Source organism: Pseudomonas sp. KBW05 (genome assembly GCF_003852405.1).
Taxonomy (GTDB): domain Bacteria; phylum Pseudomonadota; class Gammaproteobacteria; order Pseudomonadales; family Pseudomonadaceae; genus Aquipseudomonas.
Genome location: NZ_QAJM01000002.1, coordinates 55826 through 110404, shown reverse-complemented (window position 1 = coordinate 110404; position 54579 = coordinate 55826). Strand labels below are relative to the sequence as shown.

Sequence of the window (54579 nt, the reverse complement as noted above, 5' to 3'; positions counted from 1 at the left end):
GACTAACGCCTCACGCGTCCACCAGGCGCCCGGCGTAGACCCTTTCCTTGAACGGTTCCAGGCCGATGCGCTGCACAGTATCGACAAAACGCTCCTCACTTTCACGGTAACGCACAAAGGTGTTGATAACCCGTGCGATCACATCGGGAATCTCGGCGGCGCTGAATGAGGGCCCGATAACCTTGCCCAGGGCACTGTGATTGCCCTGGGCGCCACCCAGGGTGACCTGGAACCACTCGCTGCCGTTTTTATCCACGCCCAGGATGCCGATATTACCGATGTGGTGGTGGCCGCAGGCGTTGATGCAACCGGAGATGTTCAGGCTGATCTCGCCGAGGTCATGCAGATAGTCCAGGTTGTCGAAACGCTGCTGGATTGCCTGGGCGATGGGGATCGACTTGGCATTGGCCAAGGCGCAGAAGTCGCCGCCCGGGCAGGCGATGATGTCGGTCAGCAGGCCGACGTTCGCGGCACCCAGGCCGTGGGCGCAGGCCAGTGTCCACAGCGCATGCAAGTGCTCCTTGGGCACGTCCGGCAGGACGATGTTCTGTTCATGGGCGATGCGGATTTCACCAAAGCCGAAGCGTTCCGACCACAGCGCCACCGCCTCCATTTGCTCGGCCGTGACGTCGCCGGGCGGCGCGCTGATCCCCGGTTTGGTGGACAGCACCACACTGGTATAGCCCGGGACTTTGTGCGGCATCACATTGCGGCTGACCCAGCGGGCAAACGCGGGGCTTTCCGTCAGCGCAGTGCCATAGGCCAGGTCGGTGCCCGGCAGGTTTGCATAGGTGGGTGGAACGAAGGCCGAGGCCACGCGTGCGTACTCGGCGTCGGTCAATTGCGCCGGGCCGTCACGCAGGTAATGCCACTCCTCCTCAACTTCGCGGGCAAACGCCTCGATGCCCAGGGCCTTGACCAGGATCTTGATGCGCGCCTTGTATTTGTTGTCCCGGCGGCCATGGCGGTTGTACACCCGCAGCACCGCCTCGACGTAAGACAGCAGGTGCTGCCACGGCAACCCCTCGCGGATCTGCACCCCGAGGATCGGCGTGCGCCCCAGGCCACCACCGACCATCATGCGCAGCAGCTTGTTGCCCTGGCGGTCGTGGTAAAGGTACAGGCCGATGTCATGCATCATGATCGCGGCGCGGTCGTCACGGGCCGAACAAATGGCGATCTTGAACTTGCGCGGCAGGAACAGGAATTCCGGGTTGATGGTGGACCATTGGCGCAGGATCTCCGCCAGTGGGCGCGGGTCCAGCAGTTCGTCGGCGGCCACCCCGGCAAAGGCTTCGGTGGTGATATTGCGCACGCAGTTGCCGGAGGTCTGGATGGCATGCATGTTGACGTGGGCCAGGCGTTCGAGGATATCGGGCACCTGGTGCAATTCGATCCAGTTGAATTGCAGGTTCTGCCGCGTGGTGAAGTGGCCGTAACCCCGGTCGTAATCCCGCGCGATGCTGGCCAGGGTGCGCAGTTGTCCGGAGCTCAGCGTGCCGTAGGGAATCGCCACCCGCAGCATGTAGGCATGCTTTTGCAGGTACAGGCCGTTTTGCAGGCGCAATGGCAGAAACTCCGCGTCGCTCAAGTCCCCTGCGATATAGCGCCGGACCTGGTCACGAAACTGCGCCACGCGCTCGAACACCAGCGCCCGGTCGTATGCGTCGTATTGGTACATATCACGGCCTCATCAGATGATGGGGCGACTATGCACCTACGGCGCAGTGCGTTGAAGATTCAGGTGCAGTCTTAAAAAGCGGATCAGATCGCCTGAAAGCCGCGCTTTCAGGCCGAATCAACTGATCCGCAGTAATGAACATTTTCTGAGCCTGTTTTGTTTTACCCACCCTTCCTACAGTGCCCGCCACTTGGAACCGTGGGAGGACTGAGCATGAGCACAGCAACAATCGGGCAGGCCTATAACTATAAAGTCGTCCGTCAATTCGTCATCGCCACCATTGTTTGGGGCGTCGTCGGCATGGCCATGGGCGTATGGATCGCCTCGCAACTGGTGTGGCCCGAGATGAACCTGGACCTGCCCTGGACCACTTTTGGCCGCTTGCGCCCCTTGCACACCAGTCTGGTGATCTTTGGCTTTGCCGGCAGCGCCCAGTTTGCCGCCAGCTATTACGCGGTACAGCGCACGTGCCAGGTGCGGCTGTATTCCGATCACCTCGCCGCGTTTACCTTCTGGGGTTGGCAGTCGGTGATCGTGATCATGTTGATCAGCCTGCCGCTGGGCTATACCACCACCAAGGAGTACGCCGAGATCGAGTTCTCTGGCGCGGTGTGGATGGCGGTGGTGTGGGTGGCTTACGCGGTGGTGTTCTTCACCACCGTGGTGCGGCGCAAGGCCAGGCACATCTACGTGGGCAACTGGTTTTTTGGCGCGTTTATCCTGGTGATCGCCATGTTGCACGTGGTCAATCACTTGGCGATTCCGGTGGATTGGTTCAAGTCCTACCCGGTGTATGCCGGGGCGACCGATGCGATGGTGCAGTGGTGGTATGGGCACAACGCTGTGGGGTTTTTCCTGACGACGGGCTTTTTGGGGATGATGTACTACTTCGTGCCGAAACAAGTCGGGCGGCCGGTGTATTCCTATCGCCTGTCCATCGTGCACTTCTGGGCGCTGATCACCCTGTATATCTGGGCCGGCCCGCACCATTTGCACTACACCGCGCTGCCGGATTGGGCGCAGTCACTGGGCATGGCCATGTCGCTGATCCTGCTGGCACCCAGCTGGGGCGGGATGATCAACGGCATGATGACCTTGTCTGGCGGCTGGCATCAATTGCGCACCGACCCGATCCTGCGCTTTCTGGTGCTGTCATTGGCGTTCTACGGCATGTCCACCTTTGAAGGGCCGATGATGGCGATCAAGACTGTCAACGCCCTCTCCCACTACACCGACTGGACCATCGGCCACGTCCACGCCGGGGCGCTTGGCTGGGTGGCTATGATCACGTTCGGCGCGCTGTACCACATGATCCCCAAGGTGTTCGGCCGCGAGCAGATGCACAGCGTGCCGCTGATCAACCTGCACTTCTGGCTGGCCACCATCGGCACGGTGCTGTACATCGCATCGATGTGGGTCAACGGCATCACTCAGGGCTTGATGTGGCGCGCAGTGAACGATGACGGCACCCTCACCTACTCGTTTGTCGAGGCGCTGCAGGCCAGCCACCCAGGGTTTGTGGTGCGTTTCGCCGGGGGCGTATTTTTCCTCACGGGCATGCTGCTGATGGCCTACAACACCTGGCGCACGGTACGTGTAGCGGATGTGCGCATGGCTCAACTCGACGCGCGGATCGCCTGATGTGGGGCTGGCTGATGCTGCTGTGCCTGTATGGCGCCGTGGAATATTGCTTGCGCGGGCAATCCGAAAAGAGCCTGGACGACGCCAGCCTGATCCCCTTCGCCGACGACTCTGAAGTGGCGCGGCGGGTGGAACAGGCCACCGGCAAACAGGTGAATGCCGTCGCGCCGGAGCAGGCCAAACCGGGTTGGATCAACCTGGATATGTAAACTGCTCCGGTGATTTGCTGGGCAACTGCGTATGACTATTCGGCGGCCGATGGGTAAGGTGAAGCGACTTTCCTTGTAAGGAGCATCGCATGCGCACCATCGGCCTGATCGGCGGCATGAGCTGGGAATCCAGCGCCGAGTATTACCGCATCATCAATCAGCGCGTACGCGACCAACTCGGCCCACTGCGCTCGGCGCAACTGTTGATGTACAGCGTGGACTTCGGTCCGGTGGAGCAAGCCCAGCACGCCGGGCGCTGGGACGACACCGCGCTGATCCTTGAAGACGCCGCCCGCCGCCTGCAAGCCGGCGGCGCCGACTGTGTGGTGCTGTGTACCAACACCATGCATTTGGTCGCGCCACGTATCGAGGCGGCGGTATCGATTCCGTTCCTGCACATTGCCGATGCTGCCGGCTTGGCAGCGGTGGAGGCTGGTACGCTGACGGTCGGCCTGCTGGGCACGGCGTTCACCATGGAGCAGGACTTTCTCAAGGCGCGCCTGGCCGCGCACGGTTTGACCGTGCTGGTGCCCGAGGCGGACGAGCGCCAGGCCGTGCACCGGATCATTTATGAGGAACTGTGTGTCGGCGTGATCAGCGACGCGTCGCGCCAGGTCTACCAGCGGGTGATCGAGTCACTGGCCGCGCGCGGCGCCCAGGCAATCATTCTCGGTTGTACGGAAATCGGCCTGCTGATCAAGCCGGAGCACAGCGACCTGCCCCTGCTGGACACCACCGAGCTGCATGCGCAGGCTGCGGTGGCGTTTGCGTTGCAGGACTAAGCCGATTGGCGCAGGCGCGCCATGCTCACGGTATCGACGAACACGCCGTCGCGCAGGGCGAAATCGCGCATGCGGCCTTCTACCTCGAAGCCGAATTTGCGGTACAGCTGCTGCGCGGCTTCGTTGTCGGCGTACACCGTCAGCTCCACGCGGCGCAGGTTCATCCAGTTGTCGGCCACGTCCAGCGCGGCCGCCAACAGTCGCGAGCCTACACCCTTGCCCTGCCAGGCCGGCGCCACGCCCATGCCGAACGAGCCGACATGGCTGCGGCGCACGCGCAGCATCTGTTCCAGGCCCAGTTGGCCGATCACCTCGCCGCCATGCACCGCCACCAGCTGTAGGCGCCGCTCGTTGTCCAGCTCCAGCTTGTTGCGCCACGCCTGCACCGACTGGAAAGGCATTTGCAGCACCTGTCGGCACACCGCCGGTTCGTTATAGAGCGCGGCGACGCCCTCAAGGTGGGCCTCGGTAAAGCGCTGGATGACGATATGGGGCTCAGGCGTGTGCATGGTGTTTCATCCTTTGAAAGACACGTGGCCGACCAGTGTAGAGGGCGAGCGGCTGTCATAGCCAGCCGGGCATTGTTGTGCTCGGCTGGCAAAGGTCGAAACACCCATGACACCTATAGGGTGGTGAAATAAAGGTAGGCCGAGCGCGACAACAATTTGGGGGTGTAGAACGCGTACAGATGGACGCTCTAGATACCAACTTGTCCAAGGCCCTGGCGGCATAGGTATCTGCACAACTTTGAGCATTGCTGCTGGACCTGTGGCGAGGGAGCTTGCTCCCGTGACGGCCTGGCAGTCGGGCGATTTTTGCCGGGTGTAAACCGGCTCTACTGTGGGAGCTGGCTTGCCTGCGATGGCGGACTGGCGGTGTACATATCCGTTATTTGGGTAACGGCTACCTATGGTTCCGCCCTTACGGCGGCTCACTTTGGAAAAGCCGGAGTGCCGGCCCAGCCCAAAGTAAGCAAAGGGCTCNNCTCGCCTAGGCTCGGCATGCCGGTAATCCATATCGAATTCCGGCCAGCGTGTTTAACGGGGCGCCTAAGATCAAAAGCTGAAAAGCCAGAGCTAGAGCTTTATCAGGCCTCAGTGAAGCCTCGCAACCCGCCACACCCGCGCAATATCCGCCGCACGCTTGCGCAATAACCGCGGCGCCTCACTGCACGCTTGCTCCAGGCTCATCGGCCCGGAAGGCAAGGCGAACGCTGCATCCACGCCGTGGGCGTACATCTGTTCGTAGCCTTCGCCCAGGGTGCCAGCGATGACGATTACCGGGACGTCGTGCTGCTTTGCGATGCGTGCCACGCCAAAGGGAGTTTTACCGCGCAGGGTCTGGGCGTCGAAACGGCCTTCGCCGGTGATTACCAGGTCGGCGCCCTGCACGGCGGCATCCAGGCCGACCAGGTCGGCGACAACTTCGACGCCGGCGCGAAATTGCGCGCCGAGGAAGGCTTTGGCCGCAAACCCAAGGCCACCGGCCGCGCCGCTGCCAGGTTCGTCGCGTACGTCTTTACCCAGGGCGCGCGCGCAATGGTCGGCGAAGTGGCCAAGGGCGGCGTCCAGCTGTTGGACTTGCTCGGGATTAGCGCCCTTCTGCGGGCCGAAAATGGCGGAAGCGCCGTGAGGGCCGCACAGCGGGTTGTTGACGTCGGCGGCGATTTCAAAACGCACGTCTGCCAGGCGCGGGTCCAAGCCTTCAAGATCAATCCGGGCCAGACGCGACAAGGCCAGGCCGCCGGGGGGCAAGGCGTGTCCCTCGGCGTCGAACAACTGTACGCCGAGCGCCTGCATCGCGCCGGCGCCACCGTCGTTGGTGGCACTGCCGCCAATCGCCAGGATGATGCGCTGGGCACCCAGGTCGAGGGCGGCGCGGATCAGTTCGCCGGTGCCAAATGTGGTGCTGGCACAGGCGTCGCGCTGCTCTGGCGGCACCAGCTGCAGGCCGCTGGCTTCGGCCATCTCGATAATTGCCGTGTGGCTGTCGGCCAACCAGCCCCAGTGGGCTTCAACCGTGCCGGCCAGCGGAGCCAGCACCGTTTGGCTGCGCAATTCGCCGTTGCACGCGGCGAGTACCGACTCAACCGTGCCTTCACCACCGTCCGCCATGGGGCATTGCACCAACTGCGCATCCGGCCAGACCTCGGCCAAGCCTGCCGCAATGGCTTGGGCGACGCCTTCAGCGCTCAGGCTGTCCTTGAACGAGTCGGGGGCGATGATGATTTTCATGGGCTTTCTCCGGTTTTTATAACGCCCATGCTGCCAGTTGGCAGCGACAATGACGCCGGTCGGATGCACAAGTGCGGTTTGGCTTTGTTGTTCATTCCTACAAAGCCTGGGGCAAGAGTTGCACGCCGAGATAGAGGGCGAGCATGCCGTCGAGGGTCAGCGGATCGACGCCACTGAGTTCGGCGATACGCTCCATGCGATAGCGCAGGCTGTTGCGGTGGATGCCCAGGGCGTCGGCGCAGGCCTGGCTTTGCCCGTCGTGTTCGCACCAGCTGCGCAGGGTCGCCTGCAATTGGCCGTTGCTGTCCTTGGCCAGCACTTTGCGCAGGGGGTTGAGCAACTCGTCGAGGGCGTCATCGTTGCGATGGCGCCAGAGCATCACCGGCAGGCGAAAACGGTTGAGGGTGAGCAGGCGCGAGTGCGGCAGTACATCGCGGCCGTAGGCGAGCAAGTCGCCGACCCGACGGTAGCAACGGCGCAGGCCGGACAAGCCATCCGCCTGCCCGCCGACGGCGACACGCAGGATATTCCAGCCTGCGCCTTCGAGCTTTTCCAACAACCGTGGGTTGTCCACCTGCGCCGCCGCTGGCCGGCACCAGAGCAGGGAAAACTGCGCCGAGCTGACACACCAGCTGTCCGGGTAACGCGCGGTCAGCCAGGCACTCAGGGCTTCTGCCGATTGGCCCGGGCCCAGTTCAAACAGGTACGGCGTGCGCGCCAGCTGTGGCTTGAGCCCCAGTTGTTGGGCTTCGTCCACCAGGCGCGGGGAGTCGCCGCTTTCGGCCAGCAGCAACGCCAGCAGGTCATCGCAACGCTGGCGCCGCCATTGTTGTTCGACTTGCTGGTGACGGTGGCTGACGAGCATTTCAGCCGTCATGCGCACCAGTTCGGCGTAAGTACGCAGCCCTTCCGGTTCGCCGGTGATGCCCAGCACGCCGATCAGGCGTTGGTCGTGCAGCAGCGGCAGGTTGATGCCTGGTTGCACGCCCTTGAGGTGCTTGGCGGTCTGGCTGTCGATCTCCACCACGCGCCCATTGGCCAGCACCAATTGCGCGCCCTCGTGGCGGGTGTTGATGCGCTCCGGCTCGCCGCTGCCGAGAATCAGGCCCTGACTGTCCATGACATTGACGTTATAGGGCAGGATGGCCATGGTGCGATCGACAATATCCTGCGCCAAGTCATGATCGAGCTCGAACATGGGGCTAACTTCCTGAAAGGTGGTTGTTCACTGGCACAGCGCAAAGGATCCTTCGCTGTGCGTGGGCACAAAGACAGTACCCCGTCACGTCGCCGAGACTGTTTGGGCGATCAACGTTAACCTCGCATCGCAAAAAATCATAATAAAGAGAGACTGCCATGTCACAGAGCGCCACTGCCGCACTGGCCACCGATGACGATAAAAACGCCATCTACAAGCGCATCACCCTGCGCCTGATCCCCTTCATTTTTATCTGCTATCTGTTCAATTACCTCGACCGGGTAAACGTTGGCTTTGCCAAGTTGCAGATGCTTGATGCCTTGAAGTTCAGCGAAACCGTCTACGGCCTGGGAGCCGGGATCTTCTTTATCGGCTACGTGCTGTGTGGCGTGCCGAGCAACCTGGCGCTGACCAAGTTCGGCCCACGTCGCTGGATCGCGTTGATGATGATCGTGTGGGGGACGTTGTCCACGTGCCTGCTGTTCGTCACCACGCCCACACACTTCTACACCCTGCGCCTGTTTACCGGTGCCGCCGAAGCGGGCTTCTTCCCCGGTGTGGTGCTGTACCTCTCGCAGTGGTTCCCCACGTTCCGCCGTGGGCGGATCATGGCACTGTTCATGTCGGCGATCCCGGTGTCCGGCTTGCTGGGCAGCCCGTTCTCCGGCTGGATCCTCAACCACTTCGCCGCCGGCCAAGGTGGCCTCGCGGGCTGGCAGTGGATGTTCCTGTTGCAAGGCGTGCCGACGGTGATCCTTGGTGGTCTCGCCTACTTCCTGCTCAGCGATAGCTTCGCCAATGCCAAATGGCTCAAGCCCCACGAGCGTGCCGTGCTGGAAGCCGACCAGGCGACCGACCTGGCCAACAAACCGAAAACCACCACCGACTCCCTCGCCGAAGTGTTCAAGAACCCGGCGATCTGGGCCTTCGGTCTGATCTACTTCTGCATCCAGAGCGGCGTGTACGCGATCAACTTCTGGCTGCCGTCGATCATCAAGAACCTGGGCTTCAGCGATAACCTGGTGATCGGCTGGCTGAGTGCGATCCCGTATCTGCTGGCGGCGGTGTTCATGTTGCTGGTGGGCCGCTCTGCCGACTTGCGCAAGGAGCGGCGCTGGCACTTGGTGGTGCCGATGCTGATGGGCGCCGTGGGGCTGTTGATCGCGGTGAATTTCGCCACCACGCCGGCCATTGCCATTCTGGGCCTGACCATCGCGACGATGGGCGCCCTGACCGGCCTGCCGATGTTCTGGCCGGTACCCACCGCGATGCTGAGTGCCGGCGCGGCGGCCGGTGGCTTGGCGTTGATCAACTCGATGGGGCAGATGGCCGGGTTCCTCAGCCCGTATATCGTCGGGTTTGTGAAGGATGCCACGGGGTCTACGGATATTGCGTTGTACTTGCTGGCGGCGGTGATTGTGGCCGGTAGTGTGCTGGCCTTGCGGATGACCCGTACTTTGAAGGTATAACGCGGTCCATGTGGGAGCGGGCTTGCTCGCGAAAGCGGTCAATCAGTCAATATATTCGGTGACTGGCACACCGTCTTCGCGAGCAAGCCCGCTCCCACATAAGCCTCCTTTCACATGTTGGGTCGGTGTTTACAGCAGGCCGCCGCCGTCGATATCGATGACGGCACCTGTCATAAAGCCATTCTCCATGGCCAGCACATACCCCGCCGCCACTTCTTCTGCCTGCCCGACCCGCCCAACCGGCAACGCGCCGCCCGCCTTGGCGAACATCGCCAAACGCTGTTCCTCAGCCAACCCCGCATACGCCGGCGTGTCGATCACCCCCGGGCTGATCACATTGACTCGACGCGGCGCCAACTCCTTGGCCAATTGCTTGCCCAGTGCTTCGGTGGCGGCGTTGATGCCGACCTTGATGAACTGCCCCGGCACGAACTTGCGGCCCAGTTGCCCGGAGGTCAGGCTGATGCTGCCGTGCGCGTCGAGGTAAGGCAGCGCCAGTTGGATCGCCCGCAGCGCGCCCCAGAGTTTCACGTTGAAGTTGTCCTGGGCTTCGTCCAGGTCGGTCTCGGCCAGGGTTTTCGCGCGCACACTCGGGCCCGAGGTGTAGACCAAATGATCAAAGCGCCCGACGCTGTCGAACAGGCGTTGCAGCGAGGCGGCGTCGGTGACGTCCACCGGCTCGCTGCGCAGGCCGCTTTCGCCACCCGACGCCAGGCGCCGCCCGGCCAATACCACCTGTGCGCCACGGGCAGCGGAAGCCTTGGCCACGGCGGCACCAATGCCGCTGCTGCCGCCGATGACGATGACGGTTTTGCCGTTAAGGGAAGAAGTCATGGAGAAATGTCCTGGCTGGAAAAGTGAGCGTTTATCTTCCCAGCTTGGCAATCAGCGAAAAATCCCGGTAAAACGACAAGATCTTTAAAGGATTTTTACAAGTGAGCTCGATTCTCGACCTTGAAGTCTTCGTGCGTACCGCTGACACGGGCAGCTTGTCTGCCGCCGCCCGTGGGCTTGGCCTCACCCCGGCGGCGGCCAGCATTGCCTTGAAACGCCTGGAAACCCGCTTGGGCATGCGCCTGTTGGCCCGCTCCACCCGCAGCATGCGCCTGACCGAAGAAGGCCGGCGCTACCTCGACAGCGTGCGCGTCGCATTGGCGGCCTTGGCCGAAGGAGAACTGGCGCTCAAGCAGCAAAGCCAGGGCCTCAGCGGCTTGTTGCAACTGGCGGCGCCGTCGGATTTCGGACGCAATGTGCTGCTGGGCTGGCTGGATGCGTTCAAGGCCGAGCACCCGAACATCCGTCTGCAATTGCTGCTCAATGACAGCAACGCCGACCTGTTCCGGGAAACCGTGGACATTGCCCTGCGTTTTGGTGTGCCCCAGGACTCCAGCCTGGTGGCGCTGCCCATCGCCACCGAGCACTGCCGCGTCGCCTGCGCCAGCCCCGCTTACCTGGCAGGCCACGGTATGCCGCTTGAGCCCATGGACCTGGCCCGGCACAGCGCGCTGCGCTATATGCGCCAGGGCCAGGTGAGCAAGACCTGGCGCTTTCACCGGGGCACGCAGGTGCAGGAGGTCGAGGTGAGCGGGGATTTTCTCAGCGACGACGGTGAGGTCGTGCGCCGCTGGGCCTTGGCCGGCCACGGCATTGCCTACAAGGCCCGGCTCGATGTGGTCGGCGATATCGCTGCTGGCCGGTTGGTGCCGTTGTTCGTGGACTGGCAGGGCGAGCCGGCGCCCTTCAACCTGATGTGCCCCCATCGGCTACAGGTGTCGGAACGGGTGAAAGTGTTGCAGCGGTTTTTACAGGAGCGTTGCCAGGCCTTGCTGAGTGCATGAAGAAACCCGTGCAGGGCTTGTTCCAGAGCATTCGAGTCTGGTATTGCATGACTCACGTTTCACGACCAGGAGGAGTTATCCATGATTTATCGCACGTTGGGCCAGTCCGGGTTGAAAGTCAGCGCCTTGACCCTGGGCACCATGATGTTTGGCGAACAGACCAGCGCCGAGGACTCGCTACGCATCATCGACAAGGCCTGGGACCAGGGCATCAATTTTATCGACACGGCGGACGTCTACACCGGTGGGCGCTCCGAAGAACTGGTGGGCGAAGCCATTGCCCGCCATCGCCAGGATTGGGTGGTGGCGTCCAAGGTCGGCTTTGGCCCGGCGGACGGCCTGCCCAACCGCAGCGGCCTGAACCGCAAGCGTATCTTCAACGCGCTGGAAGCCAGCCTCACCCGCCTCGACACCGATTACCTGGACATCTACTACCTGCACCGCGAAGACCACGACACGCCGCTAGACGTCACGGTGTCGGCGATTGGCGATCTGATCCGCCAGGGCAAGATCCGTTATTGGGGGCTGTCCAACTACCGGGGTTGGCGCATCGCCGAAGTGATTCGCGTGGCCGAACGCCTGGGCGTGGACAAACCGGTGATCAGCCAGCCGTTGTACAACATCGTCAACCGCCAGGCCGAGGTCGAACAGATCACCGCAGCGGCAGCCTACGGTTTGGGTGTGGTGCCTTACAGCCCGTTGGCCAGGGGTGTGCTCAGCGGCAAATATGCGCCGGATGTCACGCCCGAACCCGGCAGTCGCGCCGCGCGCCAGGATAAACGCATCCTCGAAACCGAATGGCGCGTGGAGTCACTGCGCATTGCCCAGCAAATCCAGCAATACACCCAGGGGCGCGGCGTGGGGATTGTAGAGTTTGCGATTGCCTGGGTGCTGAACAACGCGGCGGTGAGTTCGGCGATTGTCGGGCCGCGCACCGAGGCGCAGTGGGATGCCTACACTGGCGCGCTGGATGTACAGATCACGGCTGAGGATGAAGCCTTCATTGATACGTTGGTCACGCCGGGGCATTCGTCCACACCGGGGTTCAACGATGTCAGCCATTTCGTCTCGGGCCGCATTGCCCGCCCATAACCTGATCCACTGTGGCTAGGGAGCTTGCTCCCTAGCCACAACAACCCTGTGCCCGACATCGCGGCGCGAGAAATTTTCCCGAAAAGCGCCCCAAAACAGCGCAACCCTCTCACGCCAAAAGCTCCATAATCCCCTCCTCTCTTGTATCAATCGGTTTTCGCGAGGACTGCGTGTCTAAAGGTGTGGTGTTATCGGTTTTGGCCTCGGTGTTGTTTGCCGTGATGTATTACTTCACGTCACTGCTGACGCCGTTGAGCGGCCTGGAAATTTTCGGCTGGCGCATGCTGCTGACGGTGCCGTGCATGACGGTGTTCATGATTGTCAGCGGCGAATGGCGACGGGTGTGGGAGCTGCTGCGGGTGCTGGCGGCCAAGCCGAAGTTGATCGCGGGCGTGCTGGTGTCTTCAGCCTTGCTGGGGGTGCAGTTGTGGTTGTTCATGTGGGCGCCGCTCAATGGTCGTAGCCTGGATGTGTCGGTGGGTTACTTCCTGTTGCCACTGACCATGGTGTTGACCGGTCGTTTGGTATGGGGTGAGCAACTGTCGCGCCTGCAACAACTGGCGGTGTTTTTTGCGGGCCTTGGGGTGCTGAACGAGTTGTACCAGGCCGGTGGTTTTTCGTGGGCAACGCTGGTGGTAATCATCGGCTACCCGGTTTATTTCGTGGTGCGCAAATTTCTCAAGACTGACCACCTGGGCGGGCTCTGGCTGGATATGGCGCTGATGCTGCCGGTGGCGTGGTGGTTTGTGCAAAGCGGCGAGCAGGGTTTTGCCGTGCTGGACACCCATCCGAAGCTTTACGCATTGATTCCCACGCTGGGGGTTATCAGTGCGTCCGCGTTGGTGAGCTACATCATTGCCAGCCGCTTGTTGGCGTTCAGTCTGTTCGGATTGCTCAGCTACGTTGAGCCGGTGTTATTGCTGGGCGTGGCGCTGTTGCTGGGCGAAGGCATCAAGGCGGGTGAGTGGCTGACCTATATCCCGATCTGGCTGGCGGTGATGGTGTTGGTGTATGAAGGGTTCAAGCACCTGGTACGTCAGCGCAAGGCGTGACGCACAGGCAATAAAAAGCCCGGCCGAGAAAAACTCGGCCGGGCTTTTTTACGCTCAGTCCGTGGTCAACACACCACGACGCACCTGGTCACGCTCGATGGACTCGAACAGCGCCTTGAAGTTGCCCTCGCCAAACCCGTCATCGCCCTTGCGTTGGATGAATTCGAAAAACACCGGGCCCATCAGGGTTTCCGAGAAGATCTGCAACAGCAGGCGCTTGTCACCTTCGATGGACGAACCGTCCAGCAAGATGCCGCGTGCCTGCAACTGGTCCACCGGCTCGCCGTGGTTGGGCAGGCGGCCTTCGAGCATTTCGTAGTAAGTGTCTGGCGGCGCGGTCATGAAGCGCATGCCGATCTTCTTCAGCGCGTCCCAGGTCTTGACCAGGTCTTCGGTGAGGAACGCCACGTGTTGGATGCCCTCCCCGTTGAACTGCATCAGGAACTCTTCGATCTGGCCCGCGCCCTTGGACGATTCTTCGTTGAGCGGGATGCGGATCATGCCATCCGGGGCGCTCATGGCCTTGGAGGTCAGGCCGGTGTATTCGCCCTTGATGTCGAAATAACGCGCTTCACGGAAGTTGAACAGTTTTTCGTAGAAGTTGGCCCAGTAGGCCATGCGGCCGCGATACACGTTGTGGGTCAGGTGGTCGATGACCTTGAGGCCGGCGCCTTGCGGGTTGCGGTCCACGCCTTCGATGAACACAAAGTCGATGTCATAGATCGAGCTGCCTTCGCCGAAACGGTCGATCAGGTACAGCGGCGCGCCGCCGATGCCCTTGATGGCAGGCAGGTTCAGTTCCATCGGCCCGGTTTCGATATGGATCGGCTGGGCGCCCAGCTCGAGCGCGCGGTTGTAGGCCTGTTGCGAGTCCTTGACGCGGAACGCCATGCCGCACACCGACGGGCCATGCTCGGCCGCAAAGTAGGAGGCGATGCTGTTGGGTTCGTTGTTGAGGATCAGGTTGATCTCGCCCTGGCGGAACAGGTGGACGTTCTTGGAACGGTGGGTCGCGACTTTGGTGAAGCCCATGATCTCGAAGATCGGCTCCAGGGTGCCCGGCGTCGGCGAGGCGAACTCGATGAATTCAAAGCCCATCAGGCCCATTGGGTTTTCGTATAGATCTGCCATGGTGGCACCTCATCATTCTTGTAATAAACACAGGGTCAATTGCGAGCAAGGATGAGGTCGGAGGGCGGCGCACAGGAAAGGCCTCGCACGCTGCGGGCGAGGAAGTCACCAAAGATGAGGGGGGAGCCCAGTAGCTTCATGGTTGCATCAGTCTCTGACGGCCGAGGCTTGCGTGAGCGCAAGTCCATATTCTTGTATGCGTAAATCGATTCTACACAGCGTAACCGTATTTGTCCGTACTCTTATCAAATCCCCTTAACCCTGGCCTGCGCAAGGGGTTTATTGCATAGGTAGATACCCAGCAGGATCACCGCACCGCCGCCGAGCATCGGCCAGGTCAACGGCTCGTCCAGCAACAACGCGCCACAGACCACTGCGGTCAGCGGGTTGAGGGCGATGAACACGCCGGCGCGAGTGGCGCCGATGCGACGCAGCCCATCGTAATAACCGATATACGCCAGGGCCGAGCCCAGCACCCCGAGGTACAGCAGGCTGAACACCTGGGGCGAATGAATTGCACTGAGCCCCGCCACAGTCAAGCGCCCCGTGGCCAGCGTGGTGACCACCAGCATCGCCGTGCCCAGCAGAATCGACCACGTCACCGTCTGCAACGGCCCCAGGCTGTGGTTCAACCCCCGTGAACACAGCGAGTACACGCCCCACCCCAGCACACAGCCAAAAATCAACAGATCGCCCCGCCAGGCCTGCGCGCTGCCTTGCAGCAGTTGCGGATTACGACTCACGATCACGGTCGCAGCGCCGCCCAGGCACAGGGCAATGCCGAACCCTTTGGCCCGGCTGAAACGCTCCTTGAACAACAGCCACGACGCCAGCCCGATCACGGCCGGGTTCAACGCGACAATCAGCGACGCCCGCGACGCATTGATGGACTGCAGGCCATAGAAAAAACACAGGTTGTAGACATAGATCCCGCAGAAGCCCAACAACGCCAACCGCAACCATTGCGTAGGGCTTGGGAAAACCAGTGGGATGCGCGCAAACGCCATGAACAATAACAACGCCAGGCTGGCCGCGACAAAGCGCAGGCTGGCCGCCAACAGCGGATCGACACTCGCGGCCAGGTAACGACCGGCGACAAAAGTGCCGCCCCAGATCATCGTCACGGCCGCGAGTTTCCAATAGGTGCGATGGTCTGCGGAAAAATTCATCAATCAATGCTCGGGTAGTAGAAGGACTGACATATCCTTCGACTAATACCCGATCATCGTAAAATGAGTAGTTACTCATGACCCTGACCCAACTTGAAATTTTTTCCCTGGTGGCCGAGCTGCAAGGTTTTACCAGTGCAGCCCACCGCCTGGGCATCGGCCAATCGGCGGTGTCCCACGCCATCAAGGCGCTGGAACAGGAATGGGGGGTGGAACTGTTCCGCCGTCACCAGTCCAAGGTAGAGCTCAGTGACATCGGCCAGCAACTGCTGCTGCGCGCCCGGGCCATACTCGGCCTGGCCAACACCCTGCAACAAGAGGCTGCCGATGCCCGCGGGATGAAACGCGGCACGCTGCGCATCGGCTCGTTCGGGCCCACGTCGTCCAATCGGTTGCTGCCGCCCGTCCTGGCGCGTTTTCGCCTGGCTTATCCAGGGATCGAGGTGCATATCGATGAGGGCCCGGATCGCCAGGTGATGCAGTGGCTGGACGAGCGGCGCATCGACGTTGGGTTTGTGGTGCTGGAACAGGAGCGTTTCGACACGTTCGCGCTGTTCGAGGATCAATTGGTGGCGCTGCTGCCTGCCGATCATTCGCTGGCATCTCGCCCGGCCATTGCTCTGGAAGCGTTGTGCGACGACCCATTTATCCTGACCGAGGCCGGCTCGGCGGAACTGGTAGCGCGGGTGTTCAACAGCGCACGGCTGGTGCCGAAAGTGCGTTTTCGCTGTGCTCAGTTGTTAAGTACCCTTGAAGCGGTGAGTCGGGGTGACGGTGTGAGCCTGGTGGCTGAAGGGTCATTGCCCCAAGTGGCGGACCCACGCTACGTGTCCCGCCCTCTGGCCCCGGCAATCGTCCGCCCCATCGGGCTAGCGGTATTGGACCGGCGCCAGTCATCACCGGCGACCCTGGCGTTTATCCAAGTGGCGCAGCGGGTTTATTCTGACGGAACCTACTGACCGAACGGCTAGGTAGGGCAAGCTAATTCTGGCCCGGCCAACTATCATCGAATCAAGCTGATGTGCCCTCCGGCGTTTTTTTCATACTGCAACAGGCCGTGCCCCCAATGCCCCTGACTCTCAACGGCCCGCGAAACCGCGCCAGTCGCTACCTGATCACGTCCCTCAGTGCCGTGTTGCCGATCGCCCTGGGCGTGGTGATCTTGTACTGGCAAGCCGAACGCAGCCTTCAACAAAGCACCGCGCAAACCGCCCATGAAGCCGTGCGCCAATTCGACCTGATGCTCGACAACACGGCGCTCGCCGCCCAGGCCCTGCTGCCGCTGGCGGGCCAGCCGTGTGACAGTGCTGCACAACTGGCGCTGCGCGAGCAGGTCACGCGCCGGCCGTTTGTGCGCGCAACGACCTTGTCCTGGCAGAAGAACATCTATTGCAGTTCACTGTTTGGTGACACATACGCGTCGAAGGTCAACCCGGACGACTACGTGGATGGCCGCCTGTGGCTGATGAATGGCAACCCGGTCACACCCGATACCGCATTGCTGGTTTATCGGCTGGTGGAGGGTGATAAAGCGGCGTTTGCCTCGATTGACGGCTACCACCTGACCAACGCCCTGCGCTTGATCAGCCGCTACGCGCAGTTGGTCTTGCAAGTCGGCCCGCACTGGTTGGGGGCTGATGGCAAGGTGCACGACACCGCCGTGCCGCAGTTTGCCGTAGCCCATCAGCACTTGGCGTCGACGCGCTATGACTACAGCGTGGAAGCCGGTATGCCGGCAGGCGAAGTGTGGCGTTATATGGAGGCTCGATACCCGGGTTTCTTCAGCCTGCTGGTGTTCTTCGGCATTCTGGCCGGCCTCCTCGCGCATTGGCTGCAAAAGCGCTCTTCGGCGCCGACACATGAACTGCAACGGGCATTGGCCGCGAACGAGTTCATTCCCTATTTCCAACCGGTCGTACGTGGCGACACCCGCGAATGGGCTGGCTGTGAAGTCTTGATGCGCTGGCAGCATCCGAAGGAAGGCCTGGTACGCCCTGATTTGTTTATTCCTTTGGCCGAGCATTCCGGCCTGATCGTCCCCATGACCCGCTCGTTGCTGCGCCAGACCGCTGCGCAACTGGCGCCCCATGCCGGGCGCTTTTGCCCGGAGTTCCACATCGGCGTGAACATCACCGCACGCCATTGCCAGGACTTGGACCTGGTGCAAGATTGCCGTGAGTTTCTCGCCGCCTTCGCGCCTGGCCAGGTCACGTTGGTGTTGGAGTTGACCGAACGCGAATTGATCACGCCGACCGATATCACCCGCCAGTTGTTCGATGCCCTGCACCAATTGGGGGTGTTGATCGCCATTGATGACTTCGGCACCGGCCATTCAAGCTTGGGTTACTTGCGCAACTTCAATGTCGATTACTTGAAAATCGACCAAAGCTTTGTCGCAATGATCGGTGTAGATGCACTCTCGCGGCATATTCTCGACAGCATCATAGAATTGTCTGGCAAGCTCGACCTGGGCATAGTCGCAGAAGGCGTGGAAACAGCGGAGCAATGCGAGTACCTGGCAGCACAAGGCGTGGATTTCCTACAGGGCTATCTGTTCGGTCGGCCGTTACCCTGCGATGAGTTCACCGAGTCCCTGGAGCGCCATTGAATAGCCACAGACTAACATCATGAAATAATCTTATTTAGACAAAGACGTTATTTACTCCCGAGGGATTAACTACTACAATTTTTTGTGCCAGTGCAAAACACGCAGAAAGGCCTCTTTTTGAGCCACCTTAAAGCTTTTGGCTTATAGCTTTGCCTGCAGTTGATATCAGCCAACTACATAATTGGAGTACAGATTTTGTCCAGACTCGCCGAATTTCGCGCCGCAGAAAAAGCCCTTCAAGAGCAGCTGGCCCAGCTGGAAACCCTGAAGAATGACGCTGGCCTGAAGAAAGAAATCGAATTTGAAGAAAAGCTTCAAGCGCTGATGAAAAGCTACGGCAAAAGCCTGCGTGACATCATCTCCATCCTCGACCCTAACCCAGGCAAGGCTGGTGCAGCTGTTGCCGCCGCCCCCAAACAGCGCCGCGCCCGTGTGGTCAAGGTTTACCACAACCCGCACACCGGTGAGCTGATCGAGACCAAGGGTGGCAACCACCGCGGCCTCAAAGCCTGGAAAGAACAGTACGGCGCCGCCACTGTAGATTCCTGGCTACGCGGCTGATCAGACCGCACTAACAAAGAGCCCCGCACATGCGGGGCTTTTTTTGCAGGTTCGATAACGAACTTAACTAACATTTCACTTTGTTCAAAATCGACCAAAGCAACGCCTTCAAAGTTTCAGGCTGTCGCGCACGGAAGTGACTTCATCCTTGCTGGTCTCGTAGGCTTGCGCCTGTCCTGCATAAGAAAAAACATACGCCTTTTCGATATCAACTGCGCCCACCAATGTTTGCGAAAGCACATGCCGTCCGTTCTCGGTAATCACGCAAGTAGTTTCCAGTGCGTCAAGGCGGCTCAATGTCGTTGGGTGCATTTTGCTACACACACTTTGATAGCCGCCTTGAGCGAACTCTTTCTGGATGGATTTGCGCATTTCCAGCAGCACGCCTTGAAGATTAACTTTGTGCCCGGCTTCAATGGGTGTAGCGGTCAACTCCATGACCATCAAAGTCGTGCCATTTTCATCGTTCTTGATCGCGCGTTGGCGTGATACCTCAGCGGGCTTTGCCGGTAACTCGCCGTCAGGCACCACTTCCTCAACCTGCCAGCCACTGGGCCAATGAATTTGCGGGTCGGCCGCCAGTACCCATGGACTTGCCAGCAGCACACACACAGCGCTCAACAACGGTTTACGAAATTCGATCATTGCGAAAAACACCCAAGGTTCCAGCACCAAAGTTTGAGCCCCGCCCCCATGGGCCGCAAGGCCGGCGTGACCTTTTTCATTTGGCGCACTGGCCAGGCCTTGCGTATCATGGCCCGGCTGCACGGATGCTTGCCGCAAGCCAAGGGACCGCTTTGCCCCATTTTTTTCTGGAGGGCCCATGAGCCTGCACGAACTGAACACTTTCCCGGGCGTCACCGCCCAACCGGACACCGCCACGTCGAACTTCGTGTTCAACCACACCATGTTGCGGGTCAAGGACATCACTAAATCGCTGGATTTCTACACCCGCGTCCTGGGTTTTTCCCTGGTTGAAAAGCGAGATTTCCCGGAAGCGGAATTCAGCCTGTACTTCCTGGCGCTGGTGGACAAGTCCCAGATCCCAGTCGATGCGGCCGAGCGCACGCAGTGGATGAAGTCGATCCCCGGCATCCTGGAGTTGACCCACAACCACGGCACCGAAAACGACGCTGACTTTGCCTACCACAACGGCAATACCGACCCGCGTGGTTTTGGCCATATCTGCATTTCCGTACCGGACATCGTTGCCGCCTGCGAGCGTTTCGAAGCCCTGGGCTGTGATTTCCAGAAGCGCCTGAGCGATGGCCGCATGAAGAGCCTGGCCTTCATCAAGGACCCGGATGCGTACTGGGTCGAGATTATCCAGCCAGCACCGCTGTAAAAGTCCCGCGCAATAAAAAAACCCCATGATCACTCATGGGGTTTTTCATTTCAGTCAGGCCACTTACGACGTGCGGATCAAGTGATCAAAAGCACTCAGGGAAGCCTTGGCGCCCTCGCCCACCGCAATCACGATCTGTTTGTACGGCACCGTGGTGACGTCACCGGCGGCGAACACGCCTGGCAGTGAAGTCTCGCCACGGGCATCGACAATGATCTCGCCGCGAGGCGACAGCTCGACAGTGCCTTTGAGCCAGTCAGTGTTTGGCAACAGACCGATCTGCACGAAGATGCCTTCCAGATCGACCGTCTTGAACTCGCCGCTGTCACGGTCCTTGTACGCCAGGCCAGTGACTTTCTGACCATCACCTTTGACTTCGCTGGTCAGCGCGCTGGTGATCACGTCGACGTTCGGCAGGCTGAACAGCTTGCGCTGCAACACCGCATCGGCGCGCAGCTTGCTGTCAAACTCCAGCAAGGTGACGTGGCTGACAATGCCGGCCAGGTCGATGGCCGCTTCAACGCCGGAGTTACCGCCGCCGATCACCGCCACGCGCTTGCCTTTGAACAACGGACCGTCGCAGTGCGGGCAGAAGCATACGCCCTTGGCCTTGTATTCCTGCTCGCCCGGCACGCCCATTTCACGCCAGCGCGCCCCGGTGGCCAGGATCACGGTCTTGGACTTGAGGGTCGCGCCGCTTTCGAAGCGAATTTCGTGCAACTCGCCAGGGTTCTTCGCCGGCACCAGAGCACTCGCGCGCTGCAGGTTCATGATGTCCACGTCGTACTGGCGCACGTGGGCCTCAAGGGCGCTGGCCAGTTTCGGCCCTTCGGTTTCCTGCACCGAGATGAAGTTCTCGATGGACATGGTGTCCAGCACCTGCCCGCCAAAACGCTCGGCGGCGACGCCAGTGCGGATACCTTTACGCGCTGCGTAGATAGCGGCTGCCGAACCGGCCGGGCCGCCACCGACCACGAGCACATCAAACGCGTCTTTGGCGCTGATTTTCTCGGCGGCTTTTTCGATGCCGCTGGTGTCGAGCTTGGCGAGGATTTCTTCCAGGCCCATACGGCCTTGGCCGAAGTTCACACCGTTGAGGTAGACGCTGGGTACCGCCATGACCTGGCGCTCATCCACTTCCGCTTGAAACAGCGCGCCGTCGATGGCGACGTGGCGGATATTCGGGTTGAGCACGGCCATCAGGTTCAGTGCCTGGACTACGTCCGGGCAGTTCTGGCAAGACAGCGAGAAGTACGTCTCGAAGCTGAACTCGCCTTTGAGGGCGCGGATCTGTTCAATCACTTCGACACTGGCCTTCGACGGGTGGCCACCGACTTGCAGCAGGGCCAACACCAGCGAAGTGAATTCATGGCCCATCGGGATGCCGGCAAAACGCAGGCTGATCTCGGCACCCGGGCGGTTGATGGAGAACGATGGCTTGCGCGCATCATTGCCATCGGTTTTCAGGGTAATCAGCGTGGTGAGGCTGACAACGTCCTGCAAAAGAGCAAGCATTTCCTGGGATTTCGCACCGTCGTCGAGGGAGGCGACGATCTCGATCGGCTGGGTGACCCGTTCCAGGTATGACTTCAACTGAGCTTTAAGATTGGCGTCCAACATACGGGCGATTCCTTTTAATTCGGTAAAAAAAACGCCCGAGCGAATATCGCCCGAGCGTTTTTGAGGGCGGATGCAGCTTACTTAAGGTGCGGTGTATTCCGCCCTGAGGTGCTTCACAGACTTAGATCTTGCCAACCAGGTCCAGCGACGGAGCCAGGGTAGCCTCACCTTCTTTCCACTTGGCTGGGCACACTTCGCCTGGGTGGGCAGCAACGTACTGAGCGGCTTTGATTTTGCGCAGCAGCTCGGAAGCGTCACGACCAACACCGCCGTCGTTCAGTTCAACGATCTTGATCTGACCTTCTGGGTTGATCACGAAAGTACCGCGATCTGCCAGGCCAGCTTCTTCGATCAGTACGTCGAAGTTGCGGGAGATGGTCAGGGTTGGGTCGCCGATCATGGTGTACTGGATTTTGCCGATGGCTGGTGAGGTGTTGTGCCAGGCAGCGTGAGCAAAATGGGTGTCGGTGGATACGCTGTAAATCTCGACGCCCAGTTTCTGGAATTCGGCGTAGTTGTCGGCCAGGTCTTCCAGCTCGGTTGGGCAAACGAAGGTGAAGTCGGCTGGGTAGAAGAACACCACGGACCACTTGCCTTTCAGGTCAGCGTCAGACACATCTACGAAGTTGCCGTTTTTGTAGGCGGTAGCTTTGAACGGTTTTACTTGGCTGTTGATGATAGGCATCGTTGATTCTCCGTCAGGTTTTGTAGAAGGGCTTAACAAGTTGATGGGGTGAATCCTACCCACTCTCTACGCCGATGGCTCATTGGCAAACCTGATGCTCGCGATTGGCTTTCTCTATCAGGTGACTGTATTAATAGAAGAAATCTTAAAGCAGCGGCTGCGTCGCCAAGGTCATGCCGAGAAAGGGCGTCGCTTCAACATAGCGCATGGCCGATTTCATGTCGCTCCAGCCGACGTAACTCATCAGCGACTTGAGATCCCAACCGCTGCGATGGGCCCAGGTTGCAAAGCCCCGGCGCAATGAGTGGCTGGTGTAGAGGTCGGCGGCGATACCTGCGCGCTCCAGCGCCTGGCGCAACAGCGGGATCACGCTGTTGGGGTGCAGCCCCTCCTCCCCCAGGTTGCCCCAGCGATCAATCCCACGAAACACCGGACCACGCACCAACGCCGAGGCACTGAGCCATTCGCTATAGGCCTGCACTGGACACAGGCGCAGCAGCGCGGGGGTTTGGTAGGTCTTGCCGAGATTGTCGCGGTCGCTTTTGCTGCGCGGCAAATACAGACTGATGCCGGCGCCGGGGGTGGCTTGCACATGCTCGATTTCGAGGCGGCACAACTCATCGCTGCGAAAGCCGCGCCAGAATCCCAGCAAGATCAACGCAGTGTCGCGCTTTGCACGCAGCAAGCGCGGTTGGTCGTGGGCTTGGGCGGCTGCTTGCGCCTCAACTGCCAACGAAGCCACCACCTGCTCCAGATGCTTGAGTTGCAATGGCTCGGCCTGCTTCTCCTGTGCCGGGTGCACGGCACGTATCCCTTTGTGCACCTTGCGCACCACCGGCGCTTTCGTCGGGTCGGGAAAGCCTTGGCTGGTGTGCCACTGCGCCAACGCCGAGAGCCGCAGCTTCAAGGTGTTGACGGCCAGCACGCCCGCATGGGCCACCAGGTAACGCGCCACGCTGTCGCTGGTGGCCGGCAGGAAGCCGCCCCAGCTCACTTCGAAATGTTCGATGGCCGCGCGGTAGCTGCGCCGCGTGTTGTCGCGGGTAGCGGCATTGAGATAACGGTCCAGATCGCTCATGGGAGGCCTATTCGTACTGCTTGCGGGTGTTCACGCGGTTAAAACGTCTATCACACGGGATAATACGCCAATATCCCATCTGTTAAATCATGAATTTAAACGAGTTTTTATTCGTGATAGAGTATGTATCTACATACTACGTACCACAGTACTAAATCGACGGAGACCCCATGGCACGTGGCGGCATAAACAAAGCAGTCGTTCAAACGGCACGCCTGGCGATCCTCGCCCGCGGCGAGAACCCGAGCATTGATGCTGTACGCATCGAAATGGGCAATACGGGCTCGAAAACTACGATTCACCGCTACTTGAAGGAGCTGGACGACAGCGAATCGCGCCTCACCATCACCCAGGCACCGCTCGACGACGAGCTGGGCGAGTTGGTAGCGCGACTGGCGCAACGCCTGAAAGAGAAAGCCCAGGAGCCCATCGATCAGGCCCTGGCACAATTCGAACAACAGAAAACCGCCCTGCTCGCCCAGATCGAAACCCTGGAAGCGGCCCACGGCCAGCTCAAGCAGCAATTTGATATCCAGGCCGCCGCCCTGGCCGAAGAAAGCGCTGCCTTGCAAACCACCAGCACCAGCCTGCAGACCGAGCAAACCCGTAACGCCGGCCTCAGCCAGGCCTGCAGCGATTACGAGCTGCGCATCAATGACAAGGACGAACAGATCCGCTCACTGGAAGACAAACACCTGCACGCCCGCGACGCCCTGGAGCATTACCGCACGGCCATCAAGGAACAGCGCGAGCAGGAACAGCGCCGCCATGAGGGCCAACTGCAACAGGTGCAGGCGGAGCTACGCCAGGCCCAGCAGAGCGCCATGGTGCGCCAGGATGAAATCACCCAGCTGCACCGCGATAACGAACGACTGCTGATCGAGCACCGCGTGACCACCAAGGAGTTGACGAGCGTGCAGGAGCAGGCCCGCAAGGACCAGGCGCAGCAGGTCAAGTTGAACGAACAGGTGAACCAGATAGACGGCGAACGCAGCCTGCTTCAGGAGCGCTTGCGCGTGGCCGTGCTGGAGTGCCAGTCACGCCAGGAAGCGCTGGCCGAACACCAACAGGTGAACAAGACGCTGGAACTGGACCTGATCAAGGCCCAGGCCAGCATCGAGGCATTGCGCCTGGCCGCCGTCATTGCAACGGCACCAGAGGCAACGCCAGACGCCTGATCAGCCCGCCACAGGCGTGCGCATGGTGACGAACTCTTCCGCCGCCGTAGGATGCACGCCGATGGTTTCATCGAAATGCCGCTTGGTCGCGCCCGCCTTGAGCGCGATCGCCAAGCCCTGGACGATTTCACCGGCGTCGGGGCCGACCATGTGGCAACCCAACACCTTGTCGGTGTCGGCATCCACCACCAGCTTCATCAGGGTTTTTTCCTGGCACTCGGTCAGGGTCAGCTTCATCGGCCGAAAGCGGCTTTCGAAGATCTGCACGGTGTGCCCCTTCTCCTTCGCCTCTTCTTCCGTCAGCCCCACGGTACCGATATTCGGCAGACTGAATACCGCCGTCGGAATCATCGCGTAATCCACCGGGCGATACTGCTCAGGCTTGAACAAGCGGCGCGCCACCGCCATGCCTTCGGCCAGGGCAACCGGCGTCAGTTGTACACGACCGATCACATCACCAATGGCGAGGATCGACGACTCGGCCGTCTGGTACAGGTCGTCCACTTCGACAAAACCACGCTTATCGAGTTTGACCCCAGTGCTTTCCAGGCCCAGGTTGTCCAGCATCGGGCGCCGGCCAGTGGCGTAGAACACGCAATCCGCCTCCAGCACGCGACCGTCTTTCAAGGTGGCTTGCAGGCTGCCATCGGCCTGCTTGTCGATGCGTTCGATATCGGCATTGAACTGCAAATCCAGGCCGCGCTTGGTCAGCTCTTCCTTGAGATGGGTGCGCACCGCGCCATCGAAGCCGCGCAGGAACAGGTCACCGCGGTACAGCAGCGACGTGTTCGCCCCCAGGCCATGGAAAATCCCTGCGAACTCAACGGCAATGTAGCCGCCGCCCACTACCAGCACGCGCTTGGGCAGCTCCTTGAGGAAAAACGCCTCGTTGGAACCGATCGCATGCTCGCGCCCCGGAATGTCGGGGATCTGCGGCCAGCCGCCCGTGGCGATCAGGATATGTTTGGCGCTGAAGCGCTCGCCATTGATCTCGACCTCGTGCGGGCCAGTCATACTCGCATGCCCTTCGTGCAGGGTCACACCACTGTTGACCAGCAGGTTGCGATAAATGCCGTTGAGGCGATTGATCTCACGGTCCTTGTTGGCGATCAGGGTCGCCCAATCAAAGTTCGCCTCCCCCTGCGACCAGCCAAAACCGCTGGCTTGCTCGAAGTCCTCGGCAAAGTGCGCACCGTACACCAACAGTTTTTTCGGCACGCAGCCGACGTTTACGCAGGTGCCACCCAGGTAGCGGCTTTCAGCCACAGCCACCTTGGCGCCAAACCCTGCAGCAAAACGCGCTGCGCGAACACCGCCGGAACCGGCGCCAATTACATACAAGTCAAAATCGTAGGCCATTTCACTCTCCTCGGCAGGACATCAGCATACCGACTTACGGGGTACTGAAAAACGAAAAAGCCACCCGAAGGTGGCTTTCGCTTAAAACCGGTTTGGCAACCGTGAATCAGTAAGCCTTGCCAGTCTTGTAGAAGTGCTCGTAGCAGAAGTTGGTGGCTTCGATGTAGCCTTCAGCGCCACCGCAGTCGAAACGACGGCCTTTGAACTTGTAGGCAATCACGCAACCGTCTTTGGCCTGCTTGAGCAAGGCGTCGGTGATCTGGATCTCGCCGCCCTTGCCTGGCTCGGTTTCTTCGATCAGCTTGAAGATATCCGGGGTCAGGATGTAACGGCCGATGATCGCAAGGTTCGACGGAGCATCTTCAGGCGCTGGTTTTTCAACCATGTCACGTACGCGGATCAGGCCATCACCAATGTCGTCGCCGGCAATTACGCCGTACTTGTTGGTTTCCTGAGGATCAACCTCTTGCACAGCAACGATGGTGCAGCGGTATTTCTGGTACAGCTTGACCATCTGGGTCAGCACGCCGTCACCTTCCAGGTTGACGCACAGGTCGTCCGCCAGGACCACGGCGAACGGCTCGTCACCGATCAGCGGGCGGCCGGTCAGGATCGCGTGGCCAAGGCCTTTCATCTGGGTCTGACGGGTGTAGGAGAACGAGCACTCGTCGAGCAGCTTGCGGATACCAACCAGGTATTTTTCCTTGTCGGTGCCCTTGATCTGGTTTTCCAGCTCGTAGCTGATGTCGAAGTGGTCTTCCAGGGCGCGCTTACCGCGACCGGTCACGATGGAGATTTCGTTCAGGCCGGCATCCAGTGCCTCTTCGACGCCGTACTGAATCAGTGGCTTGTTCACCACCGGCAGCATCTCTTTAGGCATGGCTTTGGTCGCTGGCAGGAAGCGAGTGCCGTAACCGGCTGCTGGGAACAAGCATTTCTTGATCATATAAGTCCTTACAAAGGGCTGTGCGTACGGAATTCGGCGCAGTCTAATCAGGCCGCAGTCACCTTACAATGGGTCCTGCTGGCGTTGCGATGTCAACATAGAGAAAAAATGTCGGTGTAAGTTCCGCTTATCTTACAGACAGCGTCATCACCGGCAGGGCGAAAAAAGGCTGCCCCTCACTGTTTTAAAGGGCTGCAACCTTTTTAGCACGCTTTTCGCGGTTGTACATTGGATTGGAATAACTTGCGCAGGGCCGCGACATTTGGCGCTATCATGACAGCCTTGAACCCGACCACGAGATGCTCAATAGATGTCAGAACCAAAAGGCGTAAACGGCTACCTGATCACCAAGCGTGCGGACGGTTGGCACCTGATCAACTTCCACGGCGACAGCGTCGCAGGGGCTTTTGCGACCGAAAGCCAAGCGGCCGCGGTGGCTGAAGTGTTTGTGGATGAAGCCGGGCACGCGTCGAGCAAGCGTCCCAAAGGCAAGTAAGCCTCGGCACCTTGCGCAAAGGCCCCGGTTTACGGGGCTTTTTTGTGTTTGCCTGTACCTTGATGGCAGTTCGCTATAATCTTGCGCAGACGCTCAACCAGCGTCTCGACGCGCCCTCCAACACCCTCTACGACGACCTACCCATGAACAAGATTCTGGCACTGACTGCGGTACTGGCGCTTGCCGGGTGCACCACCACTTCTGACGTCTACCTGAAAAACGGCGAGCAAGGCCTGACCGTCGATTGCTCGGGCGAGGCCAACTCGTGGGCCAGCTGCTACGAGAAAGCCGATGCTTCCTGCGCGGGCACCGGTTACCGCATCGTCGGCACCGAGGGCACGCCGGCCCTGAGCGAGGGCGACAAGACCCTGGGCAAGGACGTCGGCAACTACAAAAGCCGCAGCGTGGTGGTGGTGTGCAAGTAACCCTTCGGGTTACAGGTGGACCTCAGCGAACTTGATACCCAGCCCGCGCAGGGTCTCGGTCAACGCATCAAGGCTGGCGAAGGATTCGACCTCATCCTGATCGTCCACCAGGAAAAAGCTGCGCCCACCGCTTTTCTTGAAAAAGACGATCCATTCGCCGAGGTCGGCAGGATTCTGGATCACATGGGTGGCCGAGATCTGGCCCTCGGCATGGCGCGCTTTGACGTGTTCACGTTTCATATCTGATATTCCGCAACGGCATCAGCCGGAAATGCAATCTTCCCCAGCCTTTTTCACATCACCCGGACGGATCGGCACATTGGACATGCTCTCATAGAGCTTGATGCTGCTGCCGCTGGAGCGATCTTCAATCTCGAAAATGGCCGAGGGGTCCGCGGAAAATTTCTGCGGGACAATCACCTGCACACCGTCTTTATGTGGCTCGATCTGCGGCGGGCGGCGTGTAGACGACAGCTTACGCACGACACAGGCAGCATATTCCTGCGGCTTCTTGCCAGAAATGACGGCCAGCGTGGGAGGGGTCTGCTTGATATCGGCAACCGAGGCACACCCACCTAGCGCCACGGCCAGAACCAACACACTCCACTTCATACAAAACCTCCGATAAAGACCCTACGACAGCGGGGATGGTAAATTTCTCCCGCCAACGTAGGATTTATCTCTGATAACTCGGTAAATAACTGTTTTAAATTGTCGATGTCATCGACAACGGCACGATAATAAAAGCGCTGGGGCTGATAAACTCCATCTTAACCTACGTATCGTTCTGATTTTTCAGAAAAAGCCCTTCTGGAGACACCCCATGAAATTCATCCACCAGCGCGAGCACCTCAACGAGGGGGACATTGTCGTCATCGAGTGCTCGCAGACTTGCAATATTCGCCTGATGAGCGATGCGAATTTTCGAAGCTTTAAAAATGGCGGCCGCCACACCTACCACGGCGGCGCATTCGACAAGTTTCCCGCCAAGATCACCGCACCAAGCACCGGTTTTTGGAACATCACCCTGGATGTGGTCACCCGCCGCGCGATCAGCGTGACGCGCAAACCCGCACTGTCCCACAAGATTCGTATCGTTCGTCGCACCAGCACCAAGCTGAGCTGATTCGGACTCGCCACAGGAAAGAAACAGTGACTACCACCAAATACGTGATCAAGTACAAGCTCAACGGCGAGCGCCGCTTCGAGTTCGCCCAACTGCACAGCAACAGCGTGGAGGAAGCCAAGCAAGCTCTGGCGAAAATCCATGATGCCAGTGATGAAATCACCGACATCACTGTGAGCAAGGCCCTGTAAACCCATGCCCGCCCCCACCGCCGACCTGTTCCCCGATGACGCCCTGCAACAACCCGCAGGGCGTGAACAAATCGGCGACGAGTCCCACGTGCTAAGGGGTTATGCCCTGCCCTGGATCGAACGTCTTCTGCCATCGCTGCGCCAGGTGCTGGCGCAATCCCCGTTTCGGCAGATGGTCACCCCAGGCGGTTTTACAATGTCGGCGGCGTTGAGCAGCTGCGGTGAATTGGGTTGGACCACCGACGCCCACGGCTACCGCTACTCCCCACTGGACCCGCGCAGCCAACGGCCTTGGCCGGCGATGCCTGACGTGTTGCGCCAATTGGCTGTGCAGGCAGCGGCAGATGCCGGTTTCATCGGGTTCGCCCCCGACGCCTGCCTGATCAACCGCTACGTGCCCGGCGCAAAAATGTCCCTGCATCAGGACAAGAACGAACGCCGCTACGACGCACCGGTGGTGTCGGTGTCCCTCGGCTTGCCGGCGATCTTTCTGTTTGGTGGCCACGCGCGCAGTGATCGGGCGCAAAAAGTTTCGCTGTTCCATGGCGACGTCGTGGTCTGGGGCGGCATCGATCGCCTGCGCTTTCACGGTGTGATGCCAATCCAGGAAGGCCTGCACCCGGTCATGGGCCCGCAGCGCATCAACCTGACGTTTCGCACCGCCGGCTGATTTGACCGCAAGCTTCGGGGTGCCAGTCCACCGCGGCACGGTTAATCTGCGCAAGACCCGTCAAGAGTGCCGCCCATGAACACCGAACAAGATCCACGCTGGGCCGCCATCGTCGCCCGCGACCCCAAGGCCGATGAATTATTCGTCTATGGCGTAAAAACCACCGGCGTGTATTGCCGCCCCAGCAGCGCCTCGCGGTTGCCACGCCCGGAAAATATCCAGTTCTTCGACACGCCGGCACAAGCCGAGGCCGCCGGTTACCGCGCAAGCAAACGTGCAAGCGGTGACCAGACCCAATTGGCAGCCCATCACACGCAACTGGTCGCCGAGGCGTGTCGCCATATCGAGCAGGCCGACACCCCGCCCAGCCTCAACACCCTCGCCTTGCACGCGGGGCTCAGCCCTTTCCACTTTCACCGAGTGTTCAAAGCCGTCACCGGGCTGACCCCCAAGGGCTACGCCAGCGCCCAGCGCACCCGTAAAGTGCGTGAAGGGCTCAAGGGCCAGCATTCGGTCACCGATGCGCTGTATGACGCGGGCTTCAACTCCAACAGCCGCTTTTATGAATCGGCCGATCAATTGCTCGGCATGAAACCCAGTGACTACAAGGCCGGTGGCACCAACTGCGAGATCCTGTTCGCGGTGGGCCAGTGTTCGTTGGGGGCGATTCTGGTGGCGCAAAGCAGCCTTGGCGTGTGCGCCATTTTGCTGGGGGATGACCCTGACACGTTGGTACGCGACCTCCAGGACCAGTTCCCCAAGGCCGACCTGGTGGGCGCCGACCGCCGCTTCGAACAAACGGTCGCGCACGTCGTGGGTTTTATCGAGGCGCCCGCCCTCGGCCTGGATTTGCCACTGGACCTGCGCGGCACCGCCTTTCAGCAACGGGTGTGGCAAGCCCTGCGCGACATCCCCTTGGGCAGCACCGCCAGTTATGCGCAGATTGCCGCGCGTATCGGCGCACCCAAATCGTTCCGTGCAGTGGCCCAGGCGTGTGGGGCCAACTGCCTGGCAGTGGCCATCCCTTGCCACCGCGTGGTACGCAGTAATGGCGAGCTGTCGGGCTACCGTTGGGGGGTGGAGCGCAAGCGGCGCTTATTGGCTCGCGAAACTGACAGCTGACCCGCACGAAAATGCGCCCGCATCCAGTGAATAAAACAGAGTGGCCGGCGGCCAAGGGCCCTGCTAAAACAGCGAAAAATCTTACTAACGCTGGAGACGCATCCCATGAGCACCTGGCCAGACACCCGCCTTATTGATTTGCTGGGCATCGACACGCCCATCATCCAGGCCCCCATGGCGGTCGGCACGACCACGGCCATGGTCATCGCCGCCAATACCGCCGGCGCCCTGGGTTCGCTGCCGGCGGCGGCGCTCAGCCTCGCACAACTGCGTGAAGCGCTCAGCACGATTCGCCAGGCCAGCACGCGGCCCATCAACGTAAATTTCTTCTGCCACCAGCCGCCTGAGCCCGATGCAGCACGCGATCAGCACTGGAAAGAATTACTCAAACCCTACTACCTCGAACTAGGCGCGGATTTTGACGCACCGACGCCCATTTCCAATCGCGAACCGTTCAACGACGCCGCCTGCCAAGTGGTCGAAGAATTCCGTCCTGAGGTGGTCAGCTTTCACTTTGGCCTGCCGGAAAAAGCCTTGCTGGATCGGGTAAAAGCCACCGGGGCCAAGGTACTGTCCTCGGCCACCACCGTGGAGGAAGCCATCTGGCTGGAACAACGCGGCTGTGACGCAATCATCGCCATGGGCAGTGAAGCCGGGGGCCATCGTGGCCTGTTCCTTACCGACGACCTCAACACCCAGATCGGTTTGTTCGCCCTGCTGCCGCAAATCGTCGACGCCGTCAGCGTGCCGGTGATCGCCGCCGGTGGCATCGGTGATGCGCGGGGGATTGTCGCGGCCTTTGCCCTGGGCGCCTCGGCAGTGCAGATCGGCACTGCCTACCTGTTCACCCCGGAAGCGAATGTCACGCCGTCCCATCACCACGCCTTGCGCCATGCCCAGGCCAGTGAAACCGCGTTGACCAACCTGTTCACCGGCCGCCCGGCGCGGGGCATTGTCAATCGGGTCATGCGTGAGTTGGGCGCGATCAACCCGGCAGCGCCGGCATTTCCTACCTCCGGCGGCGCGCTGATACCGCTCAAGGCCAAGGACGAAGCGGGTTTCAGCAACCTGTGGTCGGGCCAGGCGTTGCGCCTGGGCAAAGACATTTCCACCTATGACCTGACCCGTGAATTGGCCGAACAGGCGCTGGCCAAACTCACGAAAAACTGACACCTGGGGCAACTTGGCACTGTACCGGCAATGGCTAACCGCTATATATTCCCGTAAATAGCGGTAACACCTTCTACCTATAACAAGCCGTACATCCACTAGGAGCTGCTCCATGAAGATTCGTGTTTCACGCCTGGCCGCGCTGGTCGCCGCCCTTGCCTTCGGTTCGGCCCACGCCGATGAAGTGCAAGTCGCTGTCGCGGCCAACTTCACTGCACCGATCCAGGCGATTGCCGCCGACTTCGAAAAAGACACCGGTCACAAACTGGTCGCCGCCTACGGTGCCACCGGTCAGTTCTATACGCAGATCAAGAACGGTGCGCCGTTCGAAGTGTTCCTTGCCGCCGATGACACCACCCCGCAAAAACTGGAAAGCGAAGGCGACACCGTCAAAGGCTCGCGCTTCACTTACGCGGTAGGCACCCTGGCGCTGTGGTCGGCGAAAGAAGGTTATGTCGATGCCAAGGGCGAGGTCTTGAAGAAGAACGACTTCAAACACCTGTCCATCGCCAACCCGAAAGCCGCGCCCTACGGCCTGGCCGCCACCCAAGTGCTGGCGCGGGAAGGCCTGACCGACAAGGTCAAGGACAAGCTGGTTGAAGGCCAGAACATCACCCAGGCCTATCAATTCGTGTCCACCGGCAACGCCGAGTTGGGCTTCGTGGCCTTGTCGCAGATCTATAAAGACGGCAAAGTCACCAGCGGTTCGGCGTGGATCGTCCCGTCGTCCATGCATGACCCGATCAAACAGGACGCGGTGATCCTCAACAAGGGCAAGGACAGCGCGGCTGCCAAGGCCCTGGTTGAATACCTCAAAGGGCCAAAAGCCGCGGCCGTTATCAAGTCCTACGGTTACGAGCTCTAAATGCCGCTATCGAGTGCCGATTTTTCCGCTATCTGGTTGACCATCAAGCTGGCGTCACTGACCACCGTGATCCTGCTGGTCATCGGCACTCCGATTGCCCTGTGGCTGTCACGCACCCGTTCGTGGTGGCGCGGCCCCATCGGCGCAGTCGTCGCCTTGCCGTTGGTGTTGCCACCGACGGTGATCGGTTTCTACCTGCTGTTGACCATGGGCCCCAATGGCTACTTCGGCCAGTTCACCCAATGGCTGGGCATGGGCACCCTCACCTTCAGCTTCGCCGGGCTGGTGATCGGCTCGGTGATCTATTCCATGCCGTTTGTGGTGCAGCCGTTGCAAAACGCCTTCTCCGCCATCGGCACGCGCCCCCTGGAAGTGGCGGCAACGTTGCGCGCCAATCCCTGGGACACGTTTTTCACGGTGATCCTGCCCCTCGCCCGCCCGGGGTTTATCACCGCGTCGATTCTCGGGTTCGCTCACACCGTCGGCGAATTTGGCGTGGTGTTGATGATCGGCGGCAATATCCCGGACAAGACCCGCGTGGTCTCGGTGCAGATCTACGACCACGTCGAAGCCATGGAATATGCCCAGGCCCATTGGCTGGCAGGCTCTATGGTGGTGTTCGCCTTCCTCGTGTTGCTGGCGCTCTACTCCAGCCGTAAGACCAAGATGGGTTGGAGCTGATCGCGATGATTGATGTACGCCTGCAACTGAACTACTCGGGATTTGCCCTCGACGTGGATCTGCAACTGCCGGGGCGCGGAGTCACCGCGTTGTACGGCCACTCCGGCTCCGGCAAAACCACCTGCTTGCGCTGCATCGCCGGGCTGGAGCGCGCTGAGCAAGGCTTTGTGCAGATCAACAATGAAGTCTGGCAAGACAGCGCCAAGGGCCTGTTCGTGCCGCCGCACAAGCGTGCGTTGGGTTATGTGTTTCAAGAGGCGAGCCTGTTTCCTCATCTGTCGGTGCGCGCCAACCTGGAGTTCGGCCTCAAGCGCATTGCCCGCCAGCAGCGCCGCGTGGACATGGCCCAGGCCACCGAACTGCTGGGGATTGGCCACCTGCTCGACCGCCACCCGCAACACTTGTCCGGCGGTGAGCGCCAACGTATCGGCATCGCCCGCGCACTGCTCACCAGTCCGCAGTTGTTGTTGATGGATGAACCGCTGGCGGCCCTCGACAGCAAGCGCAAGGGCGAGATCCTGCCGTACCTCGAACGCCTGCACGATGAACTGGACATCCCCGTGCTGTACGTCAGCCATGCCCAGGATGAAGTGGCGCGCCTGGCCGATCACATCGTTTTGCTCAATGACGGCAAGGCCCTCGCCAGCGGCCCCATCGGCGAAACCCTGGCGCGGCTCGACCTGCCGATGGCCTCCGGTGACGACGCCGGTGTGGTGATCAATGGCACGGTCAGCGCCTACGACGAACACTATCAACTGCTGACCCTGCAACTGCCCGCCAGTGCCTTGCACATGCGCGTGGCCCATGCGCCGCTGGCGCTGGGCAAAGCGCTGCGGATCAAGGTGCAGGCACGCGACGTGAGCCTCAGCCTGCAGGCGGAGGAACACAGCAGCATTCTCAATCGCTTGCCGGTGACGGTTACCCAGGAGTTGGGTGCCGACAACAATGCCCACGTCCTCGTGCGCCTGGATGCGGCCGGGACGCCGCTGCTGGCGCGTATCACACGGTTCTCCCGCGATCAGTTGCAACTGCATCCCGGCCAGACGCTGTGGGCACAGATCAAGGCGGTGGCCGTACTCGCCTAAACAAGCTTTTTGGCACGACGGCGCTGGGCTGCGGTCAATCAGGCATACCGGCCTGATTGTTGCCAAGGAACCTTCGCCATGCCAGACGCCACGCTGCCCCGCGACCTGCACTACGTTGACGACACCCAGCCCGGCATTCGCCGCAAGACCCTGCGTGGCCAATTCCAGTACTTCGACGCCAGGGGTGTGCGAATCAAGGACGCGGCTGAAATCCAGCGCCTGAACGCCCTCGCCGTGCCGCCTGCGTACACCGACGTGTGGATCTGCGCCGACCCGCGCGGCCATCTGCAAGCCACCGGCCGCGATGCCCGTGGGCGCAAGCAGTACCGCTATCACCCGCGCTGGCGTGAGGTTCGCGACAGTGACAAGTACTCGCGTCTCCAGGCGTTTGGCGAAGCGCTGCCAAAACTGCGCAAGCAACTCGAAGCACAGATCGCCGAGCCTGGTTTTACCCGGGAAAAGGTCTTGGCCACGGTAGTGATGTTGCTCGACGCCACCCTGATCCGCGTCGGCAACAGCCAGTACGCGCGTGAAAACAAGTCCTATGGGCTGACCACCCTGCGAAACCGGCATGTCGACATCAAGGGCAGCGAGATCCAGTTCCAGTTTCGCGGCAAGAGTGGCGTGGAGCACCAGGTCAGCGTACGGGACCGGCGCCTGGCGACGGTGGTCAAGCGTTGCCTGGAGCTGCCGGGACAAGACCTGTTCCAATACCTCGACGCAGACGGTGAACGGCACACGGTCAGTTCCCATGACGTCAACGCCTACCTGCACAGCCTCACCGGCGCCGACTTCACCGCCAAGGACTACCGCACCTGGGCCGGTACAGCCTTGGCGCTGGCGGTACTGCGCGAACTGCAATGGCAGCCCGAATCCGACGCCAAGCGCCATGTGGTGGCAACGGTCAAGGACGTCGCCAAGCAACTGGGCAATACCCCGGCGGTGTGCCGCAAGTGTTACATCCACCCGGCAGTGCTGGAGCATTTCAGCCTGGGGGAACTGTCCAAATTGCCCAAGCCGCGAGTGCGCAAGGGGCTCAAGGCGGAAGAAGTGGCGCTGGCGATGTTTCTGGAAAAGTTGGCAGCGGGCTTGCCGAAAGCCGCCAAGCAGGGTTAGCCTTTGCGTCCCTTCTGAGTATCGGGACGACCGCCGACGTGAATAACTAAGCCTTCCAAAATGTATCTGCAACAAGCCGCCCAGCGCGCTTGTTGGCCTGTTCGACATTTTTTTGGAGGTGCTGATGACTGACGTCAACCGGCTGCCCGCACTCGTTTCCCTGCAACACCTGGGCTTTCAGTTCGCCAATGGCGAAACGTTACTGCAAGACCTGAACCTGTCCATCGATCACACGCCTACCGGCATCGTTGGACGCAACGGCCAGGGTAAAAGCATCCTTGCCCAATTGATTGCCGGGCACCTGCAGCCCTCCAGCGGCACGCTGAATCGCTCGGCCAGTGTGGCTTACGTGCCGCAAAACCTGGACGTTGCCCCCGGCGACACCATCGCCCATCTCACCGGTACAGCCCCGGCCTTGGCGGCCCTTGAGCGAATGACCAGCGGCACGGCGCAACTGCAAGATCTAGAACTGATCGACGACCGCTGGGACCTCGGCGAACGCCTGCGCCACGCGCTGAATAACGCTGGACTGCCACACCTAGGTCCTGACAGCCTGGCCGATCAACTCAGCGGCGGCCAATTGGCGCGGGTGGCGGTGATCGGCGCGCTGCTGGCTGCACCACAGTTGTTGGTCCTCGATGAACCGACCAACCACCTCGACCGCAGCGGTCGCGCCTGGCTGCTGCAACGGTTGGCAGATTGGCGCGGCGGCCTGGTGGTGGTCAGCCACGACCGGCAACTGCTCAATACCCTGGGGCGCATCATCGAACTTTCGCCCCTTGGCGCCAAGGTCTATGGCGGCAATTACGATGCCTACCGCCAGCAGCGTGACGCCGAACAGCATGCGGCAGTCGCGGCCCTGGAACACGCACGCCTGACCCGCAACCGCGAACGACAGCGCCTGCAAACAGACCATGACAATTTGCAACGGCACGCCGCGCGTTCGCGCAAGCAGGCAGACGCCGCCAACGTGGACCGTTTCACCAAGGCTCGCTGGAAAGGCGCCGCCAGCGAAATCCTCAGCAATGTGGGCAGTGCACACCGTGCCCACAAGCACGAACTCGACGCTCAGGTACGCCAGGCCTACGAGCGTGTACTGGATGAAACGCCGACGATGCTCGCGTTGCCCGCCTCGACCGTGCCCAACGGCCGACAGGTGCTGCACCTGGTGGATGTTGACCTGCCTTGGCTCGCACGCACAGGCCTCGACCTTCATCTAGCGGGCCCCGTTCGCGTTGCGGTGCGCGGGCCGAACGGCTGCGGCAAATCCACGTTGCTCAAGGTGCTAGCGGGGCATTGGCAGGCCGTTGGCGGGGTTTGCAGCGTGCATGTGCCCTGCGCCTATATCGATCAACAGCTCGCGCTGCTCGATGACCAGCGCTCCATCGTCGAACAGCTCAACCGCCTCGACACGCCGATGACAGAAGCCGAACTGCGTACGCGTCTGGCCCTTTTGCAACTGGACGCGTTGCGCGTGACTCAACCGGCAGGACAGCTCAGCGGCGGCGAACGCCTGAAGGCTGCGATGGCAATTGCCTTGTGGCGCAAAACGCCTGCGCAGTTGCTGTTGTTGGACGAGCCCACCAACCACTTGGACTTGGAATCGGTGGTCGCATTTGAGCAGGCTCTGCAAGGGTTTACCGGGGCGATAGTCGCGGTGTCCCATGATGAGGCGTTCATGCGGGCAATCCGGCCGACGCATTACCTGAGCTGGGAAAGCGCAGGCTGGCGCCTGGAGTGTGCTTGAGGTCATTGCGCGGGCTGGCAAAGCGTCCTACGGTAGTGGCCGAATAATCTCACACGGAGCCCAGCCCTATGCTGCCGTCGTCCCCCAAGCCTTACGCCAATGCCCTACACGCTCACCGCCAACGCTGGCGCGGCCGGGTCGGGTTGATGTTGGTCGCCAGCCTTTCGGTGCTGGCGGGCATGACCGATGCCATTGGCTTTATGGCCAGTGGCGATTTTGTCTCGTTCATGAGTGGCAACACCACGCGGCTGGCGGTGGCGATCAGTGCGGGTGATCTTGGCCTGACGGGGCGATTGCTGTTGCTGGTGGCCACCTTTGTCGTCGGCAATGCGTTGGGTGTGATGGTCAGCCGCCTCAGCCGCCGGCATGCCCTGCCCTTGCTGCTGTGCATCGCCGCCCTGCTCTGCGCTGGCGCATTGTTGCCCACGGACGATGCCTTGCCCGCCTTGTTGGCGGCGATCATTGCGATGGGCATGCTCAATGCGGCGGTGGAAGAGGTCAACGGGTTGCCGGTGGGCCTGACGTACGTGACGGGCGCGCTCTCGCGTTTTGGGCGCGGCCTGGGGCGTTGGATGCTGGGGGAGCGGCGCAATGGCTGGCGTGTGCAACTGATTCCATGGGGCGGAATGTTTGTCGGGGCGGTGCTCGGCGCACTACTGGAACAGCAGATGGGCCTGAAGGCGCTGCTGGTCAGCGGTGGGTTGGCGGCGTTGCTGGGGGTGGTGTCGCTGAAGATTCCACGGCGCTGGCACTTGGGTTATATGCCGCGCTAGAGAAAAAAGGATGCTCGCCCGGCGTGTCGGCCTCGACGTCCGTGTACTGGTAAAGAGCCATCACGCCGAACGAGCGGGACGAATGATAAGCGAATGGCCGGCGGCTGTCCCGCCGGGCATTTCCTAAAACCACTAAGGCAACGGATTACAGGCAAGTCGCGAGTGCCGCCAGGCGGCGCTTGGCGGGCATGTTGTCGTCAACGGCGTAGTACTTGACCGTGGCACCGGCACCTGCGCTTTGCACATCGACAAAGTAATCGCCGCCGGTGGTGTACACGGTGAAACCGCCTGCTCCGTTGGGTTCTTTGAAACCACCCGCGTCCACGCCAAACACGCTTTCGTCCTGCCAGCCGAACTGGATGCATTCGGCAACCACCAAGGTGGCCTTATCCGAAGCCAGGGTCTTGTAGGGCGTGCCCGCGCGCGCGTCTTTCATCTTCGAACCTGCGCAACCGGCCAGTGCCGCCAGTACCAATGCGCCCATTACCACCTTGTGCATGCCATTGCTCCGTCGCAAAAAAACGCGACTCTACCACTTGCCGGCGAACGAGGGGTCAAAGGTAGCGCCTGCTGACACATGGCATTATGATGCCAACGTTGATCTCACTGAGGAGGTCAACGGGATATTCTCTACAAGGAAGCGTCATGAAAGATTTCGTCATCAGCGTCAACAACACTGTGCTCTACATCGCCCTGGCCTTCGTTTGGCTGATGGGTTTGGTGACAATGTTCGGTGCAAGTTTCCTGACGGGCCTGGCGGTCCTGATCGGCGGCACGTTGACGTGGTGCATCATTTCCGGCTTCTGGTTCGTCCAGTCGGCCACGTATGAAGAACTGCGCAAGCTCAACGCCAAGAGCTGATGCAACACGCCAGCATGAATTTAGTTTCACTGTGAAGGGAGAATGGGCCACCTATAGTGGCCACGCTCATTTTTAGAAGTCTCCCTTCAGCCCGCCCTCCCGCGGGCTTTTTTTCGCCTGCACGTCAGAGCAGCCAGCGAAACAGATAGAACAACGCCATGCTCAACAGCACCGTGAGCAGCACATTGCGCGTCCAGTACATCAACGCCACCGCGCTGATCCCGGCGAGCAGATAGGGGTTGGTCGGGCTCAGGTTGAGGTGCTGGTGATCGGCCAGGAAGATGATCGGCCCGCAAATCGCCGTGAGCATCCCCGGCACCGCAAACCCGAGAAACTCCCGCGCACCACGGTTCAGGCGCACCGGCAAACGCGGCTCGATAAACAGGTAACGGTTGAGAAACACCACCAGGCCCATCGTCACAATCATGAGGTAGATCATCGCTGCCCTACTCCCAGTCGTTTGCAGGCATACCCGGCGCTCATCCCCAATACACCCGACACCACCACCGCCGATTCCCACTGCAGGAAGCTCAGCCACACCGAGAACAGCAACGACACGGCCACACAGACCACGGTCGGCACATCGCGGACCACCGGAGTGATCAGCGCAATAAAGGTCGCCGCAATCGAAAACTCCAAGCCCAACTGGTCCAGGCCGGGAATGCTCTTGCCCAACACGATGCCGGCGAGGGTGAACAAATTCCAGGCGATATAGAACGTCAAGCCGACGCCCAGGGCATACCAGCGATTAAACGTCTGGCGGTCATAGTGGCTGACCAGGGCGAAGAATTCGTCGGTGAGCAGAAACCCCAGGCTCATCCGCCAGCGTGTGTTGAGCGCCGAAAGTGTCGGGCGCATGTGCATGCCGTAGAGCAAATGCTGGGACGTCAGCAGCAAGGTGGTCAGCACGATGGAGATCAGGCTCGCGCCGCTCTTGACCATGCCGATCGCCACCAACTGCGCGGCGCCGGCGAACACAATGGCGGACAAACCCTGGGCTTGCAGCGGGGTGAATTGCGCATCAATGGCCATGGAGCCGGCCAACAGCCCCCACGGCGCACAGGCCAGGGAAAGCGGAATGACGGCGATGGCGCCGCGTGCGAAGGCGTAATGAGGTAAGGCGGTAGGCATGGAGACGGCTCATCGACAGACAGTCGCCAAGCATGCCAGCGCAACAAGGCGCTTGTCTTGAACGATCTTGCTCAGGCGAGCCTGACGGACACCTGCTCCACCGAGTCGCGCGCTTCGCGCAGTTCGTAGGCGTCCTGGTTCAACCGGTGAATGGTGTTGAGCAAACGCTGGCGCAGCACTTCATCGCCGAGCTTTTCCACGGCGCGCATCAGGTCGAACGCAGCGGTTTCGTTATTTTCCGCGACGGAATCGAGGGTCTTGCGCAGGTTGCGAGTGGCACGGGTCACGCGGGTTCTTCCTTCATTAGCAATGGCAGGCACTTTAGGACATTCGTGTTTCATTTTAATTTCAAACACTTGCGGCAGATTTGCGGGCACTTGATCCAGATCAAGCGAAAATCGGTTTGACCGATACATATGGAAATACGTATATTCGTTTTTCCATATGTATAGGGTCTTGGCCATGTCCGAGCTCATCTCCCCTCCCGAGTTGTTCAAATGCCTGGCCGATGCCACCCGGGCACGCCTGACGTTGTTGGTTGCGCGCGAAGGCGAACTTTGCGTGTGCGAACTGATCCATGCCCTGGAGGACAGCCAGCCGAAAATCTCCCGTCACCTGGCGCAGCTGCGCAGTTGCGGGCTGATGCTGGATCGTCGCCAGGGTCAGTGGATCTACTACCGCATCAACCCGGCACTGCCCGCGTGGGTCACCCAAGTGCTGGACATCACCCTGCAAGCCAACCTGCCGTGGTTGCATGCCGACACCCAACGTCTGGATGCAATGGGCAACAGACCACAACGGGCCAGCGCCTGCTGCTGAGCCTTCGGAGCTTTTATTGATGCTTGTCGCCATTGGCATTTTTCTGTTCACCATCATTCTGGTCATCTGGCAGCCCAAGGGCCTCGGCGTCGGCTGGAGCGCGACGATGGGCGCCATCCTCGCCCTGGCCTGTGGCGTGATCAGCCTGGCGGACATTCCGGTGGTGTGGCACATCATCTGGAATGCCACCGGCACCTTTGTCGCGCTAATCATCATCAGCCTGTTGCTGGACGAAGCCGGCTTCTTCGCCTGGACCGCACTGCATGTCGCACGCTGGGGCCGTGGGCGCGGGCGACGCTTGTTTGCCTATATGGTGCTGCTGGGCGCGTTGGTCTCGGCGCTGTTTGCCAACGACGGCGCCGCGCTGATCCTCACGCCCATCGTGATGTCGATGCTCCTGGCGCTGCGCTTTTCCCCGGCGGCGACCCTGGCCTTTGTCATGGGCGCAGGCTTTATCGCCGACACCGCGAGCCTGCCGCTGGTGGTGTCGAACCTGGTGAACATCGTTTCGGCGGACTACTTCAAGATTGGCTTCAACGAATACGCGGCCGTGATGGTGCCGGTGAACCTTGTCAGTGTCGCCGCCACGCTGGCCGTGTTGCTGTGGTTTTTCCGCCGCGATATTCCGCAGGTTTACAACCCCGCTGACCTGGCTGATCCGGCCAGTGCGATCCATGACCGCGCCACCTTCCGCGCCGGCTGGTGGGTGCTCGGCATCCTCTTGGTCGGTTGTTTCGCTCTGGAGCCATTGGGCATTCCCATCAGTGCGATCTCCGCCGTATGCGCCCTGCTTCTGCTGGTGATCGCCGCCAAGGGCCACAAAATTTCCACGCGTAAGGTGCTGAAGGAAGCGCCGTGGCAGATCGTGATTTTCTCCCTGGGCATGTACCTGGTGGTGTACGGCTTGCGCAACGCCGGCCTCACCAACTACCTCGCGACCTGGCTGGATACCTTCGCCACCTACGGCGTGTGGGGTGCGGCCATGGGCACCGGCGTGCTGACGGCCTTGCTGTCCTCGGCGATGAACAACCTGCCGACGGTGCTGATCGGCGCGTTGTCCATCGAGTCCAGCCATGCCGTGGGTGTGGTCAAGGACGCGATGATCTACGCCAACGTAATCGGCAGCGACCTCGGCCCGAAAATCACCCCGATTGGCAGCCTCGCCACGTTGTTGTGGCTGCATATCCTTGCGCGCAAGGGCATCACTATCACCTGGGGCTACTACTTCAAGGTCGGGATTGTGCTGACCTTGCCGGTGCTGTTGATCACCCTTGCCGCCCTCGCTCTGCGCCTGAGTATTTGAATATGAAAGTCCTGTTCATGTGTACCGCCAACAGTTGCCGCAGCATTTTGTCTGAGGCGGTGTTCAACCACTTGGCGCCAGCGGGTTTCGTGGCCGTCAGTTCCGGCAGCTTCCCCAAGGGCCAGGTCTTGCCGCGTAGCCTGACGACGCTGGCAGCCGCAGGTATCAACACCGAAGGCTTGTACAGCAAAGGCAATGACGCGTTTGAAGACAGCCCGCCGGATCTGGTGATCACCGTGTGCGACAAGGCCGCCGGTGAAGCCTGCCCGGTGTATTTCGGGCCAGCGATGAAGGCGCATTGGGGGCTGGAAGACCCTTCAGAGGTTGACGGCGACGAAGCGATGCTTGACGCCGCCTTTCACGCAACCCTGGAAACCATCGAAAGCCGCTGCCGGGCCTTTTTCGCACTGCCGCTTGCGCGCCTCGGCGCTGCTGAGCTGAAGGCTGAACTTGAGCGTATCGCGCTGTTATAACCGGAGAAACCATGACCACCCTGCCCAATCTAGACCTGTCGCTGATCACTCCGCGCCCCACCGACAGCGCCCAGCCACCGCGCATCTTGCTGCTCTACGGCTCGACCCGTGAACGTTCGTTCAGCCGTTTGCTGGTGCAAGAGGCCGCGCGCCTGCTGCAGCACTTCGGCGCGCAAACGCGCATCTTCAACCCCAGCGGCTTGCCCTTGCCCGATGACGCCCCGAGTGATCACCCAAAAGTGCAGGAACTGTTGGAATTGATGCAGTGGTCCGAAGGACAGGTGTGGTGTTCGCCTGAACGCCACGGTTCCATGTCGGCGGTATTCAAGGCCCAACTCGACTGGGTGCCACTGGCCATGGGTGCCGTTCGCCCGACCCAGGGTAAAACCCTGGCGGTGATGCAAGTGTCTGGCGGCTCCCAATCGTTCAATACGGTCAACCAACTGCGCGTGCTGGGCCGTTGGATGCGCATGTTCACCATTCCCAACCAATCCTCCGTGCCCAAAGCATTCATGGAATTCGATGACCAGCACCGCATGAAGCCCTCGCCGCTGTACGACCGCGTGGTGGACGTGATGGAAGAGTTGGTCAAGTTCACGCTGTTGCTGCGTGATCGCCCGGACTTGACCGACCGCTACTCAGAACGCAAGGAAAGCGCTGACGAGTTGTCCCGGCGCGTCAACCAACGGTCGATCTGATCCCCCCGAGCAGCGTATGCTCGTGCCCTTTGTCGAAAGGACGCGGGCATGCTGACGATCTTCTTTTACGCGCTGGTATTTGGTTTTGTGTTTTGCCTGTCCCCCGGCGCCGTGCTGGCGGAGACCCTGCGCCGTGGCTTGCTCCAGGGGTTCACCCCCGCGTTGCTGGTACAGATTGGCTCATTGGTGGGTGACGCGGTCTGGGCGGTGATTGGCCTCACCGGCATTGCGCTGCTGATCCAGCATGACGCCGTGCGCGTGCCGCTGACCGTTGCCTGCGCGCTGTACCTGGCCTGGCTCGGCGTGCGCAGCCTGATGGATGCGTGGAATCTGCCGCAAGCTGACAGCGCACCTGCCAGTTCGGCGAAGAATGCCTTGGCGGTGGGTGCGACGATTTCCCTGGCCAACCCGAAAAACATCGTCTACTGGGGCGCCTTGGGCAGTGCGCTGTCGGGCATCGTCGGTGCCACGCCGAGCCATGGGCAGACGCTGATGTTTTTTGCCGGGTTCATGCTGGCGTCGGTGCTGTCATGCTTTCTGGTTGCCGGGTTGGTGAACCTGTTGCGCCAGAACGCCTCGCCCACTTGGCAGCGCATCAGTTACGGCGCCTGTGGCGTGGTATTGATCTATCTGGCCATTCTCGCGGCCCAGGGTATTTGAAGTTATATGTCGAGCAACTTCCAAGTGCCTCTTGTCTGAATAAACTCTGAACAGCGGGTGATTTAATTAATCATCCGTTGACATTTTGCAACTGCCTGAGTAGATTGCCCGTGCCCGCAACTGGGGCCTTTTTTAAACCTCACAAAAGAAGCCAATGGACACAGTATCTAGTCGCTGTCCGAGCACCGCCTTTGCGGGCATCGGGCGCCCAACCCAGAATATGACAGGACTCGTTTCCCGGTCCGGTAAGCTGCGCTAGAGCTCGATGCTCCACCGTAACTGCCTCACCGGTCGCCCGTCCGGTCCCGAGGTGTGTTATGACCTTCCAAGCCTTTGTTTTACATGATGTTCGCACGCTAGCGGCAGCCCTGCGCGCCAAGCTGTGCCGCGAGCCTATGGGGTTTTCCCCGACCCGCTCGGCCTTTGCCACACCCTCCCCTCAAGTGCGCCCGGCTCGCCCGTTGGCGCATTGGCGTATCTGCCCGGAAAGCGGCCAACTGGCGCAGCACTGGGATCACGCCGATCCGCAGGACCCACAGAGACCGAAGGTTTCCAGCCTGGCACAAGCCGGTCTGCTGCTCGGTTTCTACCTGAGCGCGCGCGCCGGTTAATCCTGCTGGAAACAGCAACTAACTGATCAATACCCTGGAGTTCTTTATGAACTATTCCAGTTGTAATCCGCTGCGCGCTAGTTAACTAAAGCCGCTGCAAAAAGTTGTCCAGACACCTTATTTAAACCGATCGCGAAGTCCGCGGCTCGGCATGCTTTCGCTCGCCTGTCAGCAGGTAAGTACCGGGTATGTTTTGTCGAGAATTGGCGACAGGAGTACACACCATGAGCGCCGTAAAAAACACGCCACTGCACAAGAAAACCACCACCGACGCCGACACCAAACTGTCGATGCGCGCCGCCCGCGAAGCCCACAACGGCCTGTCGGCCACCCTGGCCAACGTGCGTGCCACCCAGGATGGCTTGACCGAACTGGACGCCGCTGCACGCCTGCACCGGGAAGGCTACAACGAAGTCGCCCATGACAAGCCGCCACACGCCATCGTGCAGTTCCTGCAAGCGCTGAACAACCCGTTCATCTACGTGCTGCTGACCTTGGCCGGCATCAGCTTTGTCACCGACTATTGGCTGCCGCTGCAAGCCGGTGAAGAAGTCGACCTGACCAAAGTCATCATCATCATGACCATGGTCCTGCTCAGCAGCCTGCTGCGTTTCTGGCAGGAACACCGCTCGGCGAAATCCGCCGAAGCCTTGAAAGCCATGGTGCGCACCACCGCCACCGTGCTGCGCCGCGAACAAGTCGGTGCCCAGCCGACCCTGCGTGAAGTGCCGATGCGTGACCTGGTGGCCGGCGACATCGTGCAGCTATCCGCCGGCGATATGATCCCGGCCGACATCCGCCTGATCGAATCCCGCGACCTGTTCATCAGCCAGGCGGTGCTCACCGGCGAAGCCTTGCCGGTGGAAAAGTACGACACCCTTGGCGACGTCACGCAAAAATCCGCTGCGCCCCCGGCCGCCGACCAGGGCAACCTGCTGGACCTGCCGAACATCTGCTTCATGGGCACCAACGTCGTCAGCGGCCGGGCCAAGGCCGTGGTGGTGGCCACCGGGCCACGCACCTACTTTGGCTCGCTGGCCAAGGCGATTGTTGGCTCGCGGGTGCAGACCGCGTTCGACCGTGGGGTCAACAGCGTCAGCTGGCTGCTGATCCGTTTCATGCTGGTGATGGTGCCGATCGTGTTCCTGCTCAACGGCTTCTCCAAGGGTGACTGGGGCGATGCGTTCCTGTTCGCCCTGGCGGTTGCCGTCGGCCTCACCCCGGAAATGCTGCCGATGATCGTCAGTGCCAACCTGGCCAAGGGCGCCACGGCGATGGCCAAGCGCAAAGTGGTGGTCAAGCGCCTCAACGCGATCCAGAACTTCGGTTCGATGGACGTGCTGTGCACCGACAAGACCGGCACCCTGACCCAGGACAAGATCATCCTCGAACATCACGTCAACGCCTTCGGCCAGCGCGATGATGCGGTACTGTCCCTGGCGTGGCTCAACAGCCATCACCAAAGCGGCATGAAAAACCTGATGGACCAGGCCGTGGTGCAGTTCTCCGAACAAAACCCGAAGTTCCAGGTGCCATTTGCCTACAGCAAGGTGGATGAATTGCCCTTCGACTTTGTCCGCCGTCGCCTGTCCATCGTGGTCAAGGATGCCGCCGATGATCAGTTGCTGGTGTGCAAGGGCGCCGTGGAGGAGATGCTGAGCATTTCCACCCATGTGATGGAAGGCGGCGACGCTGTACCGCTGGATGAGCGCCGCCGCAACGAGTTGCTGGCACTGGCCAACGACTACAACGAAGACGGTTTCCGTGTGTTGGTGGTGGCCACGCGCAACATTCCCAAGGCCCTGGCGCGCTCGCAATACACCACCGCCGATGAACGCAACCTGGTGATCCAGGGCTTCCTGACCTTCCTCGATCCACCAAAGGAAACCGCCGGCCCGGCGATTGCCGCGCTGCAACAAATCGGCGTGGCGGTAAAAGTGTTGACCGGCGACAACGCCGTGGTCACCAGCAAGATCTGCCGCCAGGTCGGCCTGGAGCCAGGCCAGCCGCTGCTCGGCGCAGAAATCGAAGCGATGGACGACGCCACACTCCTGCGCCGCGTGGAAGAACGCACGGTGTTTGCCAAGCTGACCCCGCTGCAGAAATCCCGCGTACTCAAGGCCTTGCAAGCCAACGGCCACACCGTGGGCTTCCTCGGTGACGGCATCAACGATGCACCGGCACTGCGTGACGCTGACGTGGGTATCTCGGTGGACAGCGGCACTGATATCGCCAAGGAATCGGCCGACATCATCCTCCTGGAAAAGAGCCTGATGGTGCTGGAAGAAGGCGTGCTCAAGGGCCGCGAAACCTTCGGCAATATCATGAAGTACCTGAACATGACCGCCAGTTCCAACTTCGGCAACGTGTTCTCGGTATTGGTGGCCAGCGCGTTTATCCCGTTCATGCCGATGCTGGCGATTCACCTGCTCCTGCAAAACCTTATGTACGACATCTCCCAGCTGGCCCTGCCGTGGGACAAGATGGACAAGGAATACTTGGCCAAGCCACGCAAGTGGGACGCGAAAAACATCGGCCGCTTCATGATCTGGATCGGGCCGACCTCGTCGATCTTCGACATCACCACCTTTGCGTTGATGTGGTACGTGTTCAGCGCCAACAGCGTGGAGATGCAGACCCTGTTCCAGTCCGGCTGGTTTATCGAGGGGCTGCTCTCGCAAACCCTGGTGGTGCACATGTTGCGCACCCGCAAGATCCCGTTCTTCCAAAGCACCGCCGCATGGCCGGTATTGATGATGACCTGCGTGGTGATTGCGCTGGGGATCTACGTGCCGTTCTCGCCATTGGGCACCCTGGTCGGCCTGCAACCGCTGCCGCTGGCGTACTTCCCATGGCTGGTGGGCACCCTGCTCAGCTACTGCTGCGTGGCGCAACTGATGAAAACGATCTACATCCGCCGCTTCAAGCAGTGGTACTGATCCCCCCGCCGTTCAAACGGTGGCGGTCGCCCGGCCGTCACCGTGCATCACAAGGATTCGAATATGCGCGTCTTGATCTGTGCAGGTCGTCATTACGCCGACACCAAGAAGTCCCGCCAAGTGCTGGACGCTTACCACCGCCTGCGCCCGGTGCAGGTATTGATCCATGGCGGCAACCAGTTCCTGGGCAGCGACGTCGAGGAGTGGGCACGGGAACTGGGCATCGACGTGGTGCGCTACCCGCCCAACTGGCAACGCCACGGCAAACAGGCGGAACGCCAGCGCAACCATTTCATGCTGACCGACAGCCGGCCCGACGTGGTCATTGCCCTGCCGGGTGGTGAAGACACGTCAGAGCTGGTCTGCCAGGCCAAAGCCAGCGGCATTTCGGTGCTGACCGTAGAAAGCTGAATTCACGCGAGGTGCATCATGCACAACAAACACACGCCGCAACGCCCGGATGGGTTTGCCAAATACCGTGCGCGTCACTATCGCGGCGCACGCCACACCTTGTTGCTGTTGCCGCCGGCCAAACGCCGTGCATTACGGCGCAACCTGGTATTTATCGGCCTGACCCTGGCCATGCTGTTGCTGATAGCACTGCTGTCCAAGGCCCATGCCGCTGGCGGGGCCTATGTGGTCGACGATGGCGCAATCAATGCGCCGGGCACCTGCAACGTGGACGCTTGGTTCAGCGCCAACCGCCACGATGGCAGCAGCCACAGCGAAACACTGTCTCCCGCGTGCACCTTCAGCGCCCTGCCCTCCGTGCAATGGGGCGCGGCACTTTCGCGGGCTGGAGGCGAAAGCCAGATCAGCCCGCAACTCAAGGCACAGGTGTTGTCGCGGGAAGACTTGGGGTTGGAGATGGCGGTGGCCGCCGGGGCGCACGTTGCGCTGGATCGTCGGCACGCCTTTGATGGGGCGGACCTGAATCTGCCGTTGACCTGGCAGCCCTTGCAGTCGCTGCGCCTGAGCCTGAATGCCGGCTGGACCCATGCCTATGATGACGGTGAACAAAACCATCGCCTGACCTGGGGCAGCGGTTTCGAGTATCAACTGGCGCCCGCCCTCACGCTGATCGGTGAGCGCTACGGCCAGCGCGGCGGCGACCAGGCCTGGCAGGCCGGGCCGCGCCTGCACCTTGGCGAGTTTGTCGATGTGGACCTGATCGTCGGGCGCAGCCTGAGCGGTGATCGCGATCAATGGCTGACCACCGGCGCCACGTTGCGCTTCTAGGCTTTGGCCTGTTGCTCCAGGTGCAGCTGCAACTGCGGATCGAGTTGCAGCTGCGCCGCCAGATCATCCAGGTAATTGCGTTCGGCGTCCTGCTGGTCATCCACCAGCAGCACACTGGCCAGATACACCTCGGCAGCCACCGCGGGGTCGCCGGCAAACTCGGCGAAATCCGCGGCATCCAGCGGCTTAGCGACTTCGGCGTCGAGCCACTGTTGCAACTGCGGATCGTCGGTGTGCTGGCGCAGCTCGTTGGAAATCATCTGCTGCTCTTTTTCATCAATACGCCCATCGGCCTTGGCGGCCGCGATCAAGGCGCGCAATACCGCATGGCTATGGGCTTCGGCCTCGGGGCCATCAAGCTGGTCCGCCGTCTGGAAGGCGGCTTGCAGTTGGCTGGCCTGCTGGCTCTGCCAGGCCTGATACGCCTGGAAGGCCATCATGCCCAACGACGCCAGTGCCGCGTAATTCATCCCGCCAGCGCGCCCCTGCGCAGGCCGTGCAGTCGCGCCGCCGCCCAACAGGCCGCCGAGCCCGCCTAACAACCCGCCTAAACCGCCGCCCGCCGATGCATTGCCGGTGCTGGTGCCTTTCAATAAACCGCCGAGCAACCCGCCCAGGCCGTTGCCCGAGCCACCGCCGCCCGATTGCCCGGCGCGCAGGAGTTGTTCCAGTAGATCGCTGGTGTTCATGCTGTGACCCTCCGAGGGCGCACTGTTGGCGTCTAACAACCATAGCCCGTGCCTGCCGGAACACCATGACCGCCGGGCGGGCGCGGCTTATGATGGCGCCACCCCGCTTTCAAGAGAGCAACCCCGTGAACCGGATTGAACACATCACGCTGATGGCAAGCTACAACCAGTGGATGAACCAAAAGGTGTATGACGCCGCCAGCCACCTCACGGACGCGCAACTGCTGGAAGATCGACGGGCCTTTTTCGACTCGATCCTCGGCACGCTGAACCACCTGGCCCTCGGCGATACAGTGTGGCTCAAGCGCTTTGCCCAACACCCGGCAGGTTATTTGGCGCTGGTACCGCTGGAGGCTGTCGCCATGCCGGCCGACCTGAGGCAACTGGCCTTCGCCGACCTGCGTGCACTCGCCGCCTATCGCATCTGGCTGGATCGATTGATCATCGACTGGGTCAACACCCTGCAAGCGCCCGAGCTAGACCAGCGCTTGCAGTACCACAACATGCGCGGCGTCGCGGCCAACAAGGACTTTTTCAGCCTGTTGCTGCACTTCTTCAACCACCAGACCCACCATCGCGGCCAAGTGACCACACTGCTGAGCCAGGCCGGTGTGGATGTGGGCGACACCGACCTGCTGGCCTTGATTGACTGAACTCAGCGCGCGGTAAACTCAGCGTAGGCCTGCAACAATCGCGGAAACGCCTCCGGCTGCGGCAATTGCGCAAAGCTTTCGACGGCAGGGGTGGTGGCCCAGGCCAGTTTTTCCCGAGTCCAGGTTTCCATGAAAGGCACGTACTCGTTGGCGTTATCCAGCAAGGTGGCGCGCACATTGACGAACTCATCGATGCCATGGGGGCGCGTAAACAACCAGCTCATGCAATGGGGGCAAAAGTAGTGACGGTCCACCCCCTGCAACCCGCCGATCACCGGGCAACCAGCGGTCACTGTGAAGCCGCTAGCGGGTATCAAGGCGCTGAGGGAGAAAGCGCTGGAGGACATTTTCTGGCAGCCGGTGCAGTGACACGCCATGGTGATCACCGGGGCCACGCTGACACTGAAACGCACGCGATTGCAGCGGCAACTGCCCTCGTGTGGCAGGGTTTCGACGCTCATCATTGCTTCCTTTTTATGATTGGGTGCGCGTCAGGGTACCAAACTAAAGCGAACGCGGCTGTGCAGGCGGGGTCACAACATTGAGGCACCGGGAAAAGCCTTCCCACCCTCCCCTATAAGAAGGAGATGCTCCTATGGTCATTCACTTCAAGGTCGCCGGCCATCTTGCCTGCGGCCACCACGGCACCAACCTCCCCTCCAGCACCGAGCTGAATCGGGTCAAGTGCCGCACCTGCCGCAACACCGATGCCTACAAGGAAGCCCGCCGCGTGCAACGCAATGCGACCCGGCGTGCCAACCGCAGAGCCAAGGCTCATACCGCCGGCGACTGGCGCAACGCGTGGACGCAGCGCCTTACTGATTTGCCGGGATTGCAGCGTTTGCCACGCGGGTTCAGCGGGCAGCCGTTTGTCTGAGGCCACACCGTTCCCAAAGTGTGCACACCACTAGGTGGGAGCGGGCTTGTGTGGGAGCGGGCTTGCTCGCGAAAGCGGTGTATCAGCATCAAATGCACCAACTGACACACCGCACTCGCGAGCAAGCCCGCTCCCACAGGGACTTGCGGTGCTTTTTAGTATGCAGGCAAGCCCCATGAAACGGGTTCGAAGGCTTCGAGGCTGACGAGACGATGGTCAGCATGCTGGAATTTCTCATCCGGCATCGCCGGATCAGGAACTGCCACCGCATACATCCCCGCCGCCTTCGCCGCCGTAACACCAAACGGTGAATCTTCGAACACCAGGCAATCCGCCGGGGCCACGCCCAGGCGTTGGGCTGCCACCAGGAAAATGTCCGGTGCGGGCTTGGCCGCGCCGACGTGTGGGTCGTCCGCCGTGACAATCGCATCAAACAAACCGAACCATTGCCGATGACGGCTGATCTTCAAATCGAAGTAATGCCGCGATGAGCTGGTCCCCACCGCAATCGGTACGCCTTTGGCCGACAGGTGTCGCACCAGGGCTTCGGCCCCAGCCATGGCGCCGGCGCGGGGGAAACGTTCGTTCATCAGCGGCGTACGCAGTTCCAGGAACGCCTCGGGGCTGATCGGCAGCTCAAGCGAACCCACGATGTAGCTCGCCAGGTCATACGCCCCAAGGCCAATGGTGTGCTGTTTGAACTGCCAGTCAAAAGCCCGGCCACCGTAGCGGTCGGAGATAATTTGGGTGACCTCGGTATAGACGCCCTCGGTGTCGAGCAACAAGCCATCCATATCGAAGATCACGGCCTTGATCTGTGGTGCATTCATTCGTCGTTATCCTCAAGTACGCCCGGCGTAATGGTCGATCAAGCGGTTGAGCAGGATGGCCAACACAATGATCACGCCGGTAATCGCCATTTGATAAAACGAACCCAGCCCCAGCAAATTGAAGATATTGCGCAGCACTTGCAGCAGCATCACCGCCACTGCCGTGCCCACCACGCTGCCGCGCCCGCCGAACAGGCTGGTGCCACCCAGTACCACGGCGGCGATAGCGTCCAGCTCCAGGCCCTGGGCGGCCGTGGGTTGACCCACATGCAGCCGCGAGGTCATCAACAACCCGGCAAATGCCGCCAATGCGCCGCAGATGGCAAACACCCCAATGGTGACCGCCCGCACCGGCACACCGGACAGGCGTGCGGCTTCCAGGTTGCCGCCGGTAGCCAGCACATACTCGCCAAACACGGTATAGCGCAGCACCAGCCAGGCGATCAGGGTGATAAGGATGAAGATCAGCCCCAGCACCGGAAACACGATGCCGGCACTCGGCAGGATGTCGATCATCGACGAGCCAAACCCGGTGAAGCTGGCCGGCAAGCCGCCAATCGGCGCGCCATCGGAGGCGAGAAAGGTGGCCCCGCGCAGCGACACCAACCCAGCCAGGGTGATAATAAAGCTAGGCACCTTGCCGAATACGGTCAGGCTGCCCATCAAGGTGCCGATGGCCAAGCCCACCAGCAAGGTGGCCGGCACTGCCAGCCAGCCGCTGACCTGGTTCTGCAACAGCACCGCCACCAGAATGCCACCGAAGGCGCACAGGCTGCCGACCGACAGGTCGATATTAGCGGTCAGGATCACAAAGGTCATGCCGATGGCGACAATCCCCACAATGGCCCCTTGCTGGAACAGATTGGCGATGTTGCCGAAGGTCAGGAAGTCATCCGACAAAAACGTTGCCACCACCACGGCAAACAGGAAGATGAACACAAAGTTGTAGCGCATCACCCATTCCAGCACGGCGCTGCGGCGGCTGGCGGCAAGGGTCACGGGCTTGTCGAATACGGGTGTGGGGTTACTGGCGATAGTCATGGCTCTACACTCTTTTACCAATAAGGATGGCCTGGTCGATCTGGTCGCGACTGGCATTCAATGGGTCGAAACAGACTGCGTTGCGCCCCTCGTGCATGACCCAGATCCGGTCACAATTGACGTACAACTCATCCAGCTCACTGCTGGCCACCAGCACGCCCGCGCCTTCCTGGGCCAGGCTGCGGGCCAGGGCATAGAGGTCGGCCTTGGCGCCCACATCCAGGCCACGGCTCGGTTCGTCCAGCAGCAGCAGGCGCGCGCCGTCGATCACCCACTTGGCCATCACCACTTTCTGCTGGTTGCCACCGGAAAGCTGACGCACCGGTTGCTCCAGGTTGTCGAGCTTGGTTTGCAGGCGTTGCAGCACCGGGCCGGCGCGGTCCTTGGCCTGGCGGTGGGAAAACCAGCGCAGATGCCGTGCATGCACAAGGCAGGCATTGCGGTAGATCGGCGCGTCCAGCAACAGGCCTTCGGTCTTGCGGTTTTCCGGGACCAGCCCGACGCCTTGGCGGATCGCCTGGCGTGAGGTCAGCGGCCGATAGGGTTCGCCGAACAGCTCCACATCGCTGTCATTGCGCCCTACCCCGAACAACGCCTTGAGCAAGGTGCTGCGGCCGGCGCCGTTCAGGCCGGCCAAGCCGACGATCTCGCCCTGGCGCACTTGCAACGCGCGTACATCCAATCCTTGCGCGCCTTGCAGTCGACGGATATCCAGGGCCAACGCTTCACGCGGCGCCTGTCGCGGGCTGCGCTCCAGCAGGTCACGGTGCTCGCCGACCACCGCCGCAATCAATGCCTGGTCGTCAATGTGCGCCAGCTCGTGGGTTTGCAAGGTGCGCCCGGCGCGCAATACCGTCACGCGGTCACCTATTTCGCGAATCTCATTGAGCCGGTGGCTCACATACAACACCGCCACACCGGCAGCGGTGATTTCGCGGATCACCTGGAACACCTGCTTGAGCTCGGTTTCGTTGAGTGCGGCAGACGGTTCATCCATCACCACGACCTTGGCCTCGCAGGTCAATGCCCGTGCGATGGCTGCCAGTTGCTGGTTGGCAATCGACAGGCTGCCCACCCGGTCGGTGCTGGCAAAGTTTGCCCCAACCCGCATCAGCGCTGCCTTGGCCAACGCGCTGCGCTTGCGGCGGTCGATCATGCCGAAACGCCGTGGCGCGTAGCCGAGCATCAGGTTTTCTTCGACGGTCATCTGCGGGATCAGGTCCAGTTCCTGGTAGATCATCGCGATCCCGGCCTGACGCGCCTGTTGCGGGTTCTTCAACTCCACCGGGCTGCCGGCGATGGACAGGCTGCCGCCATCCGGGCGATGGGCACCGGCGACGATCTTCAACAGCGTGCTTTTGCCCGCACCGTTGGCGCCCAGCAGGCAGTGCACTTCACCGGGACGTAGGTCT

The 54579-nt window shown here is 60.9% G+C and carries 61 protein-coding genes (1 of these 61 running past the window's edge); 37 read left to right on the top strand and 24 right to left on the bottom strand.

What is annotated here, in order from left to right; translation table 11 throughout:
* Positions 1–10: 10 nt before the first annotated feature.
* Positions 11–1681, bottom strand: coding sequence for a nitrite/sulfite reductase (locus DBR46_RS01515; protein WP_124524717.1), 1671 nt, complete (start codon positions 1679–1681; stop codon positions 11–13).
* 213 nt (positions 1682–1894) lie between these two features.
* Between DBR46_RS01515 and ccoN the strand changes: the two genes are divergently transcribed.
* The 3 genes from ccoN to DBR46_RS01500 all read left to right on the top strand — a co-directional run bounded on the left by ccoN (position 1895) and on the right by DBR46_RS01500 (position 4313).
* On the top strand, positions 1895–3322 hold the full coding sequence (gene ccoN / locus DBR46_RS01510; protein ID WP_124524716.1) for a cytochrome-c oxidase, cbb3-type subunit I: 1428 nt from the start codon (positions 1895–1897) through the stop codon (positions 3320–3322).
* Positions 3322–3531, top strand: a complete 210-nt coding sequence (locus DBR46_RS01505; RefSeq protein WP_124524715.1) for a cbb3-type cytochrome c oxidase subunit 3 — start codon at positions 3322–3324, stop codon at positions 3529–3531. The genes ccoN and DBR46_RS01505 overlap by 1 nt, the downstream gene beginning before the upstream one ends.
* 89 nt (positions 3532–3620) lie before the next feature.
* Entirely contained in the window at positions 3621–4313 is a 693-nt protein-coding gene (locus DBR46_RS01500) for an aspartate/glutamate racemase family protein (protein WP_124524714.1), read from the top strand.
* On the opposite strand, the gene DBR46_RS01495 is transcribed toward DBR46_RS01500, so the two are convergent.
* The 3 genes from DBR46_RS01495 to DBR46_RS01485 all read right to left on the bottom strand — a co-directional run bounded on the left by DBR46_RS01495 (position 4310) and on the right by DBR46_RS01485 (position 7745).
* Complete coding sequence (locus tag DBR46_RS01495; RefSeq protein ID WP_124524713.1) at positions 4310–4822, bottom strand: GNAT family N-acetyltransferase; 513 nt, start codon at positions 4820–4822, stop codon at positions 4310–4312. The two genes, DBR46_RS01500 and DBR46_RS01495, sit on opposite strands and share 4 nt — an antisense overlap.
* Positions 4823–5407: 585 nt before the next feature.
* Positions 5408–6547: a glycerate kinase gene (locus DBR46_RS01490; protein ID WP_124524712.1), complete on the bottom strand. Its 1140-nt coding sequence runs from the start codon at positions 6545–6547 to the stop codon at positions 5408–5410.
* A gap of 97 nt (positions 6548–6644) precedes the next feature.
* Positions 6645–7745, bottom strand: a complete 1101-nt coding sequence (locus tag DBR46_RS01485; protein ID WP_124524711.1) for a sugar diacid recognition domain-containing protein — start codon at positions 7743–7745, stop codon at positions 6645–6647.
* A gap of 158 nt (positions 7746–7903) precedes the next feature.
* On the opposite strand from DBR46_RS01485, the gene DBR46_RS01480 reads away from it, so the two are divergent.
* Positions 7904–9214: an MFS transporter gene (locus tag DBR46_RS01480; RefSeq protein ID WP_124524710.1), complete on the top strand. Its 1311-nt coding sequence runs from the start codon at positions 7904–7906 to the stop codon at positions 9212–9214.
* Between the two features lie 129 nt (positions 9215–9343).
* Here the strand turns inward: DBR46_RS01480 and DBR46_RS01475 are convergent, their stop codons facing one another.
* The gene (locus tag DBR46_RS01475; RefSeq protein ID WP_124524709.1) at positions 9344–10048 is read right to left on the bottom strand and encodes an SDR family oxidoreductase; all 705 of its coding nucleotides are present in this window, start codon (positions 10046–10048) and stop codon (positions 9344–9346) included.
* A 101-nt stretch (positions 10049–10149) separates the two neighbouring features.
* On the opposite strand from DBR46_RS01475, the gene DBR46_RS01470 reads away from it, so the two are divergent.
* The 3 genes from DBR46_RS01470 (at position 10150) to rarD (ending at position 13196) form a co-directional block, all read left to right on the top strand.
* Positions 10150–11052: a LysR family transcriptional regulator gene (locus tag DBR46_RS01470; RefSeq protein ID WP_124524708.1), complete on the top strand. Its 903-nt coding sequence runs from the start codon at positions 10150–10152 to the stop codon at positions 11050–11052.
* 81 nt (positions 11053–11133) lie between these two features.
* Complete coding sequence (locus DBR46_RS01465; RefSeq protein ID WP_124524707.1) at positions 11134–12144, top strand: aldo/keto reductase; 1011 nt, start codon at positions 11134–11136, stop codon at positions 12142–12144.
* A 170-nt stretch (positions 12145–12314) separates the two neighbouring features.
* On the top strand, positions 12315–13196 hold the full coding sequence (gene rarD, locus DBR46_RS01460) for an EamA family transporter RarD (RefSeq protein WP_124524706.1): 882 nt from the start codon (positions 12315–12317) through the stop codon (positions 13194–13196).
* A 54-nt stretch (positions 13197–13250) separates the two neighbouring features.
* Here rarD and hppD read toward each other — a convergent pair whose 3' ends face one another.
* Together hppD and DBR46_RS01450 are read right to left on the bottom strand one after the other, a co-directional pair.
* A complete protein-coding gene (gene hppD, locus DBR46_RS01455; protein WP_124524705.1) occupies positions 13251–14327 on the bottom strand; it encodes a 4-hydroxyphenylpyruvate dioxygenase in 1077 nt (358 codons plus the stop codon).
* A gap of 245 nt (positions 14328–14572) precedes the next feature.
* A complete protein-coding gene (locus DBR46_RS01450; protein ID WP_124524704.1) occupies positions 14573–15496 on the bottom strand; it encodes a DMT family transporter in 924 nt (307 codons plus the stop codon).
* Positions 15497–15573: 77 nt separating this feature from the next.
* Here DBR46_RS01450 and DBR46_RS01445 point away from each other — a divergent pair, with 77 nt between their 5' ends.
* The 3 genes from DBR46_RS01445 to DBR46_RS01435 all read left to right on the top strand — a co-directional run bounded on the left by DBR46_RS01445 (position 15574) and on the right by DBR46_RS01435 (position 18665).
* Positions 15574–16455 (top strand): LysR family transcriptional regulator, encoded by an 882-nt coding sequence (locus tag DBR46_RS01445; RefSeq protein ID WP_124524703.1) that lies wholly within the window; start codon positions 15574–15576, stop codon positions 16453–16455.
* A gap of 107 nt (positions 16456–16562) precedes the next feature.
* A complete protein-coding gene (locus DBR46_RS01440; RefSeq protein WP_124524702.1) occupies positions 16563–18104 on the top strand; it encodes an EAL domain-containing protein in 1542 nt (513 codons plus the stop codon).
* Positions 18105–18299: 195 nt separating this feature from the next.
* Positions 18300–18665, top strand: a complete 366-nt coding sequence (locus DBR46_RS01435) for a histone-like nucleoid-structuring protein, MvaT/MvaU family (protein ID WP_124524701.1) — start codon at positions 18300–18302, stop codon at positions 18663–18665.
* A gap of 108 nt (positions 18666–18773) precedes the next feature.
* Here DBR46_RS01435 and DBR46_RS01430 read toward each other — a convergent pair whose 3' ends face one another.
* Positions 18774–19310, bottom strand: a complete 537-nt coding sequence (locus DBR46_RS01430; protein WP_124524814.1) for a DUF4946 domain-containing protein — start codon at positions 19308–19310, stop codon at positions 18774–18776.
* Positions 19311–19488: 178 nt separating this feature from the next.
* Here DBR46_RS01430 and gloA point away from each other — a divergent pair, with 178 nt between their 5' ends.
* Complete coding sequence (gloA, locus tag DBR46_RS01425) at positions 19489–20010, top strand: lactoylglutathione lyase (protein ID WP_124524700.1); 522 nt, start codon at positions 19489–19491, stop codon at positions 20008–20010.
* 63 nt (positions 20011–20073) lie between these two features.
* Here the strand turns inward: gloA and ahpF are convergent, their stop codons facing one another.
* The 3 genes from ahpF to DBR46_RS01410 all read right to left on the bottom strand — a co-directional run bounded on the left by ahpF (position 20074) and on the right by DBR46_RS01410 (position 23393).
* On the bottom strand, positions 20074–21630 hold the full coding sequence (gene ahpF, locus DBR46_RS01420) for an alkyl hydroperoxide reductase subunit F (RefSeq protein ID WP_124524699.1): 1557 nt from the start codon (positions 21628–21630) through the stop codon (positions 20074–20076).
* A 121-nt stretch (positions 21631–21751) separates the two neighbouring features.
* Positions 21752–22315, bottom strand: a complete 564-nt coding sequence (ahpC, locus tag DBR46_RS01415; protein ID WP_010210361.1) for an alkyl hydroperoxide reductase subunit C — start codon at positions 22313–22315, stop codon at positions 21752–21754.
* Positions 22316–22460: 145 nt separating this feature from the next.
* Positions 22461–23393: a site-specific integrase gene (locus DBR46_RS01410; RefSeq protein ID WP_124524698.1), complete on the bottom strand. Its 933-nt coding sequence runs from the start codon at positions 23391–23393 to the stop codon at positions 22461–22463.
* Positions 23394–23563: 170 nt separating this feature from the next.
* Between DBR46_RS01410 and DBR46_RS01405 the strand changes: the two genes are divergently transcribed.
* A complete protein-coding gene (locus DBR46_RS01405) occupies positions 23564–24571 on the top strand; it encodes a DNA-binding protein (RefSeq protein ID WP_124524697.1) in 1008 nt (335 codons plus the stop codon).
* Here the strand turns inward: DBR46_RS01405 and gorA are convergent, their stop codons facing one another.
* Complete coding sequence (gene gorA / locus DBR46_RS01400; RefSeq protein ID WP_124524696.1) at positions 24572–25930, bottom strand: glutathione-disulfide reductase; 1359 nt, start codon at positions 25928–25930, stop codon at positions 24572–24574.
* Positions 25931–26036: 106 nt separating this feature from the next.
* A complete protein-coding gene (galU, locus tag DBR46_RS01395) occupies positions 26037–26876 on the bottom strand; it encodes a UTP--glucose-1-phosphate uridylyltransferase GalU (protein ID WP_003212579.1) in 840 nt (279 codons plus the stop codon).
* Between the two features lie 310 nt (positions 26877–27186).
* On the opposite strand from galU, the gene DBR46_RS01390 reads away from it, so the two are divergent.
* A complete protein-coding gene (locus DBR46_RS01390; protein ID WP_017734216.1) occupies positions 27187–27372 on the top strand; it encodes a hypothetical protein in 186 nt (61 codons plus the stop codon).
* Between the two features lie 143 nt (positions 27373–27515).
* On the top strand, positions 27516–27797 hold the full coding sequence (locus DBR46_RS01385) for a hypothetical protein (protein WP_026136449.1): 282 nt from the start codon (positions 27516–27518) through the stop codon (positions 27795–27797).
* A gap of 9 nt (positions 27798–27806) precedes the next feature.
* On the opposite strand, the gene DBR46_RS01380 is transcribed toward DBR46_RS01385, so the two are convergent.
* Positions 27807–28037, bottom strand: a complete 231-nt coding sequence (locus DBR46_RS01380; RefSeq protein WP_124524695.1) for a hypothetical protein — start codon at positions 28035–28037, stop codon at positions 27807–27809.
* Between the two features lie 21 nt (positions 28038–28058).
* On the bottom strand, positions 28059–28409 hold the full coding sequence (locus tag DBR46_RS01375; protein WP_124524694.1) for a hypothetical protein: 351 nt from the start codon (positions 28407–28409) through the stop codon (positions 28059–28061).
* 211 nt (positions 28410–28620) lie between these two features.
* Here DBR46_RS01375 and DBR46_RS01370 point away from each other — a divergent pair, with 211 nt between their 5' ends.
* The 11 genes from DBR46_RS01370 (at position 28621) to DBR46_RS01325 (ending at position 38343) form a co-directional block, all read left to right on the top strand.
* Positions 28621–28923, top strand: a complete 303-nt coding sequence (locus DBR46_RS01370; RefSeq protein ID WP_003173824.1) for a DUF1883 domain-containing protein — start codon at positions 28621–28623, stop codon at positions 28921–28923.
* Between the two features lie 26 nt (positions 28924–28949).
* Positions 28950–29114, top strand: a complete 165-nt coding sequence (locus DBR46_RS30265) for a hypothetical protein (protein WP_017734220.1) — start codon at positions 28950–28952, stop codon at positions 29112–29114.
* A 4-nt stretch (positions 29115–29118) separates the two neighbouring features.
* Complete coding sequence (gene alkB, locus DBR46_RS01365; protein ID WP_124524693.1) at positions 29119–29784, top strand: DNA oxidative demethylase AlkB; 666 nt, start codon at positions 29119–29121, stop codon at positions 29782–29784.
* Positions 29785–29859: 75 nt separating this feature from the next.
* Complete coding sequence (ada, locus tag DBR46_RS01360) at positions 29860–30906, top strand: bifunctional DNA-binding transcriptional regulator/O6-methylguanine-DNA methyltransferase Ada (RefSeq protein WP_124524692.1); 1047 nt, start codon at positions 29860–29862, stop codon at positions 30904–30906.
* 105 nt (positions 30907–31011) lie between these two features.
* Complete coding sequence (locus tag DBR46_RS01355; protein ID WP_124524691.1) at positions 31012–32076, top strand: nitronate monooxygenase family protein; 1065 nt, start codon at positions 31012–31014, stop codon at positions 32074–32076.
* A gap of 112 nt (positions 32077–32188) precedes the next feature.
* The gene (modA, locus tag DBR46_RS01350; protein ID WP_017734224.1) at positions 32189–32941 is read left to right on the top strand and encodes a molybdate ABC transporter substrate-binding protein; all 753 of its coding nucleotides are present in this window, start codon (positions 32189–32191) and stop codon (positions 32939–32941) included.
* Positions 32942–33622: a molybdate ABC transporter permease subunit gene (modB, locus tag DBR46_RS01345; RefSeq protein WP_124524690.1), complete on the top strand. Its 681-nt coding sequence runs from the start codon at positions 32942–32944 to the stop codon at positions 33620–33622.
* Between the two features lie 5 nt (positions 33623–33627).
* Complete coding sequence (gene modC / locus DBR46_RS01340; RefSeq protein ID WP_124524689.1) at positions 33628–34707, top strand: molybdenum ABC transporter ATP-binding protein; 1080 nt, start codon at positions 33628–33630, stop codon at positions 34705–34707.
* A gap of 78 nt (positions 34708–34785) precedes the next feature.
* Positions 34786–35823: a DNA topoisomerase IB gene (locus DBR46_RS01335; RefSeq protein ID WP_124524688.1), complete on the top strand. Its 1038-nt coding sequence runs from the start codon at positions 34786–34788 to the stop codon at positions 35821–35823.
* A 124-nt stretch (positions 35824–35947) separates the two neighbouring features.
* A complete protein-coding gene (locus DBR46_RS01330; protein ID WP_124524687.1) occupies positions 35948–37570 on the top strand; it encodes an ABC-F family ATP-binding cassette domain-containing protein in 1623 nt (540 codons plus the stop codon).
* Positions 37571–37638: 68 nt separating this feature from the next.
* The gene (locus tag DBR46_RS01325) at positions 37639–38343 is read left to right on the top strand and encodes a YoaK family protein (RefSeq protein ID WP_124524686.1); all 705 of its coding nucleotides are present in this window, start codon (positions 37639–37641) and stop codon (positions 38341–38343) included.
* 145 nt (positions 38344–38488) lie between these two features.
* Here the strand turns inward: DBR46_RS01325 and DBR46_RS01320 are convergent, their stop codons facing one another.
* Entirely contained in the window at positions 38489–38842 is a 354-nt protein-coding gene (locus DBR46_RS01320) for a hypothetical protein (RefSeq protein ID WP_124524685.1), read from the bottom strand.
* A gap of 146 nt (positions 38843–38988) precedes the next feature.
* Between DBR46_RS01320 and DBR46_RS01315 the strand changes: the two genes are divergently transcribed.
* Positions 38989–39204 (top strand): hypothetical protein, encoded by a 216-nt coding sequence (locus DBR46_RS01315; protein ID WP_017734230.1) that lies wholly within the window; start codon positions 38989–38991, stop codon positions 39202–39204.
* Positions 39205–39328: 124 nt separating this feature from the next.
* On the opposite strand, the gene DBR46_RS01310 is transcribed toward DBR46_RS01315, so the two are convergent.
* From DBR46_RS01310 to DBR46_RS01300, 3 genes are all read right to left on the bottom strand, one after another.
* Positions 39329–39643, bottom strand: coding sequence for an AzlD domain-containing protein (locus DBR46_RS01310; protein ID WP_017734231.1), 315 nt, complete (start codon positions 39641–39643; stop codon positions 39329–39331).
* Entirely contained in the window at positions 39640–40335 is a 696-nt protein-coding gene (locus DBR46_RS01305) for an AzlC family ABC transporter permease (protein WP_124524684.1), read from the bottom strand. The genes DBR46_RS01310 and DBR46_RS01305 overlap by 4 nt, the downstream gene beginning before the upstream one ends.
* A gap of 71 nt (positions 40336–40406) precedes the next feature.
* Positions 40407–40622, bottom strand: coding sequence for a hypothetical protein (locus tag DBR46_RS01300; RefSeq protein ID WP_005788169.1), 216 nt, complete (start codon positions 40620–40622; stop codon positions 40407–40409).
* Between the two features lie 175 nt (positions 40623–40797).
* Between DBR46_RS01300 and DBR46_RS01295 the strand changes: the two genes are divergently transcribed.
* The 9 genes from DBR46_RS01295 (at position 40798) to DBR46_RS01255 (ending at position 49077) form a co-directional block, all read left to right on the top strand.
* Positions 40798–41154, top strand: coding sequence for a metalloregulator ArsR/SmtB family transcription factor (locus DBR46_RS01295; RefSeq protein ID WP_124524683.1), 357 nt, complete (start codon positions 40798–40800; stop codon positions 41152–41154).
* A 19-nt stretch (positions 41155–41173) separates the two neighbouring features.
* Positions 41174–42457: an arsenic transporter gene (locus tag DBR46_RS01290; RefSeq protein WP_124524682.1), complete on the top strand. Its 1284-nt coding sequence runs from the start codon at positions 41174–41176 to the stop codon at positions 42455–42457.
* A gap of 2 nt (positions 42458–42459) precedes the next feature.
* Positions 42460–42930 (top strand): arsenate reductase ArsC, encoded by a 471-nt coding sequence (locus DBR46_RS01285; protein ID WP_124524681.1) that lies wholly within the window; start codon positions 42460–42462, stop codon positions 42928–42930.
* Between the two features lie 11 nt (positions 42931–42941).
* Entirely contained in the window at positions 42942–43628 is a 687-nt protein-coding gene (arsH, locus tag DBR46_RS01280; protein ID WP_124524680.1) for an arsenical resistance protein ArsH, read from the top strand.
* Between the two features lie 48 nt (positions 43629–43676).
* Positions 43677–44288 carry a LysE family transporter gene (locus DBR46_RS01275; protein ID WP_124524679.1) on the top strand — a complete coding sequence of 204 codons (612 nt, stop codon included), beginning with the start codon at positions 43677–43679 and terminating at the stop codon, positions 44286–44288.
* A gap of 317 nt (positions 44289–44605) precedes the next feature.
* On the top strand, positions 44606–44899 hold the full coding sequence (locus tag DBR46_RS01270; RefSeq protein ID WP_124524678.1) for a hypothetical protein: 294 nt from the start codon (positions 44606–44608) through the stop codon (positions 44897–44899).
* A 224-nt stretch (positions 44900–45123) separates the two neighbouring features.
* Positions 45124–47838: a magnesium-translocating P-type ATPase gene (mgtA, locus tag DBR46_RS01265; protein WP_124524677.1), complete on the top strand. Its 2715-nt coding sequence runs from the start codon at positions 45124–45126 to the stop codon at positions 47836–47838.
* Between the two features lie 63 nt (positions 47839–47901).
* The gene (locus DBR46_RS01260; RefSeq protein ID WP_124524676.1) at positions 47902–48249 is read left to right on the top strand and encodes a DUF2493 domain-containing protein; all 348 of its coding nucleotides are present in this window, start codon (positions 47902–47904) and stop codon (positions 48247–48249) included.
* Between the two features lie 18 nt (positions 48250–48267).
* A complete protein-coding gene (locus DBR46_RS01255; RefSeq protein WP_124524675.1) occupies positions 48268–49077 on the top strand; it encodes a hypothetical protein in 810 nt (269 codons plus the stop codon).
* Here DBR46_RS01255 and DBR46_RS01250 read toward each other — a convergent pair.
* Positions 49074–49766 (bottom strand): DUF533 domain-containing protein, encoded by a 693-nt coding sequence (locus tag DBR46_RS01250; RefSeq protein WP_124524674.1) that lies wholly within the window; start codon positions 49764–49766, stop codon positions 49074–49076. The genes DBR46_RS01255 and DBR46_RS01250 overlap by 4 nt on opposite strands.
* Positions 49767–49891: 125 nt before the next feature.
* Between DBR46_RS01250 and DBR46_RS01245 the strand changes: the two genes are divergently transcribed.
* Positions 49892–50419, top strand: coding sequence for a DinB family protein (locus DBR46_RS01245; protein ID WP_124524673.1), 528 nt, complete (start codon positions 49892–49894; stop codon positions 50417–50419).
* Positions 50420–50421: 2 nt separating this feature from the next.
* Here the strand turns inward: DBR46_RS01245 and DBR46_RS01240 are convergent, their stop codons facing one another.
* Positions 50422–50880, bottom strand: coding sequence for a GFA family protein (locus tag DBR46_RS01240; protein ID WP_124524672.1), 459 nt, complete (start codon positions 50878–50880; stop codon positions 50422–50424).
* A gap of 134 nt (positions 50881–51014) precedes the next feature.
* On the opposite strand from DBR46_RS01240, the gene DBR46_RS01235 reads away from it, so the two are divergent.
* A complete protein-coding gene (locus DBR46_RS01235; protein ID WP_124524671.1) occupies positions 51015–51296 on the top strand; it encodes a hypothetical protein in 282 nt (93 codons plus the stop codon).
* 155 nt (positions 51297–51451) lie between these two features.
* On the opposite strand, the gene DBR46_RS01230 is transcribed toward DBR46_RS01235, so the two are convergent.
* The 3 genes in view from DBR46_RS01230 to DBR46_RS01220 are tightly spaced (at most 12 nt apart) and all read right to left on the bottom strand, a layout consistent with a single transcriptional unit that may run on beyond the window.
* The gene (locus DBR46_RS01230; RefSeq protein ID WP_124524670.1) at positions 51452–52126 is read right to left on the bottom strand and encodes an HAD-IA family hydrolase; all 675 of its coding nucleotides are present in this window, start codon (positions 52124–52126) and stop codon (positions 51452–51454) included.
* A gap of 12 nt (positions 52127–52138) precedes the next feature.
* Entirely contained in the window at positions 52139–53167 is a 1029-nt protein-coding gene (locus DBR46_RS01225) for an ABC transporter permease (protein WP_124524669.1), read from the bottom strand.
* Positions 53168–53171: 4 nt separating this feature from the next.
* Positions 53172–54579, bottom strand: the 3' portion of a protein-coding gene (locus DBR46_RS01220) for a sugar ABC transporter ATP-binding protein (protein WP_124524668.1). Its footprint extends 80 nt past the window's final position; the window shows 1408 of its 1488 coding nt (coding positions 81–1488); its start codon lies off the right edge, out of view; it ends in the stop codon at positions 53172–53174.

What these genes read in the sequence shown, in the direction of transcription:
- DBR46_RS01305 (WP_124524684.1), bottom strand. Translation starts at nt 40,335, where the DNA reads ATGCCTACCGCCTTACCTCATTACGCCTTCGCACGCGGCGCCATCGCC.
- DBR46_RS01270 (WP_124524678.1), top strand. Translation starts at nt 44,606, where the DNA reads ATGACCTTCCAAGCCTTTGTTTTACATGATGTTCGCACGCTAGCGGCA.
- ada (WP_124524692.1), top strand. Translation starts at nt 29,860, where the DNA reads ATGAACACCGAACAAGATCCACGCTGGGCCGCCATCGTCGCCCGCGAC.
- DBR46_RS01240 (WP_124524672.1), bottom strand. Translation starts at nt 50,880, where the DNA reads ATGAGCGTCGAAACCCTGCCACACGAGGGCAGTTGCCGCTGCAATCGC.
- DBR46_RS01375 (WP_124524694.1), bottom strand. Translation starts at nt 28,409, where the DNA reads ATGAAGTGGAGTGTGTTGGTTCTGGCCGTGGCGCTAGGTGGGTGTGCC.
- DBR46_RS01260 (WP_124524676.1), top strand. Translation starts at nt 47,902, where the DNA reads ATGCGCGTCTTGATCTGTGCAGGTCGTCATTACGCCGACACCAAGAAG.
- DBR46_RS01320 (WP_124524685.1), bottom strand. Translation starts at nt 38,842, where the DNA reads ATGCACAAGGTGGTAATGGGCGCATTGGTACTGGCGGCACTGGCCGGT.
- DBR46_RS01255 (WP_124524675.1), top strand. Translation starts at nt 48,268, where the DNA reads ATGCACAACAAACACACGCCGCAACGCCCGGATGGGTTTGCCAAATAC.
- DBR46_RS01505 (WP_124524715.1), top strand. Translation starts at nt 3,322, where the DNA reads ATGTGGGGCTGGCTGATGCTGCTGTGCCTGTATGGCGCCGTGGAATAT.
- DBR46_RS01230 (WP_124524670.1), bottom strand. Translation starts at nt 52,126, where the DNA reads ATGAATGCACCACAGATCAAGGCCGTGATCTTCGATATGGATGGCTTG.
- DBR46_RS01290 (WP_124524682.1), top strand. Translation starts at nt 41,174, where the DNA reads ATGCTTGTCGCCATTGGCATTTTTCTGTTCACCATCATTCTGGTCATC.
- DBR46_RS01250 (WP_124524674.1), bottom strand. Translation starts at nt 49,766, where the DNA reads ATGAACACCAGCGATCTACTGGAACAACTCCTGCGCGCCGGGCAATCG.
- DBR46_RS01370 (WP_003173824.1), top strand. Translation starts at nt 28,621, where the DNA reads ATGAAATTCATCCACCAGCGCGAGCACCTCAACGAGGGGGACATTGTC.
- DBR46_RS01380 (WP_124524695.1), bottom strand. Translation starts at nt 28,037, where the DNA reads ATGAAACGTGAACACGTCAAAGCGCGCCATGCCGAGGGCCAGATCTCG.
- DBR46_RS01430 (WP_124524814.1), bottom strand. Translation starts at nt 19,310, where the DNA reads ATGATCGAATTTCGTAAACCGTTGTTGAGCGCTGTGTGTGTGCTGCTG.
- hppD (WP_124524705.1), bottom strand. Translation starts at nt 14,327, where the DNA reads ATGGCAGATCTATACGAAAACCCAATGGGCCTGATGGGCTTTGAATTC.
- DBR46_RS01515 (WP_124524717.1), bottom strand. Translation starts at nt 1,681, where the DNA reads ATGTACCAATACGACGCATACGACCGGGCGCTGGTGTTCGAGCGCGTG.
- DBR46_RS01335 (WP_124524688.1), top strand. Translation starts at nt 34,786, where the DNA reads ATGCCAGACGCCACGCTGCCCCGCGACCTGCACTACGTTGACGACACC.
- DBR46_RS01330 (WP_124524687.1), top strand. Translation starts at nt 35,948, where the DNA reads ATGACTGACGTCAACCGGCTGCCCGCACTCGTTTCCCTGCAACACCTG.
- DBR46_RS01445 (WP_124524703.1), top strand. Translation starts at nt 15,574, where the DNA reads ATGACCCTGACCCAACTTGAAATTTTTTCCCTGGTGGCCGAGCTGCAA.
- DBR46_RS01465 (WP_124524707.1), top strand. Translation starts at nt 11,134, where the DNA reads ATGATTTATCGCACGTTGGGCCAGTCCGGGTTGAAAGTCAGCGCCTTG.
- DBR46_RS01450 (WP_124524704.1), bottom strand. Translation starts at nt 15,496, where the DNA reads ATGAATTTTTCCGCAGACCATCGCACCTATTGGAAACTCGCGGCCGTG.
- DBR46_RS01285 (WP_124524681.1), top strand. Translation starts at nt 42,460, where the DNA reads ATGAAAGTCCTGTTCATGTGTACCGCCAACAGTTGCCGCAGCATTTTG.
- alkB (WP_124524693.1), top strand. Translation starts at nt 29,119, where the DNA reads ATGCCCGCCCCCACCGCCGACCTGTTCCCCGATGACGCCCTGCAACAA.
- galU (WP_003212579.1), bottom strand. Translation starts at nt 26,876, where the DNA reads ATGATCAAGAAATGCTTGTTCCCAGCAGCCGGTTACGGCACTCGCTTC.
- DBR46_RS01475 (WP_124524709.1), bottom strand. Translation starts at nt 10,048, where the DNA reads ATGACTTCTTCCCTTAACGGCAAAACCGTCATCGTCATCGGCGGCAGC.
- modC (WP_124524689.1), top strand. Translation starts at nt 33,628, where the DNA reads ATGATTGATGTACGCCTGCAACTGAACTACTCGGGATTTGCCCTCGAC.
- DBR46_RS01440 (WP_124524702.1), top strand. Translation starts at nt 16,563, where the DNA reads ATGCCCCTGACTCTCAACGGCCCGCGAAACCGCGCCAGTCGCTACCTG.
- gorA (WP_124524696.1), bottom strand. Translation starts at nt 25,930, where the DNA reads ATGGCCTACGATTTTGACTTGTATGTAATTGGCGCCGGTTCCGGCGGT.
- modB (WP_124524690.1), top strand. Translation starts at nt 32,942, where the DNA reads ATGCCGCTATCGAGTGCCGATTTTTCCGCTATCTGGTTGACCATCAAG.
- DBR46_RS01385 (WP_026136449.1), top strand. Translation starts at nt 27,516, where the DNA reads ATGAACAAGATTCTGGCACTGACTGCGGTACTGGCGCTTGCCGGGTGC.
- DBR46_RS01410 (WP_124524698.1), bottom strand. Translation starts at nt 23,393, where the DNA reads ATGAGCGATCTGGACCGTTATCTCAATGCCGCTACCCGCGACAACACG.
- modA (WP_017734224.1), top strand. Translation starts at nt 32,189, where the DNA reads ATGAAGATTCGTGTTTCACGCCTGGCCGCGCTGGTCGCCGCCCTTGCC.
- ahpC (WP_010210361.1), bottom strand. Translation starts at nt 22,315, where the DNA reads ATGCCTATCATCAACAGCCAAGTAAAACCGTTCAAAGCTACCGCCTAC.
- DBR46_RS01235 (WP_124524671.1), top strand. Translation starts at nt 51,015, where the DNA reads ATGGTCATTCACTTCAAGGTCGCCGGCCATCTTGCCTGCGGCCACCAC.
- DBR46_RS01315 (WP_017734230.1), top strand. Translation starts at nt 38,989, where the DNA reads ATGAAAGATTTCGTCATCAGCGTCAACAACACTGTGCTCTACATCGCC.
- DBR46_RS01275 (WP_124524679.1), top strand. Translation starts at nt 43,677, where the DNA reads ATGCTGACGATCTTCTTTTACGCGCTGGTATTTGGTTTTGTGTTTTGC.
- DBR46_RS01480 (WP_124524710.1), top strand. Translation starts at nt 7,904, where the DNA reads ATGTCACAGAGCGCCACTGCCGCACTGGCCACCGATGACGATAAAAAC.
- gloA (WP_124524700.1), top strand. Translation starts at nt 19,489, where the DNA reads ATGAGCCTGCACGAACTGAACACTTTCCCGGGCGTCACCGCCCAACCG.
- ccoN (WP_124524716.1), top strand. Translation starts at nt 1,895, where the DNA reads ATGAGCACAGCAACAATCGGGCAGGCCTATAACTATAAAGTCGTCCGT.
- mgtA (WP_124524677.1), top strand. Translation starts at nt 45,124, where the DNA reads ATGAGCGCCGTAAAAAACACGCCACTGCACAAGAAAACCACCACCGAC.
- DBR46_RS01495 (WP_124524713.1), bottom strand. Translation starts at nt 4,822, where the DNA reads ATGCACACGCCTGAGCCCCATATCGTCATCCAGCGCTTTACCGAGGCC.
- DBR46_RS01225 (WP_124524669.1), bottom strand. Translation starts at nt 53,167, where the DNA reads ATGACTATCGCCAGTAACCCCACACCCGTATTCGACAAGCCCGTGACC.
- DBR46_RS01295 (WP_124524683.1), top strand. Translation starts at nt 40,798, where the DNA reads ATGTCCGAGCTCATCTCCCCTCCCGAGTTGTTCAAATGCCTGGCCGAT.
- arsH (WP_124524680.1), top strand. Translation starts at nt 42,942, where the DNA reads ATGACCACCCTGCCCAATCTAGACCTGTCGCTGATCACTCCGCGCCCC.
- DBR46_RS01390 (WP_017734216.1), top strand. Translation starts at nt 27,187, where the DNA reads ATGTCAGAACCAAAAGGCGTAAACGGCTACCTGATCACCAAGCGTGCG.
- DBR46_RS01405 (WP_124524697.1), top strand. Translation starts at nt 23,564, where the DNA reads ATGGCACGTGGCGGCATAAACAAAGCAGTCGTTCAAACGGCACGCCTG.
- ahpF (WP_124524699.1), bottom strand. Translation starts at nt 21,630, where the DNA reads ATGTTGGACGCCAATCTTAAAGCTCAGTTGAAGTCATACCTGGAACGG.
- DBR46_RS01355 (WP_124524691.1), top strand. Translation starts at nt 31,012, where the DNA reads ATGAGCACCTGGCCAGACACCCGCCTTATTGATTTGCTGGGCATCGAC.
- DBR46_RS01490 (WP_124524712.1), bottom strand. Translation starts at nt 6,547, where the DNA reads ATGAAAATCATCATCGCCCCCGACTCGTTCAAGGACAGCCTGAGCGCT.
- DBR46_RS01485 (WP_124524711.1), bottom strand. Translation starts at nt 7,745, where the DNA reads ATGTTCGAGCTCGATCATGACTTGGCGCAGGATATTGTCGATCGCACC.
- DBR46_RS01325 (WP_124524686.1), top strand. Translation starts at nt 37,639, where the DNA reads ATGCTGCCGTCGTCCCCCAAGCCTTACGCCAATGCCCTACACGCTCAC.
- DBR46_RS01500 (WP_124524714.1), top strand. Translation starts at nt 3,621, where the DNA reads ATGCGCACCATCGGCCTGATCGGCGGCATGAGCTGGGAATCCAGCGCC.
- DBR46_RS01310 (WP_017734231.1), bottom strand. Translation starts at nt 39,643, where the DNA reads ATGATCTACCTCATGATTGTGACGATGGGCCTGGTGGTGTTTCTCAAC.